Source organism: Halomonas sp. ATBC28 (assembly GCF_005937175.1).
GTDB lineage: Bacteria > Pseudomonadota > Gammaproteobacteria > Pseudomonadales > Halomonadaceae > Vreelandella > Vreelandella titanicae.
Window position 1 is genome coordinate 1 of record NZ_VCQL01000005.1, and the last position, 56,704, is coordinate 56,704.

53 protein-coding genes (1 of these 53 cut by a window edge) are annotated in these 56,704 nt (G+C 55.3%); 25 read left to right on the plus strand and 28 right to left on the minus strand.

What is annotated here, in order from left to right; translation table 11 throughout:
* Window positions 1-123: 123 nt before the first annotated feature.
* From E0L35_RS06530 to E0L35_RS06570, 9 genes are all read right to left on the minus strand, one after another.
* Window positions 124-933 carry a Tar ligand binding domain-containing protein gene (locus tag E0L35_RS06530; protein WP_249362097.1) on the minus strand — a complete coding sequence of 270 codons (810 nt, stop codon included), beginning with the start codon at window positions 931-933 and terminating at the stop codon, window positions 124-126.
* A gap of 256 nt (window positions 934-1,189) precedes the next feature.
* Entirely contained in the window at window positions 1,190-1,684 is a 495-nt protein-coding gene (locus E0L35_RS06535; protein WP_027959908.1) for a GNAT family N-acetyltransferase, read from the minus strand.
* A 23-nt stretch (window positions 1,685-1,707) separates the two neighbouring features.
* A complete protein-coding gene (locus tag E0L35_RS06540; protein WP_027959907.1) occupies window positions 1,708-2,700 on the minus strand; it encodes an LLM class flavin-dependent oxidoreductase in 993 nt (330 codons plus the stop codon).
* A gap of 141 nt (window positions 2,701-2,841) precedes the next feature.
* Window positions 2,842-3,534 carry an SDR family oxidoreductase gene (locus tag E0L35_RS06545; protein WP_027959906.1) on the minus strand — a complete coding sequence of 231 codons (693 nt, stop codon included), beginning with the start codon at window positions 3,532-3,534 and terminating at the stop codon, window positions 2,842-2,844.
* A gap of 130 nt (window positions 3,535-3,664) precedes the next feature.
* A complete protein-coding gene (locus E0L35_RS06550) occupies window positions 3,665-4,942 on the minus strand; it encodes a nitrate regulatory protein (protein ID WP_027959905.1) in 1,278 nt (425 codons plus the stop codon).
* 125 nt (window positions 4,943-5,067) lie between these two features.
* Entirely contained in the window at window positions 5,068-6,420 is a 1,353-nt protein-coding gene (locus E0L35_RS06555; protein WP_009287177.1) for a NarK family nitrate/nitrite MFS transporter, read from the minus strand.
* Window positions 6,421-6,762: 342 nt separating this feature from the next.
* Complete coding sequence (locus E0L35_RS06560; protein ID WP_009287178.1) at window positions 6,763-7,782, minus strand: patatin-like phospholipase family protein; 1,020 nt, start codon at window positions 7,780-7,782, stop codon at window positions 6,763-6,765.
* Between the two features lie 103 nt (window positions 7,783-7,885).
* Complete coding sequence (locus E0L35_RS06565; protein ID WP_035538589.1) at window positions 7,886-9,010, minus strand: CZB domain-containing protein; 1,125 nt, start codon at window positions 9,008-9,010, stop codon at window positions 7,886-7,888.
* Window positions 9,011-9,180: 170 nt separating this feature from the next.
* Window positions 9,181-9,903: a murein L,D-transpeptidase catalytic domain family protein gene (locus tag E0L35_RS06570; protein ID WP_027959903.1), complete on the minus strand. Its 723-nt coding sequence runs from the start codon at window positions 9,901-9,903 to the stop codon at window positions 9,181-9,183.
* Window positions 9,904-10,008: 105 nt separating this feature from the next.
* On the opposite strand from E0L35_RS06570, the gene E0L35_RS06575 reads away from it, so the two are divergent.
* On the plus strand, window positions 10,009-11,643 hold the full coding sequence (locus tag E0L35_RS06575; protein WP_138799900.1) for a L,D-transpeptidase family protein: 1,635 nt from the start codon (window positions 10,009-10,011) through the stop codon (window positions 11,641-11,643).
* Window positions 11,644-11,728: 85 nt separating this feature from the next.
* Here the strand turns inward: E0L35_RS06575 and E0L35_RS06580 are convergent, their stop codons facing one another.
* Window positions 11,729-13,426, minus strand: coding sequence for a peptidoglycan DD-metalloendopeptidase family protein (locus tag E0L35_RS06580; RefSeq protein ID WP_138799901.1), 1,698 nt, complete (start codon window positions 13,424-13,426; stop codon window positions 11,729-11,731).
* A 435-nt stretch (window positions 13,427-13,861) separates the two neighbouring features.
* Here E0L35_RS06580 and E0L35_RS06585 point away from each other — a divergent pair, with 435 nt between their 5' ends.
* Complete coding sequence (locus E0L35_RS06585) at window positions 13,862-14,785, plus strand: LysR family transcriptional regulator (RefSeq protein WP_027959901.1); 924 nt, start codon at window positions 13,862-13,864, stop codon at window positions 14,783-14,785.
* Window positions 14,786-14,874: 89 nt separating this feature from the next.
* Window positions 14,875-15,867 carry a glutathione S-transferase family protein gene (locus tag E0L35_RS06590; protein ID WP_022520660.1) on the plus strand — a complete coding sequence of 331 codons (993 nt, stop codon included), beginning with the start codon at window positions 14,875-14,877 and terminating at the stop codon, window positions 15,865-15,867.
* 123 nt (window positions 15,868-15,990) lie between these two features.
* Here E0L35_RS06590 and E0L35_RS06595 read toward each other — a convergent pair whose 3' ends face one another.
* Together E0L35_RS06595 and E0L35_RS06600 are read right to left on the minus strand one after the other, a co-directional pair.
* On the minus strand, window positions 15,991-16,479 hold the full coding sequence (locus E0L35_RS06595; protein ID WP_027959899.1) for a PRC-barrel domain-containing protein: 489 nt from the start codon (window positions 16,477-16,479) through the stop codon (window positions 15,991-15,993).
* A 155-nt stretch (window positions 16,480-16,634) separates the two neighbouring features.
* Entirely contained in the window at window positions 16,635-16,832 is a 198-nt protein-coding gene (locus E0L35_RS06600; protein WP_027959898.1) for a CsbD family protein, read from the minus strand.
* 253 nt (window positions 16,833-17,085) lie between these two features.
* Between E0L35_RS06600 and E0L35_RS06605 the strand changes: the two genes are divergently transcribed.
* From E0L35_RS06605 to nfi, 3 genes are all read left to right on the plus strand, one after another.
* The gene (locus E0L35_RS06605; RefSeq protein ID WP_039859330.1) at window positions 17,086-17,274 is read left to right on the plus strand and encodes a hypothetical protein; all 189 of its coding nucleotides are present in this window, start codon (window positions 17,086-17,088) and stop codon (window positions 17,272-17,274) included.
* Between the two features lie 91 nt (window positions 17,275-17,365).
* Complete coding sequence (locus E0L35_RS06610; RefSeq protein WP_009287184.1) at window positions 17,366-19,081, plus strand: DEAD/DEAH box helicase; 1,716 nt, start codon at window positions 17,366-17,368, stop codon at window positions 19,079-19,081.
* 170 nt (window positions 19,082-19,251) lie between these two features.
* Window positions 19,252-19,938 carry a deoxyribonuclease V gene (nfi, locus tag E0L35_RS06615; RefSeq protein ID WP_138799902.1) on the plus strand — a complete coding sequence of 229 codons (687 nt, stop codon included), beginning with the start codon at window positions 19,252-19,254 and terminating at the stop codon, window positions 19,936-19,938.
* Window positions 19,939-19,962: 24 nt separating this feature from the next.
* Here nfi and E0L35_RS06620 read toward each other — a convergent pair whose 3' ends face one another.
* The gene (locus E0L35_RS06620; protein WP_138799903.1) at window positions 19,963-20,679 is read right to left on the minus strand and encodes a glutamine amidotransferase; all 717 of its coding nucleotides are present in this window, start codon (window positions 20,677-20,679) and stop codon (window positions 19,963-19,965) included.
* Window positions 20,680-20,815: 136 nt separating this feature from the next.
* On the opposite strand from E0L35_RS06620, the gene tpx reads away from it, so the two are divergent.
* Window positions 20,816-21,316 carry a thiol peroxidase gene (gene tpx / locus E0L35_RS06625; RefSeq protein WP_138799904.1) on the plus strand — a complete coding sequence of 167 codons (501 nt, stop codon included), beginning with the start codon at window positions 20,816-20,818 and terminating at the stop codon, window positions 21,314-21,316.
* On the opposite strand, the gene E0L35_RS06630 is transcribed toward tpx, so the two are convergent.
* Complete coding sequence (locus E0L35_RS06630) at window positions 21,313-21,996, minus strand: gamma-glutamyl-gamma-aminobutyrate hydrolase family protein (protein ID WP_035538585.1); 684 nt, start codon at window positions 21,994-21,996, stop codon at window positions 21,313-21,315. The two genes, tpx and E0L35_RS06630, sit on opposite strands and share 4 nt — an antisense overlap.
* Window positions 21,997-22,070: 74 nt before the next feature.
* A complete protein-coding gene (locus E0L35_RS06635; RefSeq protein WP_009287187.1) occupies window positions 22,071-23,081 on the minus strand; it encodes an amidoligase family protein in 1,011 nt (336 codons plus the stop codon).
* A 127-nt stretch (window positions 23,082-23,208) separates the two neighbouring features.
* On the opposite strand from E0L35_RS06635, the gene E0L35_RS06640 reads away from it, so the two are divergent.
* Window positions 23,209-25,743: a mechanosensitive ion channel family protein gene (locus E0L35_RS06640; RefSeq protein ID WP_138799905.1), complete on the plus strand. Its 2,535-nt coding sequence runs from the start codon at window positions 23,209-23,211 to the stop codon at window positions 25,741-25,743.
* Here E0L35_RS06640 and E0L35_RS06645 read toward each other — a convergent pair.
* Together E0L35_RS06645 and E0L35_RS06650 are read right to left on the minus strand one after the other, a co-directional pair.
* Entirely contained in the window at window positions 25,660-26,091 is a 432-nt protein-coding gene (locus E0L35_RS06645; RefSeq protein ID WP_022520651.1) for a hypothetical protein, read from the minus strand. The two genes, E0L35_RS06640 and E0L35_RS06645, sit on opposite strands and share 84 nt — an antisense overlap.
* A gap of 59 nt (window positions 26,092-26,150) precedes the next feature.
* Complete coding sequence (locus E0L35_RS06650; protein ID WP_138799906.1) at window positions 26,151-27,164, minus strand: J domain-containing protein; 1,014 nt, start codon at window positions 27,162-27,164, stop codon at window positions 26,151-26,153.
* A 112-nt stretch (window positions 27,165-27,276) separates the two neighbouring features.
* Here E0L35_RS06650 and E0L35_RS06655 point away from each other — a divergent pair, with 112 nt between their 5' ends.
* Both E0L35_RS06655 and E0L35_RS06660 read left to right on the plus strand, forming a co-directional pair.
* Window positions 27,277-28,707 (plus strand): hypothetical protein, encoded by a 1,431-nt coding sequence (locus tag E0L35_RS06655; RefSeq protein WP_138799907.1) that lies wholly within the window; start codon window positions 27,277-27,279, stop codon window positions 28,705-28,707.
* Between the two features lie 165 nt (window positions 28,708-28,872).
* Window positions 28,873-29,562 carry a CBS domain-containing protein gene (locus E0L35_RS06660; protein WP_027959889.1) on the plus strand — a complete coding sequence of 230 codons (690 nt, stop codon included), beginning with the start codon at window positions 28,873-28,875 and terminating at the stop codon, window positions 29,560-29,562.
* 43 nt (window positions 29,563-29,605) lie between these two features.
* On the opposite strand, the gene E0L35_RS06665 is transcribed toward E0L35_RS06660, so the two are convergent.
* Window positions 29,606-30,730 carry an aminotransferase class V-fold PLP-dependent enzyme gene (locus E0L35_RS06665; protein WP_138799908.1) on the minus strand — a complete coding sequence of 375 codons (1,125 nt, stop codon included), beginning with the start codon at window positions 30,728-30,730 and terminating at the stop codon, window positions 29,606-29,608.
* A gap of 272 nt (window positions 30,731-31,002) precedes the next feature.
* On the opposite strand from E0L35_RS06665, the gene E0L35_RS06670 reads away from it, so the two are divergent.
* From E0L35_RS06670 to E0L35_RS06680, 3 genes are all read left to right on the plus strand, one after another.
* The gene (locus tag E0L35_RS06670; RefSeq protein ID WP_138799909.1) at window positions 31,003-31,782 is read left to right on the plus strand and encodes a ThuA domain-containing protein; all 780 of its coding nucleotides are present in this window, start codon (window positions 31,003-31,005) and stop codon (window positions 31,780-31,782) included.
* Complete coding sequence (locus E0L35_RS06675; RefSeq protein ID WP_138799910.1) at window positions 31,779-32,828, plus strand: Gfo/Idh/MocA family oxidoreductase; 1,050 nt, start codon at window positions 31,779-31,781, stop codon at window positions 32,826-32,828. Before E0L35_RS06670 ends, E0L35_RS06675 begins: the two co-directional genes overlap by 4 nt.
* An 86-nt stretch (window positions 32,829-32,914) precedes the next feature.
* Complete coding sequence (locus tag E0L35_RS06680) at window positions 32,915-33,904, plus strand: LacI family DNA-binding transcriptional regulator (RefSeq protein ID WP_249362098.1); 990 nt, start codon at window positions 32,915-32,917, stop codon at window positions 33,902-33,904.
* Here E0L35_RS06680 and cdd read toward each other — a convergent pair.
* From cdd to E0L35_RS06715, 7 genes are all read right to left on the minus strand, one after another.
* Window positions 33,901-34,320: a cytidine deaminase gene (gene cdd / locus E0L35_RS06685; RefSeq protein ID WP_138799912.1), complete on the minus strand. Its 420-nt coding sequence runs from the start codon at window positions 34,318-34,320 to the stop codon at window positions 33,901-33,903. The two genes, E0L35_RS06680 and cdd, sit on opposite strands and share 4 nt — an antisense overlap.
* Before the next feature lie 12 nt (window positions 34,321-34,332).
* Complete coding sequence (gene deoD, locus E0L35_RS06690) at window positions 34,333-35,058, minus strand: purine-nucleoside phosphorylase (protein ID WP_027959881.1); 726 nt, start codon at window positions 35,056-35,058, stop codon at window positions 34,333-34,335.
* Window positions 35,059-35,087: 29 nt separating this feature from the next.
* Window positions 35,088-36,332 (minus strand): phosphopentomutase, encoded by a 1,245-nt coding sequence (locus tag E0L35_RS06695; RefSeq protein WP_138799913.1) that lies wholly within the window; start codon window positions 36,330-36,332, stop codon window positions 35,088-35,090.
* Window positions 36,329-37,684, minus strand: coding sequence for a thymidine phosphorylase (gene deoA / locus E0L35_RS06700; protein WP_138799914.1), 1,356 nt, complete (start codon window positions 37,682-37,684; stop codon window positions 36,329-36,331). The genes E0L35_RS06695 and deoA overlap by 4 nt, the downstream gene beginning before the upstream one ends.
* Entirely contained in the window at window positions 37,684-38,478 is a 795-nt protein-coding gene (deoC, locus tag E0L35_RS06705) for a deoxyribose-phosphate aldolase (RefSeq protein WP_022520641.1), read from the minus strand. Before deoC ends, deoA begins: the two co-directional genes overlap by 1 nt.
* An 85-nt stretch (window positions 38,479-38,563) precedes the next feature.
* A complete protein-coding gene (locus tag E0L35_RS06710) occupies window positions 38,564-39,847 on the minus strand; it encodes a NupC/NupG family nucleoside CNT transporter (protein WP_022520640.1) in 1,284 nt (427 codons plus the stop codon).
* A 36-nt stretch (window positions 39,848-39,883) separates the two neighbouring features.
* Window positions 39,884-40,729, minus strand: a complete 846-nt coding sequence (locus E0L35_RS06715) for an outer membrane protein OmpK (protein ID WP_022520639.1) — start codon at window positions 40,727-40,729, stop codon at window positions 39,884-39,886.
* Window positions 40,730-41,039: 310 nt separating this feature from the next.
* Here E0L35_RS06715 and E0L35_RS06720 point away from each other — a divergent pair, with 310 nt between their 5' ends.
* The 6 genes from E0L35_RS06720 to cyoE all read left to right on the plus strand — a co-directional run bounded on the left by E0L35_RS06720 (window position 41,040) and on the right by cyoE (window position 46,978).
* Entirely contained in the window at window positions 41,040-41,822 is a 783-nt protein-coding gene (locus tag E0L35_RS06720; RefSeq protein WP_022520638.1) for a DeoR/GlpR family DNA-binding transcription regulator, read from the plus strand.
* 345 nt (window positions 41,823-42,167) lie between these two features.
* Window positions 42,168-43,175 (plus strand): ubiquinol oxidase subunit II, encoded by a 1,008-nt coding sequence (cyoA, locus tag E0L35_RS06725; RefSeq protein ID WP_027959877.1) that lies wholly within the window; start codon window positions 42,168-42,170, stop codon window positions 43,173-43,175.
* Window positions 43,176-43,178: 3 nt separating this feature from the next.
* The gene (gene cyoB, locus E0L35_RS06730) at window positions 43,179-45,155 is read left to right on the plus strand and encodes a cytochrome o ubiquinol oxidase subunit I (protein ID WP_041157786.1); all 1,977 of its coding nucleotides are present in this window, start codon (window positions 43,179-43,181) and stop codon (window positions 45,153-45,155) included.
* Window positions 45,155-45,775 carry a cytochrome o ubiquinol oxidase subunit III gene (gene cyoC, locus E0L35_RS06735; protein WP_009287203.1) on the plus strand — a complete coding sequence of 207 codons (621 nt, stop codon included), beginning with the start codon at window positions 45,155-45,157 and terminating at the stop codon, window positions 45,773-45,775. Before cyoB ends, cyoC begins: the two co-directional genes overlap by 1 nt.
* Window position 45,776: 1 nt before the next feature.
* Window positions 45,777-46,097, plus strand: a complete 321-nt coding sequence (cyoD, locus tag E0L35_RS06740) for a cytochrome o ubiquinol oxidase subunit IV (RefSeq protein WP_022520636.1) — start codon at window positions 45,777-45,779, stop codon at window positions 46,095-46,097.
* Window positions 46,055-46,978, plus strand: coding sequence for a heme o synthase (gene cyoE, locus E0L35_RS06745; protein WP_009287204.1), 924 nt, complete (start codon window positions 46,055-46,057; stop codon window positions 46,976-46,978). The genes cyoD and cyoE overlap by 43 nt, the downstream gene beginning before the upstream one ends.
* Window positions 46,979-47,066: 88 nt before the next feature.
* Here the strand turns inward: cyoE and pta are convergent, their stop codons facing one another.
* On the minus strand, window positions 47,067-49,247 hold the full coding sequence (pta, locus tag E0L35_RS06750) for a phosphate acetyltransferase (RefSeq protein WP_041157787.1): 2,181 nt from the start codon (window positions 49,245-49,247) through the stop codon (window positions 47,067-47,069).
* Entirely contained in the window at window positions 49,244-50,428 is a 1,185-nt protein-coding gene (locus E0L35_RS06755) for an acetate kinase (RefSeq protein WP_041157788.1), read from the minus strand. Before E0L35_RS06755 ends, pta begins: the two co-directional genes overlap by 4 nt.
* A 190-nt stretch (window positions 50,429-50,618) precedes the next feature.
* Between E0L35_RS06755 and E0L35_RS06760 the strand changes: the two genes are divergently transcribed.
* The 5 genes from E0L35_RS06760 (at window position 50,619) to E0L35_RS06780 (ending at window position 54,834) form a co-directional block, all read left to right on the plus strand.
* Complete coding sequence (locus tag E0L35_RS06760) at window positions 50,619-51,539, plus strand: DMT family transporter (protein WP_041157789.1); 921 nt, start codon at window positions 50,619-50,621, stop codon at window positions 51,537-51,539.
* A 76-nt stretch (window positions 51,540-51,615) separates the two neighbouring features.
* The gene (locus E0L35_RS06765; protein ID WP_041157790.1) at window positions 51,616-52,125 is read left to right on the plus strand and encodes a porin family protein; all 510 of its coding nucleotides are present in this window, start codon (window positions 51,616-51,618) and stop codon (window positions 52,123-52,125) included.
* Window positions 52,126-52,371: 246 nt separating this feature from the next.
* On the plus strand, window positions 52,372-53,433 hold the full coding sequence (locus E0L35_RS06770; RefSeq protein ID WP_041157791.1) for an HlyD family secretion protein: 1,062 nt from the start codon (window positions 52,372-52,374) through the stop codon (window positions 53,431-53,433).
* A 31-nt stretch (window positions 53,434-53,464) separates the two neighbouring features.
* Window positions 53,465-54,511, plus strand: a complete 1,047-nt coding sequence (locus E0L35_RS06775) for a DUF2955 domain-containing protein (RefSeq protein ID WP_041158117.1) — start codon at window positions 53,465-53,467, stop codon at window positions 54,509-54,511.
* A 137-nt stretch (window positions 54,512-54,648) separates the two neighbouring features.
* Entirely contained in the window at window positions 54,649-54,834 is a 186-nt protein-coding gene (locus E0L35_RS06780; RefSeq protein ID WP_041157792.1) for a CsbD family protein, read from the plus strand.
* A 124-nt stretch (window positions 54,835-54,958) separates the two neighbouring features.
* On the opposite strand, the gene E0L35_RS06785 is transcribed toward E0L35_RS06780, so the two are convergent.
* Complete coding sequence (locus tag E0L35_RS06785; RefSeq protein ID WP_041157793.1) at window positions 54,959-56,425, minus strand: DASS family sodium-coupled anion symporter; 1,467 nt, start codon at window positions 56,423-56,425, stop codon at window positions 54,959-54,961.
* 205 nt (window positions 56,426-56,630) lie between these two features.
* Between E0L35_RS06785 and E0L35_RS06790 the strand changes: the two genes are divergently transcribed.
* Window positions 56,631-56,704 carry the start of an NAD(P)-dependent alcohol dehydrogenase gene (locus tag E0L35_RS06790; protein WP_035559355.1) on the plus strand. 1,006 nt of this gene lie beyond the right edge of the window, so only the first 74 of its 1,080 coding nucleotides appear in the window; its start codon is at window positions 56,631-56,633; the stop codon falls past the right edge of the window.

The following is a 56,704-nucleotide window of genomic DNA, read 5'->3' on the forward strand; positions in this document are numbered from 1 at the left end:
CAGCACGTCTTTGAGACGCTACCCTCTCTCAACGACGATGACCTCAACACGCTACTGCCCTGGCAGTGGAAAGAGACCTTACCGGTCTAGGCAATGACTGCCTAGATGGGGTTATTGGAGCGCTTACCTTTGATTGAGCGTACCGATTATCTCTTCCAGGCGCTCCTGCATATCCTCCATGGCACTATAAAGGCGGCCAATCTCGTTACGCCCTAGGGCATCGATATGGCTGGTCAAATCCCCCTTTGCAATGTTTTCGCAAATGCTGACTGCCCGCTGTAGGGGACTGATGACGAGCCGATTAATCATTATTTGTACCACAATATAGAGTACAATCGCGGTTAAAATGAGAACGCCTACGGTGATACCAAAAATGACGCTGTCGCGCTGCGCTTCCGAGTGAACTTGGTTGCCTCTGCTCAATGCATAATCATTGAAATTACTGATCGCAGTGCTAAAGCCAGAGAACTTCTGATTAATGGGATCACGGTATTCGTCCAGTGTCTCATAGCGCTCGTTGGCTAAATCACTTCTTAAGGTGTCAGTGACAATAAGGTGGTAACTATCGACAATTGCATCGATTAGTGGGCGACGCTCGGAATCAATCGGGAGTTCAAGGCGAGTGAGTTCTGCAATACGCTGGTCAGATTTCTCCAGGCTCACCAGCGCTTCTCCCAGCGCCCGCTCAGCGTAACTTTCGTTGCCATTGCGGTAGTGCTGTGACATGCGCTCTAGCCTGACCCGCACTTCCATTAGATTGGTTTCTGCACGGTTAGCAGCACTCGCTTGTTGAGCACTGATTTCATTAATTTCTGCCAGCAGCTGTGCACCTTCGCGTTCTGCCATGACACCCATGCTACCCAAAATGATAAGCATGGCTAAAAGCACAATCAGTGCGCCAGCAATCACTCTCTTAACTGATATGTTTTGCATTGATACTTCTCCTAATACTCCCCGCACCTGAATTGGTGCATGAGGAGTTTTAAAAGGTATCAATTTTCCGTTAAAATAATAATTTGATTAAGTTGGTGTTAGTTTTCTATATTGTTAAATGCTAAATCATAATAAAGCCGTATAATTAAATGTTTTTTTAAACTTGTTTGAGAGTTGTTTGGAAAATAATTGTTTGATAAAGAGTTGCTTAGTAAATAGTCGTCTGGTAAAGAACCCTTTGGTAAATGGATGATTGTTAAAGCGTCTTATGCATCACATGCGTATCGACAAAACCGAAGCGCGCATGGCGGTAGGCGTTAGGAACGGTACCCACAATACTAAACCCAAGCTTCTGCCATAACGCGACAGCCACCTCATTGGTGGCCACCACGGCGTTGTACTGCATGGCCAGAAACCCTAGTTCCCGGGCCTGTTGCTGGGAGTGCTCACACATGGCTCGCGCTACGCCTTTGCCCCGTGCGGCGGGGGGCACCATATAACCACAGTTACATATATGATCGCCGGGGCCAGCCGCGTTGGTTTTTAAGTAGTAAGCGCCCAGCACTTGTCCGTTTTCATCTTTGGCAACCACACTGGCGTTAGGCGTTTTACACCATAACTGACGGGCAGCTTCAAAACTGATATCGGGATCAAACGCATAGGTCTCTTGCGCTGCAACAATGGCTTGGAAGGTGGGCCAGAAAGCAGCAAAATCGTCATCCGTTATTGGAGAGAAAGCGAGTGTGGTCATAACTATCCTGTGCAGCTAAGCGCTTATCGGGCGACCTCAGCCACAATTTCGTAGCTGCGTAGACGGTCGGCGTGGTTGTAAAAATCGCTATTAATCATTAGTTCATCGGCACCAGTGCGTGTTTGGAATTCCTCAAGCTCGGCTTTAACTGTCTCGGGCCCACCAATAATCGCCGCGCCTAAAAATTGGCTGACTTGGGCCTGTTCCATCGGCGACCAATCCAACTGCTCAACCGGCGGTTGTGACTGAGTCGGCTTGCCGCGAATAAGGTTTAAAAACTTCTGCTGCGCTGTCGTGGCCAGGTAGTGAGCCATCGCGTCACTCTCTGCGGCCATCACGGGAAGGCCGACCATCGCATGGGGCTTATCCAGGTGCTCCGAAGGGCGGAAGTTATCACGGTACAAACGCAGCGCTTCAAATAAATAGCCCGGCGCGAACTGAGCCGCAAACGCGAAGGGTAAGCCCAGTTTGGCTGCCAGCTGCGCGCTGTAACCGCTGGAACCCAGCAACCAAATAGGCACATGGGTACCTTGGCCAGGCACCGCTTTCACTCGCTGCTGGGGCTCTGCATCGGCTAAGTAGCTGCGCAGCTCATTCAGCAGTTGTGGAAAATCATCGACCCCGGCGTGGGCGTTGCGGCGCATAGCCTGCATGGTGGCACCATCCGAGCCAGGCGCACGGCCTAATCCCAGATCAATACGGCCAGGGTAGAGCGTTTCCAGTGTGCCGAACTGCTCGGCAATCACCAGCGGTGGATGGTTAGGCAGCATAATGCCGCCGCTACCCACGCGGATGGTGGACGTTTGCCCGGCTATATGACCAATCAACACGGCGGTTGCGGCACTGGCGATACCGGCAATATTGTGGTGCTCGGCAAGCCAGTAACGGGTATAGCCTAGCCGCTCGGTTAATTGCGCCAGGGCAACACTATCGCGAAAGGTCTCTGCGGCACTGCCGCCCTGGCGAATAGGTGCCAGATCAAGAACGGAAAGTGCCGTGGAAGCGAGTTGGCTCATGGATCACCTGCAAATTAATTCGTGGGCGCGTCGGGTGAAAAATTACTTAGCGCGCTTGGTAATTACACGTTATGCGGCCATTGCAGATGAATTGCAAGGTGTCGACTATCCAGGTGGCGGATATACAGGTTCGTTGGCTCCTCACTCCTCACTTAAAGGTGGAGTGGGGCGAATAAGAATTTCATTCACATCTACATGGGCAGGTTGCGCTAGTGCGTAAATTACCGCATTGGCGATATCGCGATCTTCTAAGGCATGAGTTGGCGGCTCATCAAAAAAGGGGGTGTCGACCATTCCAGGTTCAATTAGCGTCACACGCATGCCGGTGCCACGTAACTCTTCACGTAAGTTGTAGCCAATTCCGGTGACCGCCCACTTGGTCGCGCTATACATCGAGCCTGGAATAGTCGTGCGGCCTGCCGCTGAGCCGGTGAGCAATACATGGCCTTTGCTGCGTTTAAGGGCGGGCAAACAGGCTTGAATAGTGAGGCCCACTCCATAGATATTGGTGAGAATCATCTCACGCCATGCGTCGTGGTCGGCTTCACTAAAGCCGCCGGGTGAACCGCCACGGCCAGCGTTGGCAAAGACGCCATCCAGGCGGCCAAAGGTTTCCAGCGCCTGCTCAACCATGGCCTGCTGCTGTTCCATGTTAGTCACGTCCAGCTCACAGGTCAGTACGTTTTCCGGCCCCAGCTCTTGCGCCAGTGCGGTGAGCTTGTCGCTAGAACGTGCAGCGAGTACTAACTTATAGCCTTCACGTGCAGCTGCGCGAGCGGTGGCCGCACCGATGCCGCTAGATGCGCCGGTAATTAATAGCACGCGGTGTTGCATGGGGTGCGCTCCTTGCTTGGTCAGTCAAGTGAGCTTTTAGCATGGCTAAGGTGACAGCATCCTGCAAATATAGGCTTAAGCAGCTTGGTATTGTGCTGCTAACTTACTGCTAACGAGGAGCCCATCTACTTTATGTTTTAGCATCGTTGCGTTTTAGCATCGCTGAGAGATCCAGTATCGCTTGAGCCATATCTGCCATGCTTTTGCTTTGATCCATTGAGGTTTTCCGCAGAAAGCGGTAGGCCTCCTCTTCGTTCATCTCCTGGTGGGCCATGATGAGACCTTTGGCGCGTTCAATCAGTTTGCGTTCTCGTAGCGCTTTGCGGGTATTTTCAAGCTCATCGCTGAGCCCTTGTAAGCGGCTGGCCTGGGCTTGGGTGAGCTCGATCAGCGAGCGGCCCAGGGGGGAGGTGAGAGCGTTGGCGGTCAGGTCACCTAATGGTTGCGCTCCATTCAGCGCCAGCAGCTGCTCGCAGGGGGCGGGTGTAGGGTGGCAGGGCTGTGCCTTGGCTTTTTCTAAAGCCTCCTCAGCCTGGCCGATTTTGCGGTGGCAGAGCATGCTCAGTTGTTCAATCAGCGCATCTTCAACCGTTTTCATTGAGTCGATGCGCAGCGTGGTGAGTTCATACCAGGTTTCACCCAGCTTATCGGGTGTCTCTTTGGGTGGTGATTGTTTTGCCGACGAGCGCTGGCAGGCGATATCGCGCAGATGGCAAATACCCGACAGCGTGCGCGGTGAAAGCTCCTTCTGCCATGCCTGCTGCGCTTCGGGTGTCGCAAACTCTACAAAGGTGTCGAAGCAGCGCTGTTGATCTGCCATGAGTTGATTGAGCAGCGCGCGATGGGGCTCGTCGAAGTGGCCATGGGTAAAGCCAAAGGCGCCGCAGGCGCGCTCCTGGCCCGCCAGCTCTTTGCCTTGCATTAAGTGGAAAATCGCTACTAGCGTGCGGGTAATATCGGGATCGATAGAGGTATCTGCGGCCTCAAACACAATGGCTAGTAGGCCACTGGTCAACTGGTTAAACGCCTGGGTCGCTGCATCGGGGGTGATAGCAAAGGTATCAATGGCCTGACGAAGCGCGCCAAGTTCGTCAAGCGCGTACCAGACGGCGGCAATCCGGCGCAGTAAGCGCGCGGCGGCCTGGGGGCGGGCCTCCTCACTGAGCGCTTCCAGCCGTTGGCGCATTAGTGTTTCGGCCTGCTGACTGTGTTGCCGGTAGGTGTCGCGGCGGGTTTTGAAGCGCTGCCCCTGGGAAACAAGGTAAATCGTCGATGCGCCCCGTTCACGCTGGAGCATATGAATAAAGCGGCTGATGTCGCCGACAATATCGGCGGTGGTGGCAAGGTGGGTAAGGTTGTCGATATCGCAACGGATGGCGGTTAAGAGCAGTTGCTGCGCTGAAGACATAGAAATTTCCTTGGTGACTCGCCGCCTAAATGTGAACACTCCCATACCGTTATTCTCCCATACCATGCCGAAGCGTATGGGAGTGAACAGGAACGTTATGGAAGTATGAGTGTACTGGAAAGCGCTTAGCGTAACGACAGAGCGCCCGCGCCTACATCATCACCTACTGCGTCGCTATACGCTTTGGCCTCTTCTGCTTCGGTAGCATCGCTAAAGCGTACCACCAACACACATGAAGCCAGGATCAGTACAGTGAGGCCTAAATAGAACAGACCTTGCTGATAGGTCAGGCTTTCGCTGCGGAACAGAAAGGCAGCGCCTACCGCGCCCACATTACCGCCAGCGCCGACTATGCCCGCCACGGCACCCAGCGCCTTTTTGTTGATAAACGGCACCACGCCAAAAGTAGCGCCTTCCGCCATCTGCACAAACAGGCTGAACACCAGCATGATACCTATCGCTAGGCTTAATACGTGCATCTGCGAAAACGCTACCAACGCAATACCTTCGCAAACCAAGGCAATAAACAGCCAGCGAACGCGTCCTTTCAAGCCCCCTTGCTTAGCGAAAAGATCCGAGAAGACGCCGCCTAAAGTACGCGCAAAAATATTCATTAAACCAAACAGACCGGCAATCAGACCCGCGGTGGCCAGGGTAAGATCAAACTTATCAAAGAAGTAGATGGCGGCAATATTGTTGATCGTCAGTTCCACGCCAAAGCAGAGGCCATAGACAACGAACAGCGCCCAAACACGAATATCCTTGGCGGCGGCTAGAAAGCTTTGCGCGGCACCATTTTCTCCTGAAGCTTCAGGCAATTCGCCGCGTGCGCGCAGGTCGCTGAAGTTGCCGTTGGGGGCATCCTGGGTAAAGAACCAGTAGCCAATGCCGGTAAAGAACATCACTACACCAGGCACCATCATCGCTAAACGCCAGCCAAAGGCTTCGTTAACGCCCAGCATCAGCATGCCCGAGAAGATTAGTGGCATCAGTATCTGCGTGGTGCCACCACCCAGGTTTCCCCAACCTGCGCTAGTAGCGTTGGCAGTGCCGACCACATTGGGGGCGAACATCATCGAGGTGTGGTACTGGGTAATCACGAAGGAGGCACCAATGGCCCCAATGGCTAAGCGCGCCAATAGAAAGGTTTCAAAGCTATCGGCCAAGCCAATGCCCATCACCGGAATAGCGCCTAATATCAGTAGCCCGGTATAGGTTTTACGCGGGCCGATGCGGTCACACAGTACGCCAATTGCAAGGCGCACAATTACCGTAATCGCTACCGAAGCGATAATCGTATTGCCGATTTGTGTTTGAGTCAGTGAAAGGTCTTCTCGAACAATCGCCATAAGAGGGGCGATGCCGAACCAGCCGAAGAAACAGATATGAAACGCGAACCATGAAAAGTGGAAAGCGCGCATCTGAGGAGTCGAGAAGTTAAGCAGCCGAATGCGGTTGGCTTTGTTGCGTATGTCCATGGGATGGCCTCACGGGGCATAAAACGAGTTAGTCGCTACGCAACGCAAACAAGTTAGCGCGTTACGCAAACAATTGACGAGAACATGCCTTCACCGTTGAAGGTCAGGTTCGACGCACTCGTACCCGACTGGGCCTGGTCCACGCCTACCACCACTGGTAGGAGTTATGCAGGTAGTTTGCCAGTTGAATATTTATTGCTAAAAATCAATATCTTAATTTATTTTTGTTGTGCGTGTTAGAGATGAGTGATCAAGTCTATGCTGCATGATTGGGCATGCAACGCCGATTTTGCGGCATCTTGGTGCTAGAAGGGTGCAATGGGCGGACTGAACGTGCAGCCATTATTCATGTAAATAGACGGCATCAATATCCAGTGTGGAGTGGCTACCAATCGCTTCAAAGTGTTCGCTTAACCAACGTTCAGCGGCAGCTTGTCCCTGCTCGAAAAGATGGCATAGAAAAGGCCACTCAGAATTGGATTTGCTGGAGACAGAGAGGCCCTCAAGTGCCTGCTCGCCGCTAATGCGGTGGAACAACGCCTGCTGGTAGCAGTTTTCAATGCCTTGCTCATCGAGGGTATGCTTAAGCAGCGCAATCATACGGATCTCTTTAATCAGTGCTGAGTTAAAGGTGATCTCGTTGAGGCGATTCATAATGGCCGATGCCGAGGTGGGGACTTCGTTACGGCTGATTGGGTTGATTTGTATCAGCAGAATATCCCGTGCGCTGCACTCCTCCATGAGAGGAAACAGGGCGGGGTTACCCATGTAGCCACCATCCCAATACGCTTCGCCGTCGATCTCCACTGCTTGGAATATAAAGGGCAAGCAAGCGGAGGCCATCACCGCGTCAACGCTCATCTCTTCACGGCGGAACACCCGCTGTTTACCCGTGCGTACGTTAGTGGCCGCGACAAACAGCTTAAGCTGTTGGCATTGCCTAACCCGCTCGAAATCAATATGTTCGGCCACGATATCGCGCAGCGGATTTATATTGAGTGGGTTGAGTTGGTAGGGGGAGGCCACACGGCTTAATAGGTCCATCGCAATAAAACCGGGCGAGTGATCCAGGCTCCAGTTGCCGGTCAATATGTCCAAGGGAGAGCGGCGGATGGGGCTGGCCATACCCGCGCGACTCACCGCTTGCCAAAAGTCGTGCAGTGCTTGCCGAGCGGTCTCTTTATCGCCTCTTGTGAGCGCATCGGCCATTACCACGCCATTCATTGCCCCGGCGCTGGTGCCGCTGATGCCCTCAATCTCAATGCGGTCATCTGCCAGTAGGCGATCAATGACACCCCAGGTATAAGCCCCGTGGGCGCCACCGCCTTGTAACGCGAGATCTAGCTTTTTGACCTGTGCCATATGCTTTTTCCCATTGCTGCTGGTGAGGAAAGTGGTTTTATTGCAACCAGCATGGCATAGGCGGCTAGATAAGACGAAAGGCTATTTAGCGTACAACGGCTATTTAAGGTGCGCCCGCAAGCGGTGAGTGATGATTGGTTGAATAGGGCGCCTCATACATGGCGTGCTCCATGAGGTTGTCCAACTGCAGGGCGAGCTGCTGGCTGGCTTCTTCCATGACTCCCAAGGCGGCCAGTTGACCATTGCGGTCGCCCAGGCGGGCAAACTTAAGTGCTTCCGCGCCACTGTCATGCATACGGCGATGGGGTGCCGCCAGCGCTCGATAGGCCTCAGTGCGGGCGTAACGTTGGTGACCTTCTCCATGTTGATGCCAGCGCCCTAAACGGCATTGGTGATGGTCTTCTAGGGGAGTGTCTGTGTTGGCAGAGAGGAGCTGCTTATAAAGCCGACACTTCCACACCGCATGATCAAGCTTCGCGGAGTGTAAAAACGCAGCGGTGGCATTGTGATGAATCACCTTGTGCATATGCTGAGCTTGGTCAGCAAGCTGATGCACTGCCTGCTTGGCTGCTTGCGCGGAATGGGTAATCTCCTCGTCGGCCAGACATTTTTTCACTACGGCCTGCGAGTGTTCTCTTACCTGGCTATTAATTTGCTCCATCAGTAGGCTGAGCTGATGGCTCAAGCTGTGCATAGTCAACGCTAAGCGGTGGACATCGTCTGCAATGGCTGCCAATCCTGGAGATTGCTGGCTAGCGGCATCGGTGCTGCCAAGCAGACCTTGGCTATGGGCCGTTTCAAGGGCCGTACTTACCGCTAACGCCTGGGCGTGGCCTGCACTACGGGCGAGAGCGACCTGTAGCTGGCTTAAGGCGTGCAGAGTTTTAGCTAACACTAATGGGGGTAACGCTTCGGTACGTTCAGTGTCGTGGCAACGTTGGTCAAGGCTACTGACCGCCTGTTCAGCGGTGGCAATTAAATTAACCGTTTCCGTTAGGGTGGCCCGCTCGCCGGCAAGCTGATCCGCGTACTCCTGTATGCCACTATTGAGAGAAGCCAGCATATCCGCGCCTCTCGCCTGCAGCATGCCGATGGATTGTGCCGGTTTCATCAGGCTCAATAATCGGCAACTGGGGGAGGGGGTAGCAGCGTCAAGCTGAGTGCGTAACTCGGCAACTTCCTGTTCCAGGCGGCGAATTTTTTGGTACGGGTGCATAAAGGTGAACATGGCAGAGACACCTACGGCAGATAGCAATATTTTGTGTTAATTTGTCACAAAGTATTGCAGAGGGTTCCCCTGTGCGCCTGATTTAGCGGCCGAAAATGATAAAATTCAGCTACTGATTGCCTGTAAGGCTGAGGTTGTTAACGTTCCCCTCATTAAGATTCTGGGTAACATTAGCGCCGGGCTAGCTGTGCGGCGGTGGCCGTGCAGCCTAAAAACGCGGAGGTGGCCAGCCACTCGGCATCGGGATAATAAGCGAACACATACTGATCCTCTTTTAGACTGTCGATCAGCGGGTAAGTGACGTCTTCGCGTACCGCCGGGCAGCCATGGCTGCGACCGAGCCGCCCCGTTTGGGTGATAAAGGCGTCGCTTACATAGTCCGCGCCGTGGATCACAATAGCGCGCTCAAACGCCAAGTCATTGACGTTGGGTTCCAGACCCTCCAGGCGCAGTGAATAGCCGTTGCGCCCATAGTAGCTGTTCATAGTGCGAAATAGGCCAATGCTGGATTGATGGCTATCGGGGGTATTGGAAAACGTCTCTGCTTGGGCGTCGCCAGACCCCTGGCCGTGGGAGACCAGCTCTTCGAAGAGTAGCTTATGCTGGCGCAAATCAAATACCCACAAGCGCGGCTCGGTAGATGGCAGCGAGTAATCGATCACTGCCAAGCGCTCGGCATTAGGCTCGGCGCAGTTAAGCGCTTGGGCGGCTAAACGCAGCGCATCGGGCGAGGCCTGGGGGGCGAGCTGCAGCAACTGATGGTGTAAAGGCAGTATGCCGCGAGGTGGCGTTGAATCAACTTGGGCGAAGAAACTGGCAGCGTGGAGCGGTAATGTAAATAATGTAAAAGGGAGAGAAAATAATAACGTGGCAACATTTAAACGAAGAGCCATAAAAGTCGATCCTACGAGCAATATAAGTCATTATAAAGATTAGCCGACTAATATAAAAAACAGGGTCGGCGATGTGGAAGACTATAGTAACGCAAGGAGAGGGCGATGAACGAGATACAGCCACTAAGACAATGGGCGATAGGGGTCGCTCTTTGTCTCACGCTTACCCACAGCCCTTTAGGCATTAGCTATGCGAATGCGGATTCAGCGCCGTTACAACAGGCGTTAGCCCAGCAATTAAGCGCGGTTGAGGCGCAGCGGCTACCCGTTGCTGAGTTTTATCAACTGCGCGATGGGCAGCCCGCCTGGCAGGCAGCCGTGGCGGTTGAGTCACTGGTGGCTGCGTTGAATAGCTTGGAAACCGATGGTCTAACACCCGAGGATTACCACGCTGATACACTGATTGATGAGTTCCAGCGCAGTCAGGCAAGCAGTCAAGCCGCTCAGGCGTCGTTTGATATTAAAGCAACTCGAGCGTTGCTGCTGGCGCTGGATCATTTAGAGCGCGGTAAGGTGAACCCGCGCGATGTCGAACCCCAGTGGGATGCGCCGCGCCCTGAACGTCGCTACTCACTACTGCGTGTGGTGCATGCCGTCGATGACCGCTCGCTTGATAACGCGATCGCGCTGGCTCGGCCCTCGTCTGCTGAATATCAGCAACTGCGCGATGCCTTGAAGCAGCATTATCAGCTGGCTAACCTGGGCAGCGTGCCCTACTTGGCTGCGCGGGAAGAGTCGTTGCGGCCAGGCGATGAAGCCGACGATGTGAGCGTGCTGCGCCAGCGCCTGGCACTATGGGGAGAGGCTGAGTTACAGGTGGCGGATAGCAGCGCCTATCCATTAATCGGTGTACAAGCCGGGTCGAATCGGCGTGCCTTTGATGCACCGCTGGAAGCCGCGGTGAGGCGTTTCCAGCGCCGTCATTTGCTGCAGGAAGATGGTGTGGTGGGCGAACAAACTCGCTTGGCGTTGAACACCTCAGTGGCGTCGCGAATCGACCAGCTGCGGGTCAATTTAGAGCGCGCGCGGTGGATCCGTCCAATGCAATCTGCTGAGCCACGGGTATGGGTCGATATTGCAGGCTACCGGATGCACTACGTGCGCCCTAACGGCCAGCACTGGGACGCCCGTGTGGTGGTAGGAACCCCGCGGCGGGAGACGCCGATTATCCACTCTACGATCAGCCATTTAACCATTAATCCTTCCTGGACAATCCCGCCGACGATCATGCGCGAGGATGTGTTGCCCCAGGTGCGTGCCGATATCGACTATTTGGCGCGTAAAAATATCCAGGTGATTAGCCCCATGGGCGAACCGCTTGCTGCGGAGGAGATCGACTGGCAGCGTCCTGGCGGCGTTATGTTGCGTCAGGTAGCGGGTACAGGTAACCCGCTAGGTCGCGTCGTGGTACGGTTTCCCAACGATGACATGATCTATTTGCACGATACCCCCGCGCGTGGATTGTTCCGACGTGATCAGCGTGCACTTAGTTCAGGCTGTATTCGGGTTGAAGGTGTGACTGAGCTGGCGCAAATGCTGCTGCAAGACACCGGCAGTCGTTATCAAATGAGTACGCTGTTAAAAGGAGGGAGTGATCGCAATGTGAGCTTATCTCAGCGTATTCCCATTGCGCTGCATTATTTGACCGCGTGGCCAAATGCCGAAGGCGAGGTGGAGTTTAGACCTGATATCTACCGCCGGGATGCAACGCTACTGGCCGCGCTGCAGCGGTCAGTCTAGACAGTTGAAAATACGTAAGCCAACGCAAAACACCGCCCAGTGGCGGTGTTTTGCGTTTGAGTACACGGTAGCTATATAGCGGTCGCTAGTCGTTGCTCTCCTGCCGATAATTAGCCACGCTAACCGGGCCTGTTTCGCCGCTTTCCAGCGCCGCCAATATGGGTGCTGCCTGATTCTGGAACGCAATAAGCGTATCGCCGCTCAAGCTGGTGTTTTCTGGTAGGGGAACCGTCATCGCATTGACCGGTGAGTTGTTGACGATGACTTCGTAGTGCAGGTGAGGGCCGGTGCTGCGGCCTGTATTGCCTGATAGCGCGATACGCTCGCCCATTGTTACACGTTCACCTTGCTTCACCAGCGGCCGGGAGAGGTGCAGGTAGCGCGTCCGGTAGCCATTGTCATGACGGATGACGACATAGCGTCCTGCGGCGCGATGGTTGCTCACTCGTTCCACAACACCGTTAGCGGGAGCCGTTACCGGCGTGCCAATCGGCATAGCAAAATCGGTACCGTTATGCGGGCTAGTGCGGCCGGTTACTGGATGCTTACGGCGCGGATTGAAGCTGGAGCTTAAACGGTAGTTGCCTTCAAACGGGTGGCGCGCAAAGGCAGGATCCAGGCTACCACCCTCAGGTGTATAGAAGTTATCGTCGCTGGCATTACGCACAACGGTTAAGTCCATGCGTTCGCCGTTGTAATGAACAGCCAATACACGGGAATCTAAAGTTTCACCATCGATCATGTCTGACTCGACCAGTACCTGGAAACGATCGCCGCGGCGGCTGTCACGCCGAAAATCGAGTTTCTTTTCGAGTAGTTTCGTCAGTTCTGTTACCGAGCCGCTGTTCAAACCTGTCGCCTGGGCGGAGCGCGCAAAGCTACCGCTGACGCTACCGGCATAGAGGCGCTGAACAGGTTCTCCTTGGCGTTCAATCGTGGTGATGGCGAAGTGGTCTGCGTCCTTCTCCAGCAGTATGCCGTCACGGGTGTTTTTCATCATGCGTAGCGACAATAAACGCCCATCTTCATCCAGCTGATAATCAAAGCTGTGCCCGGCGCGCCAATTGGTTAGCATGCGCGGGTCAGGTAAATCCTCCAGCAGAGCCATCACTTCGCTATAGCCTAGGCCTAATTCGTTTTGTGCCAGTACGGCAAAAGTTTCGCCGGATTCAACAATGTGGGTTTCCCACTCAGGTACAAAGGGCTCTTCAGCTGCCAGCTCTAAATCCAGAAAGGAGATATCATCGAATAGCTCAACGCCATAATCCTCATAAGAGGTAGCGTCGGCAATTTCGACGGAAGAGCTGTTGTCTACATTATTATCCAGCATGCCGCTAGCCAATGTGCCTAGCACAATTGCCATATGCAGCGCACCGTCATCGAGACCACCGCTTTCCAGTGCTGCGGTATTTGGTACCGTGACGTCGCCGCCCAAAGCCGGCTGGTTCGCCATGTCGGCCTCTGCGCTGGCAATGACGTCAAGATCAACGATCTCGGTTGCGGTGAGTTCACTGAGGGGGATATTTTCGCGGGTCGCGTCGAGGGCGCGCGAGGCGCGATCGATCGCATCTGCTACCGGGGTGCGTTCTTGATGCAGGGAAGGGACGCCCGGAGTAGAGTCGCTTGGGAGCGGTACTAGCACGCTTTCAAGCGGTGTGTTTAGTTGAGTTAAATCTTGGTATGTCGTCAATAACTTTTGTGTGCCCAGCACGGTGACCATTGTGGCCACGGGTAACAGTAATAATTTGTGCGTACGGGGCAGCGAATGGAGGATTCGCAACATGGGTAAATGGACCGCCGAGTTCGTGATTAAAAGTAACTATTAAGCGAATAAACCCGGAAACCATACCCCATGAAGGCAGGGGTGCATAGACTGTATATCTATACATAAAGCGTAATTAAATACAAAAATAGCACTAACAGACAGAGATTACTATTTATAAACAGCGTTTGCTAACAAATGTAACCAGTGAAGCGTGCTAACTAAATAATCTGTGTTAACTATAGACGAAAACTACGCTTTTAAAAGCTAAAGTATAATCTGTGTCAAATATTTTCCCGCTGGATAGAAATAACGTGCTCTTTTACCTGCGACCAGCAGTTAATCTCAAGCATTTTGTAAGCATGGGCGGAAGTGTTAGCTGTTTCCTGGCATTCTAGCCATGTTTTTTCGAACATTAAGCGCATTGTTTCGCTGTATTGCGTTGAGGAAATCGAAATGTCCCGGGTAACACTTTCACAATGGCAAATGTTGGCCGCCGTGGTTGACCACGGTGGATTTGCGCGTGCGGCAGAGGCGGTACATAAAAGCCCCTCCACGCTGAACCATGCCGTTCATAAATTAGAAGAGCAGCTAGGCGTGCAGGTGCTGGAGCCTATTGGCCGACAAGTACGGTTAACCGAAGCGGGCGAGCTGCTGCTTCGGCGCGCGCGTCAATTAATAGAGAGCGCAGCGTCACTTGAAGATGTCGCCACCCGGCTAGCCGCTGGTTTAGAAGCGGAAGTGGTAGTGGCAATCGATCAGGTGTTTCCCGCTGCTGCTCAAGCTAAAGCGCTAGAGCGATTCTCTGAAACGTACCCGCAGGTGCGCGTTCAGTTGCACGAGAGTGTTCTCAATGGCGGCATTGAGATGCTCTATGATGGCCGCGCAGACTTGGTAGTCTCCGGCATTGAGGCACAGGGCTTCTTGGGCGAGCCGTTGGTCACGGTGCGCTTTGTTGCCGTGGCGCATCCCCAGCATGCGCTACATCAATTGGGCCGCTCGTTGGATCTACGCGATCTAGCCCAGTATCGGCAGTTGGTGGTGCGTGATTCAGCGCTGCGCCAATCAACCAATGCTGGCTGGTTGAAAGCCGAGCAGCGTTGGACCGTCAGCCACCTCAATACCTCACTGGATATGCTAAGGCGTGGCTTGGGGTTTGCCTGGATGCCGGAAACACGAATTGCGGAGGAGTTAAACAGCGGGCAATTAAAGCCGCTGCCACTACCCGCGGGCGGTATTCGTGAAGTGCCGATTCAGATGATTTTTCGCGACCGAGACCGGGCAGGGCCAGCGGCTCATGCGATGGCCGCCGCACTGAAACAGGCCGTGGTGAGCGAATGCGCGCTGAATGATTCGACTGACTCGAATGAAAGGCCGTAAAACATCCGCTTGAGCGTTCCTGAAGCGGGCGTATGCTGAAGAAAAGAACGTAATTGTTAGCACCTCTAATGACTTTCAGGAGACGCCCAATGGGATTACTGGTAAATGGCAAGTGGCAAGACCAGTGGTATGACACTAAAAAACACGGCGGCGAATTTGTTCGTGAGTCCGCTCAGCTTCGCGACTGGGTGGGCAGCCATCCGGAGACTGACGGTGACTGCTACCCAGCGGAAAAAGAGCGTTATCATTTATATGTCTCGCTAGCCTGCCCCTGGGCGCATCGCACGCTGATTATGCGTAAGTTGAAAGGGCTAGAGCCGTTGATCGGCACGTCCCATGTTAGCCCCTTGATGCTCGACCAAGGCTGGACGTACCGTCAGGACGAAGGTGCCAGTGGCGACCCCGTTAACGGCGTCGACTACCATCACCAGCTGTATACCATGACCGACCCCCACTATACCGGGCGTGTCACCGTGCCCGTGCTATGGGACAAACAGCGCAGCGCCATCGTTAATAATGAGTCTGCAGACTTGCTACGTATTTTTAACCGTGCGTTCGATGAATTGACCGGCAACGACCTGGATTTTTACCCAGAAGATCTGCGCGGTGTCATTGATGACGTAAACGCCGATGTTTACGACCACATCAATAACGGCGTTTATAAATCAGGCTTTGCCACCGAACAGGCGGTTTATGAGAAGCACGTGAAGGCGTTGTTTGACGGTCTAGAGCGTATGGAAGCACGCTTGGCCGAGCATCGTTACTTGGCGGGGGAGTGGTTAACCGAGGCGGATATTCGTCTCTTTACCACGCTGATCCGGTTTGACGCGGTTTACTATGGCCACTTCAAATGCAATTTTAAGCGCATTGAAGATTATCCCAATCTCTCCAATTACGTGAGGGAAATCTATCAGTGGCCGGGAGTGGCGGAGACCGTCAATATGGATCACATCAAACGCCACTACTATTATAGTCACGACACGATTAACCCAACGCGAATCGTACCTGCTGGGCCCCTACTCGACCTTGAACGGTCTCACGACCGGGAGCGTTTACCGGGGCAGGGCGTGCGGCGTAAATAGATGCGTATCGCTAACTAGCAAAAAGGGCCGCCCAGTTGGGCAGCCCTTTTTCTAATGCTGAGATTCTACTGCTAGCGTTTCGTTGCTATTAAAAACGTTGCTATTAAAAACAATGGGGAACCGTTAGCCATTATCATCGATATCTAACGCTTCACGGGTACGCTGCCAAGCGCTTTCAGCGCCCTCTTGGGTAGTTTGCCAGGCATCGCGAGCGTTGGCTTTAGTCTGTTCCCACCACTCGTTATTGTAAGCCGGGAAGGCTTCGACTTCTTCCTGGCTGGCTTCGACCATAATGCGATGTTCTGTATCACCATCGGCGTCCGTTTCGGTTTCGAGGGTGAAGTAGTCGGTATCAACAACGATCTCGCGGCCGCCGAGGCCCAGTACTGAACCGCTTTCGATCACAATCGCGGTAATGCGCATCTCTTCATCAAACAGGATGTCATCGACGTCACCAATCTCTTCACCGGAACCGCCGGCAAAATAGACCTCTGCATCAAGAATGTCGTCGGCAGAATACATGCCCTGGGGCTCATCCTGCGCGTGAGCATTCATGGCAACGCTGCCCATAAGGGCGGTACCGATAAGGGTTGTGAGGATTGTCTTACGCATAGCATCTCTCCATGTGGCTACGATAGATAATAGATCGGTGTGCTTGTAGGTGTATTGGGGGATAACGTAACTAGAACCACCAACACATCGTGTTGCTAAAAAAACCGACCTACCAAAACGGAAATGGTGTAATTAAAGGGGGGCTTATAATGCTATTACTGCTTATCAGCCCAGTCATCGGCTTGACGCTCTGCTTCTTCGCGCTCTAGGCCGTACTTCTGCTGAAGCTTGCCTACCAATTGATCCTTTTTACCACCGATCTGATCCAACTCATCGTCGGTGAGCTCGCCCCAGCTTGAGCGTGCCTTACCCTTCATCTCTTTCCATTTGCCTTCAATTTGATCCCAGTTCATTGCATCGCTCCTTGAGAATAGTGAACTTGATTAGGCACTTTTTCAGGTTAGACCATATGTGCATGAGCGCAAGTCCTTGTTTCACTGTGGTGTAAGTTAAAAGTACTGGTCAGACGCCAAATGCAATGGTAGGATGCGCGCTCCTCGCATGTGTTGACCCCTCCATCACGACGGTAAGCGTTTAACTGCATAGTTATTAATGAGTAGATGTTAATAGTTATTTGTAGTGTCGCTTGCGGGAACATCTCGCCAATTGCTAGATGTTCATTGCTGTGTAGATGGCGCGCCTCCAGTATTTCACCAAACGGGTGAAATCGGCGCAGAAGGTCGCCACAACGGTTGGCCCGCTAATGCGTTGTTTGCCAACCGGATGCTAGGTGCGACCGGCGTCTCCGACTCCACTGATGGCTTTGACCGCTACGGCGGTGCCTGTTATCGATAATGACCATTCTTCATGTCGTTGTGCGATGACTGAGTCAGAGACGCTTATGATGTTTTTTGCCGGTACTTGCCGGCCTACCAAGGTGTGATTAATGACCTCGACTTCTGTCGCCTCGCCGAGCTTCGGCGATCTGGCTCTTTTGCCTGCCGTTCTGTCTGCTGTTGAATCACAGGGCTACCTCGTTCCCTCGCCGATTCAGGCACAAACTATTCCTGCGTTGCTTGAAGGCCGCGATATGCTGGGCCAGGCCCAGACGGGTACCGGCAAAACAGCAGCGTTTGCATTACCGTTACTGTCACGTTTAGAGCTGACTCGCCGTGAGCCCCAAGTGTTGGTTATGGCGCCAACCCGCGAATTAGCTCAGCAAGTAGCTGCCTCGTTTAGTAAATATGGCCAAAACCTGAAAGGTCTCGAAGTTGCGACCCTATGTGGTGGCCAAGAGTACCGTGAACAGCTGGGCGCCCTTAAGCGTGGCGCGCAAGTGGTTGTCGGTACCCCCGGCCGGATTATCGACCACCTGGACCGCGGTAGCCTGAAGCTTGATGGCCTCTCCGCCCTAGTGCTGGACGAAGCTGATGAAATGTTGCGCATGGGCTTTATCGACGACGTAAAACGCGTGGTTGCCGATACCCCGAAAGATGCTCAGCGTGTGTTCTTCTCAGCGACACTGCCCACTGAAATCGAGCGCATCGTTAACCGTTACTTGGTTAACCCAGTGAAAGTCGCGATTGAGTCGGGCACCACGACCGGCGAAAACATCGAACAGCGCATTGTGCGTGTTGATGGTGGCGCTAAGCTTGAAGCTCTTTCGCGTATTCTTGAAGTCGAGCCGGTCGATGGGGCCATCGTCTTTGTACGTACCCGTGCCGCTTGTACCACGCTCGTTGAGCAGTTGACTGCTCGTGGCGTTAACGCTGCTGGCCTGTCCGGTGATCTTGATCAGAGCCTGCGTGAGCGTACTATTACGCGCTTGAAGCGTGGCAAAGTCGACGTACTGATCGCTACCGATGTAGCTGCCCGTGGTCTTGACGTGTCGCGTATCACTCACGTTATCAACTACGATCTGCCTCAAGATGCAGAGGCTTATACGCACCGTATTGGCCGTACCGGTCGTGCGGGCCGTAGCGGTATCGCGATTACCTTTGCTGGCTTCCGTGAAGGCCGCAAAGTGGGCTGGATGGAGCAGGCAACCGGTCAGAAAATGACCGAAATGCCGCTACCTGATGAAGCCGCTATTCGTGCCCATCGCGATGACGTCTTCTATCAGCGTGTTATCGCCTCCTTAACGAAGGGCGCCGAAGAGCAGCGTGCGCTGATTGAGCGTCTGATCGAAGAAGGCCATGACCCGATCGAGCTGACTTGTGCGTTTGCCGCTATGGCGCGTGCTGACGAAGCGCCGATCGGTCGCCTTCAGGCGCCGCGCAAAGAGAAGCCCTCGCGTGATGGAGCGTCTGGCGGTAAGCCGGGAGCACGCCGCGAACGCACTGGTGCACCAACTGAAGGTATGACGCGCTACCGCGTATCGGTTGGTCATAAAGATGGCGTCAAGCCTGGCCAACTAGTCGGTGCCCTCGCCAACGAAGGCGGCATTGAAGGCGCGCGTATCGGTCGTATCGATATTCGCAACGCTTTCTCTGTGGTCGAACTGCCGAGCGGCTTGCCCTCGACGATTCTGACCAAGATGGCCCGTGCCCGTGTGGCCGGTCGTCCGTTGGAAATCAGCGAAGACAGCGCACCGGCAGAGCGTGCACCGCGCCGCCGTCGCGACGAAGGCGATGCGCCGGTTCGTCGTCGCGAACGCGCCTAAGTCTTCACCACTGTAAGGATTAATCAGCTGCCGCCAAGCGGCAGCTGAGAAGATCTCGACGCCCTCGTACCGTTACTGGTGCGGGGGCGTTTTTTTGCTACCTTATTCACCATTCACCATTCACCATTCACCATTCACCATTCACCATTCACCACTTCAAGGAGGAAACCATGTCCGCACCACTACACGAATGGAATCTGGCACCCAAGGAAGCGATGGCGCTGCAGTTGCAGTTGGCGAGGCGATTGGAACTTACTGATCGCCTAGCGCCGATAACGCATATCGCCGGGGTGGATATTGGGTTCGAAGAGGGCGGCGAAATCACTCGGGCAGCGGTGGTGGTATTGAAATGGGATCCTGCCACCGCACCCGATTTAAGCGTGGTGGAACAGGTCGTTCATCGCGAGCCCACCCGAATGCCGTATATCCCCGGCTTGCTTTCGTTTCGAGAAATCCCCGCCGCGCTAGGCGCGTTTGAAAAACTCAGCGTGATACCTGAACTGGTGATGGTCGACGGCCAGGGGATTGCACACCCACGCCGGTTAGGCGTGGCGGCTCACCTAGGGCTATGGCTCGATCTACCTACCATCGGTATTGCCAAGTCACGCCTATATGGCCAACACGCCGAGGTGGGCGAGCAGCGCGGCGACTGGGTGCCACTCTCCGCGGGGCAGGAAACCATTGGTGCCGTTTTGCGTTCCCGCACCAAGGTCAAGCCCGTGTACGTATCACCTGGCCACCGGATCACTTTAGAAACCTCGCTGGCCTGGGTGTTGCGCTGCTTGGGGCGTACCAAGCTACCTGAGCCAACGCGGCTGGCAGATCGGCTGGCCTCTCGGCGTGATCAGCGTAAGTAGCTTTCGATTGCCAATGGCTAAGGGCTATACAAACGCCAAAAAACGTCGCAGTAGGCTGGAGGCCTCTTGGCAGTCAGTAATGTTCGCCAGCAGGGTGTCGGGCTCTTCGCCTTGGTCGCGTAGGGTGGCGCGTTGGCGTTCAAGGTAGGCACGCATCACCGGCGCCGTAAATTCCGGGTGAAACTGCACGCTCCACTGGCGCGGGCCGTAGCGTAGCGCCTGGTGGGCGTCGTGGCTGTTATGGGCCAGCACCGTGCAACCTTGGGGCGCCTGCATCACCGACTGGGCATGGGTCAGGTGGGCGGCAAAGCTTTCCGGTAGTTGGCTAAACAGCGGGTCTTGCTGGCCCGCTTGGGTGAGTCGCACGGTGCGCGTGCCGGATTCGCGGCCTGCCGGATGGTAGTCACTCATGCCACCAAAAGCGGCGGCCATTAACTGGTGGCCATAGCAAACGCCTAGCATGGGAATGTCGTTTGCCAGCACCTCCTTCAGCCACGGCTTCAGTGCTTCGCTCCAGGGTTCCGCCTCACTGACCATGCTGTGCGAACCGGTAATCACAATACCCGCGAGTGTATTAAGTTCAGGAGCGCTGGGTTGGCGGGTTGCATCCCACACCTGTAGTTCTAAATGCGCGGGCAGCGCGGTGCTAAGCTGCTTTATAAATAGCGTTTCAAAATCACCGTGCTGGTCGACGACTTCCGGAAAAGCGTCGCCGGTTTTAACGATCAATACACAGGCCATATCACTCCCTCGGTATGATGAAACGCAAACATTGAACAAAGGCCTTTCAGGAAGAGCGCAAAGGCGTGAAAATAGCCTACCATGGCTGCTTAAATGGTAAGAACGCATTAATTATGCACATCATAAGGAGACAATAATGCAACAGATTACCCGTGCAGGCGAACCGCTGGATGTGGCTGGCACACTGCCTGCAAAAGGGCAGGCGGCACCGGCGATGACGCTGACCAACACCGATCTGCAAGACGTTACGCTCGATACGTACACAGGAAAGCGTAAAGTGCTCAATATCATCCCCAGTGTGGATACGCCCACTTGTGCCATGTCCACGCGTCACTTTAATGAGCTGGCGTCTAACCTTGCCGACACCGTGGTATTGGTCGTCTCAGCGGATTTACCCTTTGCGGCCAAACGCTTTTGTGGCGCGGAAGGGTTGGATAACGTCGAAACGCTGTCTACTTTCCGCCACCCCGAGTTTCGCGAAGCCTGGGGCGTAGCGCTGTGCAACAACTCCATGGAAGGTCTTTGCGCCCGTGCAGTCGTCGTACTGGATGCCGATAACCGGGTGCTGCATAGCGAGCTGGTGAGCGAGTTGAAGAACGAGCCTGATTATGAGGCTGCCTTGGCGGTGCTGAGCTAGCTCGTATGCCGTGTAGCATGCCGCTCTGACGCCCTCACCAGCGCGCGAATCAAGCGCTGCTGGGGGCGATTGAAAATCAGCCACTCCGGGTGCCACTGCACGCCAATCAAGAAGTCGTGCTCCGGTGACTCAATGCCCTGCACCAAGCCATCCCGGTCGCGTGCAACGATTTCAATTCCTCTGCCCGCCTGGTAAACGGCTTGATGATGTAGGCTGTTAACCCGACACCAGGTAACCCCTAGCAGGCGGTGCAACTTACTTGCCCCCACGATATCAACGGTTTTGCGCGGCAGAACGGTGCGTCGCCGTTTTAGCCCTTCGTGGGTGGTGTAGATATCAGGATCCAGTGTGCCACCAAGGTGCACGTTGATTAATTGTGCCCCTCGGCAAATACCCAGCACCGGTGTATGCAGCGGAATAAAACGTTCAAGCAGGGCTAGCTCCAGCTCATCCCTTGCAGGGTCTAAACGAACATCTAATTGTACTTCGCCGCCGTAGAGGTGGGCCTGAATATCGTCGCCGCCGCCAATGATCAAGCCGTCAAGGCTTTCCGGCTGCGGGCGCGAAGGCGATAACCGCAACGGTTTGCCGCCATGCCGCCAGACGGCGAACCAATCAAACCACCACGCTAAGTGGCTTTTTTGGTCAGAGGTAGTAATTCCGATAAGCGGCCGAGTCATGCGGATAGTTACTCACTGTGACAGGAAATGAAGAATGCTAAACGGGTTTTATATAGCTGGGCTCTACAACACAATCAGTGTTCGCGGCGAAGCAAACGAACTAGTTTTTCTTTTACGCGGGTCAGCATCGGTCGGTTATGGTCGGCGATATATTCAGCGCAGCGAGCGAGTAACACCTCAGAATTAGCGGCAAGTTTCTCGACTTCCACCCAGCGATTCCACTCGGTCACTGAGCCCCACCCCGGCTGGGAAAGCTGAGCGTTGGGTAAGCGGTAGTGAAAGGTGGGGCGCGGCTTGGTAAGCTGCGTATGCAGCAATTCATGAGAGTGGTCGGGGCGTAGATAGGCAAATAGCGGCAGCATATCCAGCTCGCGATTGCGCGTGGGATTATGGTGCAAGTAGTCGTCAATTAACGTGTCGAGATCAGGCGAATAGTGGCTATCCAGTATTTTTAACGCATAGGCTTTGTGAAATGGATTCGCGTGGGGCAGCATCTCACGGGTAATATCGACTTTAATTTCGTCGCGCAGCCAGCCAGCCAGCAGCAGGTACGCACGCAGCATGGCTAGCAAATAGTCAACGTCGAAACGCTCCGCTTCAGGGTTTAGGTGTAAGCCGAACCCATACAGCAGGCTGGCATCGGTGCCCTTAGCGCCATGCTCTCGTAGTGTCTCGAACAGCGCGTCTAAATCTTCCAGCTCATTCCAAGGTATCGGTGGGCAAACGATTTCGGTAGGCACCAGGCCTGTGACCATGTCGCCAATCAGCTCGCGGGTTTTGTGATGGAACTCGACCCGGCGTTGATGCTGATGGCGCGCCCACTCGCTATCTTCTGGGTGAGGGTCGTCGGCCAGCGATTTGTCGGGATGCGCGTATTGGGTGTCGAGCTCGATACCAAATTCGCCCCAGCGGGTATCCTCAACGAGTAGCCGATGGGGGCTTACCACGTTAAGCTCCCCGCCAAACAGTTCACGTACGATCATCGCCGTGTCTCGGGGCGGCAGGCCAGCGAACTCGATTTCAATGCCAACGTGCCGGATTTTCCCCTGGCTGTTTAAGCGGTTAGGTGGAGCTTGTAGCGTCATCTCGGCGTCCTTGAGGTGAACGTTTAAGTCTTCAGCCTATCATAGTCACGCGTTGAGACTGAGCGTATTAATAGCGGCGGCAAATGATAAGCAGGACGCCATCTAAGCTAATTTTCAGGAGTAAGGCGTGCGACAGCACTGGTTAATCAATTCGTTAATAGGTTTTGTCTTGTTTGTATTGGCAAGCCTAGCAATGACGAGCATGGCAATCACTCAGGCCCAGGCGCAAACGGTGTCGCTGCCCGGCCTGAGCAGCGGTTCCGAAGAGGAAAGCGCTGACGTTAGCGGTGAAGAGTTTCAGAAGTCGCTCACTGACGTCATCACCATGCTTGAAAACGAAGAGCGGCGCACAGAGTTGCTTAAATCGCTACGCGAATTGCAAGTAACCGCAGACGCTGCCAGCGCAGATGAGGGCGTAGTACGCCAAGGATTACTGGGTGCTCTCGCCGATACCTTAAGTGACCTGGGTGATCAGGCCCAGGCGGGGGATTCGCCGGTTGATCAGTGGTCACGCCAGCTGGTTCAGGGCGTAGATGATTTGCGCGCGCTTAACGATGATGCCGACCAGGGGGAGGCGATTCGAGCGGTTGCCGAAGGGGCGGTGCTGGCCTTGGTTTGGGGCGTACTGTTGGTGCTGATGATTGCCTTTGGGCGCATGATCGCTACCCGGCGTGAGTGGCCGTTGGATCTGCCTCGGGATCCCAAGGGCTGGCTGATGGCAGTGCACTTTTTGCGTCGCATGCTGCCCTGGGCACTGTCGTTTGCCATTACCTTGGGGATTGGCCAGGTGCTGCCCGATAGCCCTGGGCGTACGCTGGTATTGGTAGTGGCCTATATCTGCCTGTGTGGCAGGGCGCTATCGGTGGTGTTTGAAACAGTCATCGCGTTCTTTAGCCGTGGCCATCGTTTTACTGCGGTTCAACTGCTTCAACAGCGTGCGCTGCGCGGGCTGTTTGTGATTGGTGCTTTGATTGCGCTTGGCGACGCGGTCAACTCCACTCGTCTCGTTGAAATGCTGGGTAGCGAGCTGTCGAGCCTAGCCTCTGTGCTTTCCAATATGCTCGCGGCGTTGCTTGCAGCGCGGTTTATTCTCAAGTTTAAGCGCCCCGTGCGCCACCTGATTTGCAACCGGCCCTTCAAGCAGCGGCGTGACGCCAGCACCGCGGTCGAAATGATTCGCTCCCTGGGGGGGCTATGGCACATACCCGCGCTGCTGCTGGTGAGTGGTTCGCTGCTGGCGATTTTTATCACCGTGGGCGATGTGGGCACTGCTCTGGCGCGCTCGATTATTTCCGCCAGCCTGCTGGTACTTACACTGGTAGTCACCGGGTTGCTGCGCCGCCAAGCGGAACGGATGGGCAAGCGTCGCCACCGCCGCCGTTATAGCCAGTATCGCAAACGTTTAGAGCGCTTCGGCTTCGTGTTGGCGCACATCTGCTCGTGGATGGTGTTTGCCGAACTCTCAATGCAGGTGTGGGGCAGTTCGTTCTTCGGTTTGGGCCAACAAGCCGTGGCCAGCGCGCGGATTGGCCAAGCGCTGGTTAGCTTGGGGGCCACGGTGCTGCTTGCATGGCTGGTATGGATATTTGCCGATACCGCCATTCAGCGGGCGCTAACATCGTCAGCCCGTTCACGTGGGCGTCGGGTCAATCAGGCCCGGGCGCAAACCATCACGCCGATGATCCGCAACGTCATCTTTGTAACCATTCTGATTATTGCCGTTATCGCCGGGTTGGCTAATTTGGGTGTCAACGTCACACCGCTGCTGGCGGGTGCTGGTGTGATCGGTCTGGCGATCGGTTTTGGTGCGCAAACGTTAGTGCAGGATTTGATTACCGGTATTTTTATCTTGATCGAAGATTCGTTAGCGGTCGATGACTTCGTGCAGATCAATAACCATATGGGCACGGTCGAGGGGCTGACGCTGCGCACTGTGCGGCTACGCGATTTGGATGGCATTGTGCACATCATCACCTTTAGCCGCATTGAGTCGATTCATAACATGTCCCGCCAGTTCGGCATTGCGCTGATGCGTATCCGTATTCCCTTTGATATGAAAATCGACGATGCGATTACGCTGATGCAGGAGACTGCCCAGGAACTGCGTCGTGATCCGATGATGCGCCACTACATCTGGTCGCCGCTGGAGATGCAGGGCGTTCAGGGCTTTGAAGATGGCTGCCCCATTTTACGCATGCGCTTTCGCACCGCGCCGGAGATGCAGTGGGATGTCTCGCGGGCGTTTAACCTGTTGCTGAAGCAGCGTATGGAAGCTCAAGAGATTGACCTGGGCGTGCCGCGTCTTAGTGTCAGTATGGAAGCTCGCGCTGAAGACCGCATGGAGGCGACCGCGGGTACTTCATTCTCTTTAGAAGAGGGCTCGCAAGAACAAGCTGGGCAAGAAAACACTTCGCCTGAGAGTGAACAAGGCAAGCATAGCGCGACGCAAGCAAGTGACTTCAACCCACAGGAGCATAAGAAACCGGCACCTCCGAAGCCCGCGCCGCGCCCAACAAAAGCTGAGATTCGCCAGGATGAGCAGGCGCGCAAGCACGATAATACGACTAATCGTGCTGCGTCACATCGGCAAAAGCCCCAGGCACAGGGCAAGCCCCAGAGCGATTCCTATGCCAGCCCCGGTGGCGAACACGGCGATGAGTAGCCACGGGCCCCGCCAGCGGCGCCAACGGTTGTACAACGAGACCGCGTGGCTAACGCGGTCGACCAGTTCGTCGTGACGGGAAATGGCGTGATCCGGCGGCAGCGAAAAGTCGTTGGCGACATCGCCCTGCCAGTGGGCGCCGTGACTGAGCCCCAGGCGCGCTCGTAGCTTTCCGATATCGCTGACGGTGTCGTGCAGCGTATCGTAGGTTTCGCGGCGTTCGGCAACCGCGAACACCGCCTCGGCATCCTGGCGTAGCGCGCTATGCTGGCAGCTAGCCACGGCTTGGCTGATTTCTTGTTCGTTGGCCTCGGGGGAAACCGCGAGGCGCTGGTACAAATCGCGCATAGGGTCAATTTATTCTCATGGGCCAGTGCATCCTGCGAAACGTCTAGCGTTACATGGTCTTAGTAAGTTTGCATCAAATAATCATAGGCGTTTTTAATACGCTGAAACCGCGCTGAGGCCAAGGCGACCTGTTGTTCACTTTCCGAATAGAAGCGGTCTGGATGGTGGAGCTGCGCCATCCGCCGATAGGCGTGGCGAACCTCTACCCGGGTGGCACCTGGGGTAAGTCCTAGCACCGAAAGCGCCCGAGTGGTGCGATCGGGCGGCGGTGAGGCGCGCTGCTGGCGATGCTCTTGTTGGCGATGCTGGTGACGAGAATCTTGCTGGCGAGAGCGGCGCCGTTCGCGCTCGGCCTGTTCGCGCTGCTGTTGTTGCCGTTCCTGCTCCTGTTGGCGCGTCTGTTCACGCTGGCGCTGCTGTTCCTGTTCGCGGGCTTGGCGAGCCTGCTCCTGGCGTTGCTGTTTCTCCTGCTGTTTTTGTTGCTTCTGCTGGTGGCGTCGCTCTTTCTGTTGTTGCTGCTGTTTGGCCCGAGCATTGGCCTGTTGGTGGTACTGCTCAGCGGCCTCGGCTTCGCGTGCTTTTCGGGCATGATAATCTGGGTCGTGTGCTTGCCAGTAAGCATCACGGCTGGGGTCTTCGGGTGTGGCAAGGGGTGTGCCGGTGAGCTCTTTAAACAGAGTATTCAAGGTCATTGGTGCGATACTTAGCAGGTCGGCCAAAAAACGCAAAATATAGTGGTTGGCCAGGGACAGCTCGCCGTCGTCAGTGGCGACGGTAATCGCTTGATGAATAACGCTCAGGCTGCGTTCTGTGCCGCATTCTTTGCGAACCACCTCGGCAGCTAGTTGGATCGCTTGCAAGTCTTGGCTACGGGCAATACTCATTACTGGCCCCAGCTCATGCCCGTGGCGAAACTGTGCGGTCACCTGAGCCAGGCGGCGGCGCCGCTGCCCCTCTGAAACATGTTGACGGTGCACCAGCACCCAGGCCAACAGCAGCAGGGTTGCCGTATCCACTTGGCTGCGGCTCTTTAATAGCAGCAGCTCAAAGGGTGAAAAACGGGCAATGGACATTTCCTAGCTCCATAGGTGAAGAGGTGAGCAGAGGGGTGGCTTTAGGTAGCGCCATGATCAAGTTAGCCATGGTATATCATCGCGTTAGGCAAAGGAGTAGGAGATTGATGAGTTGATCAACGTTGAGCGTAAAAACAGCTTTCAGCTGCGTCTTACCCGGCGGCTCAAGGAAGAGACATCGCATAACCTCGACGTCTATCTTTTTGTGCCTGGCGATTTGGGATTAAGCACCCAGCTTATCTCAGAAGAAGCCTTTTATCATGCCGCTATCAATGTCTCGCGCACCTACTACAGTGACGAGTATCTCTTACCGCTGGTGCACAGTCGGCTGGCCAGCCGTAATCGGCTCGGCAGCGACTCGTATCGGTTGAGCTTGAGTCTCTACGCCTATCAATACGTGGAAGCGATGGAGCGCACTACTCGAGCAATGTTGGTGAATGCCAATAAGCTGCGCCATGCTCGCCAAGAGGAGCGCGAAGAGAACAGTGAGGTGCAAGAGAGTGCCGTTGCCCTACGTGACCAACTGCATGAGATGATCGACTTGAGCGATGGTATTCTCAAGCGGCTACGTCGCCACCAGCCTGATGACGAAAGTCTATATAAGTACTTTGCCAATATCGATAACTACCTCTCCTGGTTTACCGAGCAACAGCTGCTGGCGCTGGTGGCACACATGCCCCGCGGCGGAGAGTTTACCGATATTCGCCGACGTTTTATTAGCGTGTGTCACCGGGAGGGCGAGTATCGCCGCGAACAGCAGTACAACGCCGAGCGCGTGATGGCTGATCCCACGCGGATGTCGAATAAAATGCGCTTGTTGCGGCGCCTGATTGAGCACCCGATTACCCTGAAACAAGAGGCATTTGAGCTGGGTGGCGGCGAGCAAAAAGCGGTCAAAGCGCTTGCCACCGCCGTGGTAATGGCCTTTGTATCGTTAGGCGTGCTGCAGTTGCGTAATGCTCTGGGAGATATCACCGCGCTGTTCGTATTAGCCATGGCGCTGCTCTACGCCCTGCGCGAAGTGTTTAAGGATGATTTGCGCAATACCCTGTGGCGCTGGCTGCGTAAAGGCCGTCCCAAGTGGCGGCGCCAGTATTTAGACCCCACGCGCAACGCCGTGGTGGGCCGCCAGTTGGAGTGGTTTGACTACAAGCGCTACGCATCGCTGGGCGATGATATCAAGCAGATGCGCCGCCGTACGGTAGCCCAGCGTGAAGAAGTGGTGCTGCACTATCGTTCAAGCTCACGTATGTCGCCTACGCGCTTTTTGAGCGGCTACGAGCATACCCGCGAAACGCTCAATCTGGATATCTCGATGCTTACCCGACTAATGAGTAAGGGCAAGCATCACATCTATCGTTTAAAAGATGGCCAAGCGGTTCGCGAGGGCGTCGAGCGCCGTCATCTGTTTAACTTAGTGATTCGGGAGACGGGCAGCGAAGATACTCCTTACTTGGCCCGCTGGAAGGTTGTCGTTAGCCGCTCGGGCATTGTTGATGTCGAGAAAGTCGAAGAGAGCAGCGTGGTGAAGGAAAGTAAATAACTAAAGTGCCAATAAACTGCGCTAGGTCAACTCAGCCTCAATGCGTTCTTTGAGATCGCTGGCCAGCATGGGCAAATCTTCAGCAGCGAGCTAGGCTCAAAGAACAAGCAGGATAATCTGCATCTGCGGCTCAGTCTTTAAAGGTTGAGTTCAAGGAGGAGTACAATGCAAGCTATCGATATTATGACGCCCAAAGTGGTGAGTGTGGGGCCTGACGCCGAAGTACGTGAAATTGCGCAACTGCTGCTCAAGCACCGTATTAGTGCGGTGCCTGTCGTAGATAGTGAGCGGCGGGTGATTGGCATTGTCAGCGAAGGTGATTTAATGCGCCGGGTAAAAAGTGACAGTGATCATGGACACTCCTGGTGGTTATCGCTGTTTACCGGCGGCAAGGATGCTGGCGACTATGTTAAGTCCCATGGTCGTAAAGCCCACGAGGTCATGACCCCGAATCCAATGACCGTGGAAGAGAACACGCCGCTGCATACCATTGCGCGAATGCTGGAAAAACATCATATCAAGCGGGTGCCTGTGCTACGTGATGGCAAGTTAGTGGGTATTGTTAGCCGTGCTAACTTGCTCCAGGGTATCGCCAATGCCGCAGTGGCGCCAACCCAGTCGCCCACGGATGATCGCCAAATTCGTGAGGCTATTCTCAAAGAAGTTGAGAATAATACCGGCGTACAAGTTGAAGGCATTAGCGTGATTGTGGATGGCGGCGCTGTGGAGGTATGGGGGCTGGTCGAATCCCTTGAACAGAAGCAGGCGGTAACCGTTGCTGCGGAAAACGTGCCTGGGGTTACCCAAGTTGAAAATCATCTGGGCATGATGCCGCGGGGCGTGGGCTATATGTGACCTAAAGCCCGCTATTAAAATAGCGGGCTCTGCCTTTTTTACCTTAAACCACTGCTTTAATCGCCTGCTCTAAGCTGTTCACGCTGCGCTCTGTGTGGTGCAGCTTATCGAGGCCAAATAGACCGATGCGGAAGGTTTGGAAGTTATCGCCTTCATCGCACATTAGCGGTACGCCGCCCGCCACTTGCACGCCCGCCTGGGCAAGTGTGCTCACTAAGCCACTATCGTCGCTATAGCACACCACTACGCCTGGGGCTTCAAAACCTTCCGCAGCAACGCTCACAAAACCGTGGCGTTTAAGCATGGCGCGGACTTCCCGGCCAATCGCCTGCTGCTCCTCTTTTACCTTGGCAAAGCCGTAAGCGCGGGTTTCCTGCATAATGTCCCGTAATTGCCGCAGTGCATCGGTAGGCATGGTGGCGTGGTAGGCGTGCCCGCCATTTTCATAGGCCTGCATAATGCTGTGCCACTTGCCCAAATCGCAGGCAAAGCTGTTGCTCTGGGTCTCACTCAAGCGTTGCGTGGCACGTTCTGAGAGCATTACCATGGCGCAGCAGGGCGAACCGCTCCAGCCCTTTTGCGGCGCGCTTACCACCACATCAATGCCGAGTGCCTGCATATCCACCCACAGCGTGCCCGCGGCAATGGCATCCAGTACAAACAGGCCACCTACCTCGTGAGTGGCTTCGGCGAGCGCTTGAATATAGTCATCTGGAAGTAGCAAGCCCGCAGAGGTTTCGACTTGCGGGGCGAACACGACGGCAGGTTTTTCGCTACGAATCTGCGCGACGGCCTCCTCAATGGGCACTGGCTGAAAAGGCGAGCGAGGCTCATCGGCCTTTAGACGCCGTGCTTTAAGCACCGTGTGCTGATCGGTTAAGCGACCCATCTCAATAATTTGCGTCCAGCGGTAGCTGAACCAGCCGTTACGAATAACCAAGGTTTTCTGGTCAACGGCAAACTGGCGCGCCACCGCTTCCATGCCAAAGGTGCCGCTACCGGGCACGATAACGGCCGCTTGGGCGTTGTACACCTCTTTCAGCGTGGCTGAAATATCCCGCATCACACCTTGAAACTGCTGTGACATGTGATTCAGCGAACGGTCTGTGTAGACCACCGAGTATTCAAGCAAGCCGTCGGGGTCGACGTTGGGTAGTAAACCAGCCATGGCGTTCTCCTGTTTTTAGAAACAGCCTGTTGTTAGAAGCAAATCATTAAACACGCATCGTGAGTCACGCTAAAGCGCGAGGTTGCGTTTCAGAATACGGATAACTTCGTCGCGATGCCAATGGTGATGGTCTAGGCACTATAAGTGGGCTAGCGACTAAAGTTGCACATGAGTAAACGTTTACGTATTCGAGGTAAGCGTTTACTTTGTGGGTTATGCAGCACTTTTAAGCTGCTTTTGTGCTGTTAACCAGCTATGGCTAAGGAGAATAGATGACCATTAACGTTACCGTTTGGGGTGAAAACGTCCACGAACAAACCAATGAAGTCGTGGCGCGAATTTATCCAGAAGGTATGCATCACTGCATCGCGGAAGGTTTAAACGAAGCGGAGGGTATCCACGCCAACGCGGTTACCTTGCAAGATCCCGAACAGGGTTTAAGTGAAGAGACTCTCGAGAATACCGATGTGCTGCTGTGGTGGGGCCACGCTGCCCATGGCGATGTGTTGGAGGAAACTGTCGACCGCGTGCAGGCGCGCGTGTTGCAGGGGATGGGGCTAATTGTGCTGCATTCTGGGCACTACGCAAAAATCTTCAAACGCCTGATGGGCACGACCTGCTCACTTAAGTGGCGGGAAGCGGGAGAGCGCGAGCGTCTGTGGGTCGTTAACCCTGGTCACCCTATCGTTCAGGGCCTGGGCGACTATATCGAACTGCCGCATACTGAAATGTACGGCGAGCCATTTGCGGTGCCAAACCCCGATGAAGTGATTTTTATCAGCGCCTTTGAGGGCGGTGAGGTATTCCGTTCAGGGCTGACCTACAAGCGCGGCAACGGCAAGATTTTCTACTTCCGCCCAGGTCACGAAACCTATCCGATCTATTACAACGAACAGGTAAAAACCGTGCTGAAGAACGCTGTGAAATGGGCGCGCCCGGAAGGCTCCCGCTGGATCGATAGCTGCCCCAATGTTCCTGCCGACCAGGCCCCCAACCCGGTGGAAATCAAAGGCGAAGGGCTGCATAAACCTGGCGAGGAGGGCTTCAAATGATCCGTTTAGCGATAATTGGCGCTGGCAGTATGGCGGAGGAACACGCCAAGCACTTTAGCCGGATCGAGGGGGTGGAAGTAGTGGCGGTGTGCGATATGGAGCTGGCCAAGGCCCGCGACTTTGCTGGCCGTTTTGGTATCGCCGATGCGTATGACGACCTGGAAGCTATGCTGGCGCGGGAGGATATCCAAGCCGTTAGCAACGTCACGCCAGATGGTGTTCATAAGCGCACGTCATTGGCCGCGATCACCGCAGGTAAGCATATCCTGTGCGAAAAGCCGCTGGCGACGAATGCGGATGATGCGCATGAAATGGCCCAAGCGGCGCAGGCCGCTAAGGTCATCAATATGGTCAATTTTAGCTATCGCGATGCCCCGGCCATTCAACACGCTCGCGCGCTGATTACCGCTGGGGCGATTGGTCAAGTTCGCCACGTAGATGCCAGCTACCGGCAAAGTTGGCTGGTCAGCAATGAGTGGGGGCGCTGGGATCAGGAGAGCCAGTGGCTATGGCGGCTCTCGGAAGCCCATGGCAGCAAAGGTGTACTGGGCGATGTGGGCGTTCACATTGTCGATTTTGCCAGCTTTCCGGTCGGCGATATTACTCGCGTTAACTGCGAACTGACCTGTTTTGAAAAAGCTCCAGACAACCGGATTGGTGACTATTTGTTGGATGCCAACGACACCGCGCTAATGCGAATGACGTTTGCCAATGGGGCCAAGGGCACCATTCAAGCCACCCGCTGGGCGACCGGGCATCACAACTCGTTAACCCTGAGTGTACACGGCGATAAAGGTGCTATTCGCGTCGATTTAGACGCCTCAAAAGACGACGTGCAGGTGTGTTTGGACGATGACGTTCACCCGGCGCGCTGGAGCACAGTGAAGGCACCACCAACACCCAGTATCTATCAGCGTTTTGTGGAAAGCATCCGCAGTGGTCAAAACGACCAGCCGGACTTTGCCCGCGGCGCGGCGATTCAAACCGTTCTTGATGCCTGTGTTATCTCCAGTCAGGAAGATCGCAGCCTGGAAATTGCAGTGTAATCAGCGTCGCAACACAGGGCGTTTTTCGGCACACTGACAGCCTTCCAGATGAGTGATAGGGCGGGAAATAGTCGTTGAGAGATTCGGTGATAAAGAGCAAACAAAGCGCCCAAACGGCCACCATTCGAGAAATTGCCCGGCGGGCCGAGGTATCGATTGCCTCGGTTAGCCGGGCCCTGAACGGCAAGCCAGGGCTCAGTGACGCCCTGCGTGAGAAAATCTTGGCGATTAGCCAAGAAGTGGCCTACCAACCCAGCGCCGCGGCTCGTCAGCTAATAAGCGGTAAAACGGCGGTGGTAGGCATCTCTCTCGGCCGTCAGGATATCGAGCTGCGCCCTTACTATATCTTGCTCTACCAGCACCTCACCGTGGCCCTTCATCAGCAGGGTATGGTGCCGGTGTTCTTTAATCACCAGCAAACCGCCGAATTACCCGAACGCGCGGGGGCGGCTATTTTGCTTGGTGAAGCCCCAGACGATGAGCGCCCGGCACTGCTTAAAGCCGCTGCTATTCCTTTTGTGCGCATAGGTGATGCCGGGGAAGGCTTTTCGGTCGCCCCGGACGATCGGCAGGGGCTGTATGAAATAACGCACCACCTCATTACCCAGGGTCGCCATCGGCTGGTTTTTATGGGGGGTGAGCTAGAGGTGCCGCGTCCCCATAGCCGTTTGGAAGGATACCGGCGGGCATTGGCAGAGGCGGGGCTCGCCGAACGCTTGATCAGCCTACCGCACCGATTGGCGTCAGACTCCCTTAACAGCTATCGCTATTTAAATCGCTATTTAGATCAAGAGGGTGCCCAACCACTGCCTTTTGATGCGCTGGTATGCGCCACCGACGAACTAGCGTTGGGCTGTGTAGCCGCGCTGGAAGACCGCGGGATTGAAGTGCCTTTTCAGGTCGCGGTGACAGGCTTTGATGACCTGCCCACCCTCGCCACTGGGCTCACCACCGTACGGCAGGATATTGCCGAGATAGCCGAGACGAGCATGGCACTACTGGCAGAAGCGAGGGCGGGAGAAGCGCCCCGACATGTATCGCTGCCGGTGGCGCTGGTGTTACGGGAAACGAGTTAACGCGGCGGCAACTGCTCCGGCCCGAAGGCGTCGGGGAGCAGTGCTTCCATGGTGTAGGTTTTGAGCAGCTCTCCGCTGCCGGATAGCACATTGATCTGAGTCTCTGGCGTGGCGAACTCGCGAATGCGCTGACGGCAGTCGCCGCAGGGCGTGCATAAGTGATCAGCGGGGCCCATGACGTAGACGGTCGCCAACTGGCGTTGGCCTGCGGTCACCATGGCGGAAATGGCCGAGGCTTCAGCACACAGGCCTTTGTAGTGCGCCACTTCCACATTAGCGCCCGCAAACTGCTGACCGTCAGGGGTCACCATCACCGACGCCACCGGGTGATTAGAGTAGGGCACATAGGCGTTAGCCCGCGCGCTGAATAACTTCTCAACGATCTCTTCTGATACTTCATCCGTTTGCTGACTCATCACAACTTCCTCTTAAGCGCGGGCTGCGTCGTCGCGTAACACGGTGTCCAAAGCAATCAGCATCATGTCGTCAAAGGTAGTTTGACGGTCTGCGCTGGAGAGCGAATCGCCTTTCAGGATGTGATCCGATACGGTGCAGATGGTCATGGCGCGGGCGCCAAACTCAGCGGCGACGCCGTAAAGACCTGCGGCTTCCATCTCGACGCCGACAATGCCGTAGCGCTTGAGCATTTCAGCCATTTCGGTTTGCGGGTTGTAGAACAAGTCTGCAGAGAAGATGTTGCCCACTTTGACCGGCACGTTTTTGGCCTTGGCGGCGGCCACTGCGTGCTGGGTGAGTTCAAAATCCGCAAGCGCGGCGAAGTCGTGGTCATTGAAGCGCATGCGATTGACTTTGGAGTCGGTGCTGGCGCCCATGCCGATCACCACATCGCGGACGTTGACGTCGTCGCGTACCGCGCCGCAGGAGCCCACGCGAATTAGCGATTTTACGCCGTAGTCGGTGATCAGCTCTTTGGCATAGATGGAGACCGACGGAATGCCCATGCCGTGGCCCATCACGGATATCTCGCGGCCTTTGTAGGTGCCGGTGTAGCCAAACATATTGCGCACATCGTTGACCTGGCGAACGTTCTCCAGGTAAGTATCGGCGATGTATTTGGCGCGCAGCGGGTCGCCGGGCATCAGTACGGTATCGGCAAAATCACCGGGAGCAGCGTTAATATGTGGGGTTGCCATCAAAGGTCTCCTTTAAGCGGTGCTAGTCGTTAAGCGGCGTCGGGTAGAAAGCTTTTGCCATCGGCCATGGCCGGTAGCAGGAAAAAGTCGGCCAGGGTTTGGCCAATATCGGCAAAGGTGCCGCGCTCGCCCAGCGGGCCGGGGGTAAAGCCGGGGCCATGTACCAGAATGGGAATGTACTCGCGGGTGTGCTCGGTGCCGTGCCAGCTGGGGTCGCAGCCGTGATCGGCGGTGAGAATCAGCAGGTCATCTTCGTTTAGCGCAGCCAGGAGCTTAGGCAGCTTTGCATCGAAATCTTCCAGCGCGGCGGCATAGCCCGGCACGTCCCGGCGGTGGCCATAGACCGAGTCAAAATCGACAAAGTTGGTCATGATCATGGCGCGCTCGCCTTCGTCGCGTTGGTTGGTGCGCTCGATCTCTCTGAGGGTGGCGTCCATGAGTGCGTCATGGCCGCTGGCTTTTACCTTGTGGGTAATGCCGCAGTGGGCGTAGATATCGGCGATTTTACCAATCGAGACCACTTCGCCACCGGCATCGGCGAGCTTTTGCAGTACGGTGGGCGAGGGCGGCTCAACGCTGTAGTCGCGGCGGTTGCCGGTGCGGGCGAAAGTGGTGCTGTCTTCGCCAATAAACGGACGCGCAATGACGCGGCCAATGTTATAAGGCTCCAGCAGCTCGCGGACGGTTTCGCACAGCTTATAAAGCCGCTCAAGGCCGAAATGCTCTTCGTGAGCGGCGATCTGAAAGACCGAATCCGCCGAGGTGTAAACAATTGGCTTGCCGGTGGCGACGTGCTCTTCACCCAAGCGGGTGATGATCTCGGTGCCTGACGCGTGGCAGTTGCCAATCACCCCAGTGAGGTCGGCTTCTTGCACGATGGCGTCGAGCAACTCAAGGGGGAAACTGTCGGTTTTATCTAGAAAGTAACCCCACTCGAAGCGTACCGGGACTCCGGCAATTTCCCAATGGCCGGAAGGGGTATCTTTGCCGCTGGAAATTTCTTTGGCGTGGGCGTAAGCACCTTCCAGACTATCCGGCAGCGTGACGCCTTCGGCAACGCTGCCCGTGGCATCGCGGTGGGCGTGAAATAGCCCCAGCTTGGCCATATTGGGCAGTTTCAGCGGCCCTGAACGGTTGGCGTTATCCGCTTCGCCACGGGCGCAGGCAGCGGCGATATGGCCCAGAGTATCGGACCCTTCATCACCGAAGGTAGCGGCATCCGGGGCGGCGCCAATCCCAAAGGAGTCAAGTACCAGTACAATCGCGCGGCTCATAAGGTTTCTCCACGGAAAGTGTCTTGTAGCAGGGTGTCGGCGCTGGCCGTACCTTCGCCAATCGAAAACGCCGCGCGCAGCTGTTCGGCGGCACGTTCAGCGGCGGCTTCACTGCGGGCGTGAACCGTCGCAATGGGGCGCTGGCTATCCACGCTTTCGCCGATTTCGACGATATCCGTAAAGCCGACACTGTGATCGACGCTGGCGTCGTTGCGCAGGCGACCACCGCCCAGCTCCACCACGCTCATACCTACAGCGCGGGTATCAATACGTTGGACCACACCGGCTTGCTCGGCATACACGGGTTTAATAACGTCGGCCTTGGCCAGGTAGTGCTCTGAGCGTTCCATAAAGTCGCTGGGGCCACCGAGTTCGTGCACCATGCGGGCGAATACTTCAGCAGCTGCGCCAGAGGTTAGCGCCTTCTCAAGCTGAGTAAGCGCTTCTTCACGTGAGCCTGCGAGCCTGCCGGCGATCAGCATTTCTACGGCCAGTTCACGGGTGACTTGCATCACGCGGCTGTTGGGGCGGTCGCCACGCAGCAGGGCCAGAGTCTCAACGATCTCTACGGCGTTACCGGCGCAGGGCGCCAGCGGCTGACTCATATCGGTGAGCAGGGCGGTGGTGGGCGTGCCTGCCTGGGTGGCCACATTGGCGATGCTTTTGGCCAGTTCGCGGGATTTTTCTGGCGTGGGCATAAAAGCGCCGCTGCCGACTTTAACGTCCATCACCAGCGCATCCAGTCCGGAGGCTAGCTTCTTGCCTAGAATAGAGGCGGTAATCAGCGGAATCGATTCCACCGTGGCGGTCACATCACGCACGCCGTAGATGCGCTTGTCGGCGGGGGCGAGATCACCCGTTTGGCCAATAATCGCTACGCCAGTGGATTTAACCACCTCGCGGAAACGCTCTGGTGCGGGGTAGGGGTCGTAGCCGGGGATTGATTCGAGTTTATCCAGGGTGCCGCCAGTGTGACCTAAGCCGCGACCGGAAATCATCGGTACAAAGGCACCACAGGCGGCCACCCAGGGGCCGAGCACCAACGAAACCAAATCGCCTACGCCGCCGGTGGAGTGCTTATCGACAATCGGGCCGGGCAGGTTGAGGTCGCTCCACTGCATCACGTGGCCGGAGTCGCGGGTAGCGGTGGTCAGCGCAACGACTTCTTCACGGCTCATGCCGTTGAGAAATACTGCCATGGTGAAGGCGCCTATCTGGGCGTCGCTGATGCGATCATCAGCAATGCCCTGCACAAAGGCTTTAATCTCTTCCGCGGGCAGCGGCTGGTTATCACGCTTTAGGCGAATCAGCTCCTGGGGAAGCAGGGTGTGTTTAGTCGCGTTGGCAGACATTAGTAACCTCCGTCAGTGGTGGCCGCGTTGGTGTTGCCGGTCAACGTAGCCAGCAGATTGCTCAGCAGGCTAGAGGCACCAAAGCGGAAGTGAGCGGGCGTCGCCCAGCCTGAGCCCATAATATCGTTAGCAAGAGCCAAATATTCTGCTGCGTCTTCGGCGGTTTTGACGCCACCTGCTGCTTTAAAACCAACGTCTTGGCCACTGGCCTTGATGGCTTTGAGCATAATTTCTGCGGCTTCCAGTGTAGCGTTAACAGCTACTTTGCCGGTCGAGGTTTTAATGAAATCCGCACCGCCTTCAATGGCCAGTTCGCTGGCGCGTTTGATCAGCGCAGGTTCTTTGAGCTCGCCGGACTCAATGATCACTTTGAGCAGTGCTTGACCAGCGCAGGCGGCTTTGCACATTTCTACCAGCTCAAGGCCGGTCTCTTCGTCGCCTGCCATCAACGCGCGGTAGGGAAATACCACATCAACTTCATGGGCGCCGGAGGCAACCGCATCGCGGGTTTCACGGGCGGCGGCCATAATGTCGTCGTCGCCATTAGGGAAATTGGTGACCGTGGCGATCTTCACCTGCTCGTTTAGCTTGTGAGCCGTAAGGGCACGCTGGGCGGTGACAATAAACTGTGGGTATACGCAGACCGCGGCAGGGGTGCCAAAGGGCGTTTTCACCTGCTGGCAGAGCGCTTCAATGGTGCTGTCCGTGTCGTTGTCGTTCAGGCTCGTCAGATCCATGAGGGTGAGTGCTTGGCGGGCGGCTTGGACGATATGGGGGGAGGCGGTCGCAGTCATGGAATTCTCACAAATCAGTAAAAGATAAAAACGGGCACTGCGGATAAAGCCGCAGTGCCCGCCACCTTCAGTAAAACCCGCTGCGTTAAGCAGTGACGTTACTTAGGGCGATAAAGAAGCCAGCAATCGAGGCCGACATCAAGTTGGACAGTGTACCGGCCAATACGGCTTTGACGCCAAAACGAGCAATCTCTTTGCGGCGGGTAGGGGCAATGCTACCCAGGCCACCCAGCAGAATCGCAATGGAGGAGAGGTTCGCAAAGCCACACAGCGCAAAAGAGAGGATCGCCATGGTGTGCGGTGTCATCATCTGACCCGTCGCAGCCACCACCTGTTCCCCATCAATGTAAGGCGCTAGGTTGATGTAGGCGACAAACTCGTTGACCACTAATTTTTGGCCAATGAATGAGCCAGCCAGCGTCGCTTCTTCCCAGGGTACACCCAACAGGAAGGCAAGCGGGGCAAACAGCCAGCCCAGGATCAGCTCCAGGCTCAGCGATTCAAAGCCCACCCAGCCGCCAATGCCACCCAGGATGCCGTTGATCAGGGCAATCAGGGCGATAAATGCCAGCAGCATCGCGCCCACGTTGGCGGCCAGCATTAAACCCGAGGTAGCGCCCGATGCAGCAGCATCCAGTACGTTGGCAGGTTTATCTTCCAGGGCTTCAATCTCTTCTTCCGCCTTGGTAACGCTGTCGCTGTCGGTAACGTCTTGGGTTTCCGGCATGATCAGCTTGGCGAACAGCAACCCGCCCGGCGCCGCCATAAAGGAGGCCGCTACCAAGTACTCCATGGGAATACCCAGCGCGGCGTAGCCCGCCAATACTGAACCGGCGACCGACGCCAGACCACCACACATAACGGCAAACAGCTGCGAAGGCGTCATGCGGGCGATAAACGGGCGCACCACCAGCGGCGCTTCGGTCTGGCCGACGAAAATATTTGCCGTTGCGGAAAGTGATTCAGTCCGTGAGGTGCCCAGGGCTTTTTGCAGGGCACCACCTAAGATGCGAATCACCCACTGCATAATGCCGATGTAGTAGAGCACGGCGATTAGCGAGGAGAAGAAGATAATGACGGGGAGTACTTTGATGGCGAATACAAAGCCGACATTATCCACATCGGCTAAGCCACCGAACAGAAAGCCGATACCGTCGTTGGCATACACCAATATTTGGCTAACACCGGACGAAATGGCCTGCAGCACCGCTTGGCCAAACGGCACGTAAAGTACAAAGGCACCGATACCCGCCTGGATAGCAAAGGCGCCCAGCACGGTACGCAGCCGGATCGATTTACGGTCGTAGGAGAAGATCAGGGCAATGGCCACCAGAGTGACCATGCCTACCAAGCTCATAAGGAGTGTCATAAGGAGATCCTTCGAGTCCGCGAGTAAGAAGCGCGTTTATAGTAAGTTGAGCTTGACGGAGTAGATCATCGCATTCTGATAATTGTTGGGGGTGCCCAACTTATTGTCAGAGTAGCGATACTGAATGCCAGTGGTGATCAAATCACTCGGATGCCACCATAGGCTCAGTGCACCGTTGGTGCCTACACTGCCCGCTGTATCGCCCACGTAGTTCTGCTCCAGATACTCATCGTCGCGACCAAAGGTCTGTTCGTGCCAGTTGGTGACGCTGAAGTCCTGGTTGAGTGCAGTGAAATCATAACCCGCGACCCAGCCTGCCATATAGCCGTTCATGCCGGTATAGCTGTTACTTTGTACCCGCGCAGCACCGATAAAGGGCTTGAACCACAGGCCATTGTCGAAGGTAGTGCGGTAACCCAAACCAAGAATCTGATCCTGCTCGCGGCTGTCATAACCGTAATCACGGAAGTCATACAGGTGGGCGTAAATCGACAGCGAGCTGTCACCCAGGTAAATGTGTGAGGTCACTTTACCCGCGGTGCGGAAGTTGTCTTTACCACCGCTGGACTCATCGAACTGGTCGTTGGTGGGGTTCTCGAAATCAAAGAAGCCGTAGAACTCGCCCCAGCTAAAGCCAGCGCCGCCTTCGATTTCGAGAAACATAAAGTCGCTTTTCGCCGCGTTGGAAGCGGTGCGCGCCTCGGTGCCGTTTGACCAGTCCAGGTAGTTAACCGAAACGTTGGCGAATGACCACAGTCGATCTAGAGGATGCGACTGAGCAGCCTCGTCTGCCATTAGCGGCGTAGTGAGTATGGCCCCTAATACGCCAGCGCCAAGCGCGATCTTAGACGAAGGGGGGCGAGAGTGTGTACGAGCAGTCATGAGAGCCTCAACATTGGTTGTCGCGGAGCCACTTGGGTGTGGCTATCCGAGGTTGTAGTCGTGCGGGCTGGCGTTAATGTTAAAATTATAGCATTTAGTGTTATTTTTCTAACGTTGATTTGCAAGAGTTGTCACATCAACGCTATTTAAATGTCATATGGCTCTCATTGTGGCACTAATAGCACCAATAGCCGTCGTAGCAGTGGAAATTACGCCGCCGCTCGCTCAGCATAGAAATGAAAATGGACGCAACACCGATGCTCTCGTTGCGAAAATCACAACAAGAGGGGTTTGCCAGGAGATGCCCACCATGAATGGCCGTAGTGCGCTGCGCCTTGCCAAGCTTCAGGAAGCGCTTGCCAGTGGCGGTACTCTTCATCTGCGCGATGCCGCAGAGCTATGCGATGTTTCCGAAATGACCATCCGTCGCGATCTGACGACTCAGGATACTGCCATTAGCCTGCTGGGTGGACGCCTAGTGATGGCAAACTACCCTGGCGTAACGCCTATTTATGACTTGACCGAACAGCAGGCTAGCCACTACCAGGCCAAGTATCGGCTTTGTCAGCGGGCGTTAGCCTACATAGAAGAGGGCGATACGCTGTTTATCGACTGCGGCTCAACGCTAATGCCGCTGCTGAGCCAGTTAAGTCATTTCCGAGAGCTGACGGTAGTGACCTATGCGCTTAATGTTGCCAATGCCGTTGCCGCCCTGCCCAACGTGCGCTTGGTGCTACTGGGCGGGCTGTTTTATGCCACCTCGCAGTCATTCGGTAGCGACAATATGACTGCTGCTATCGAGCGGTTAGGCATTAATAAGGCGCTGATCTCCGCTGCAGGGGTGGATTTAGAGCGTGGTGTTAGCTGCTTTCACTTTCACGAAGTGGCGCCTAAACAGGCTGCCATTGCCACCGCTATGCAGCGCCTGTTGGTGGTAGATGCCAGTAAGTTCAGCGTAGTTCGCCCGGCCTATTTCGCTGCTCTGGACGATTTTGATGTGGTGGTTACCGACGAAGAGGGCGCCCCGCAGTTGCTTAAAAAAAATGGCCGCGTTGTACCTGAGATAGTGGTTCCCACCGTCACAGTGGCGTAAGCGATTTCCCCCTTGCTCATCCCAGTCAATACCTTGGGTGCGGCAATGCGCCACTTCTTTCATGATCTCGATCAATAGAAAATACTTTAGTCTTAACTGCTTAAGCCTTTAGTGCTTAGGCCAGCGAGGCTCGTCGCCAATTCCCATCCGGCGACGCATATTTTTCCCGGAGCAATGGCGCCCAGCGTCACGTGTGCACTGCCCTTGAGAGCGTTTTCCTAGCACGTTTTCAAGAGCGCCATGCAGAGCATGTTTTGGGAAGAGTATGGGGTGGTAGTTAGCCTGCTATGTAGAAGGGCGACATGGCTAGCTAGTGTTTTAAACAACCTCTGACGAGATCACACCATGCAACGACGCTCACTTTGGCGCAGGCGAGGCACTCTAGTGCTCCTTGCGCTGTGTCTGTTTCTAGCAGGCTGTAGTTCAGCGCTGCTAGACCCAAAAGGCCAGATTGGCGCTGAGCAGCGCACACTGATTCTGACCGCCTTTGGCCTAATGTTGATTGTAGTTATTCCTGTGATTGTCATGACGCTGCTGTTTGGCTGGCGTTACCGGCGTAGTAATAGCCTGGCTAAATACACGCCTGATTGGGCGCACTCCAACGTGATTGAAGCGGTGGTGTGGATCGTGCCCTGTGCGATTATCGCGGTGCTCGCCCTGTTGACCTGGAAGACCTCCCATAGCCTTGATCCCCACAAACCGCTGGAAAGCGATGTGGCGCCGATCGAAATACAGGCGGTGGCGCTTGATTGGAAGTGGCTGTTTATCTACCCCGAGCAGGGTATTGCCAGTGTTAACGAAGTGGCCTTTCCGGTAGATACACCGGTGCGCTTTCGGGTCAGCTCAGGCTCAGTGATGAACGCTTTCTTTATCCCCCATCTTGGTAGCCAGATTTATGCCATGGCGGGCATGGATAACGATGTCCATCTCATCGCCGATGAGATTGGTAGCTACCCTGGTCGTTCCACCAACTACAGTGGCGCGGGCTTCTCTGGCATGACCTTTGAAGCCAAGGTGACCAACCCTGAGGATTTTGACGCCTGGGTGGAAACGGTACGCGCTGCTCCACAAACGCTGACCTACCCAGAAGGTTATGAAGCGTTGGCGGAACCTAGCGAATCGAATCCGGTTGAGTACTTCTCAGCCATCTCACCATCGCTGTATGAAAGCATCTTACGAAGCTTCCATACCGGCGGCGAGCATCAGATGGGCGGCGATCATGCTGACTCCTACGATGGTGAAAATGAGAAGACTGCCGATCACGCGGCCGAATCAGGTCATGTCACTAACAACCATGCTAGTCAGGATAATGCCATGCGCAGCCACTCCTCTAGCGTAGAAGTGGGAGGTTAAGCCGTGTTTGGAAAACTCACGTTAGAGTCAATTCCCTACCACGAGCCGATCATCATGGTCGTCGCGGCCTTTATGGCCATTGGTGGGATCGCACTGTTTGGTTTAATCACCTATTACCGTAAGTGGGGCTGGCTGTGGAACGAGTGGTTTACCTCCGTTGACCATAAAAAGCTCGGCATTATGTATTTCATCGTCGCTCTGGTGATGCTGCTGCGCGGCTTCTCGGATGCGATAATGATGCGCACCCAGCTGGCGATGGCCGCCGGGGATGCAGCGGGCTATTTACCCCCCGAACACTACGACCAGATCTTTACCGCCCACGGCGTGATTATGATCTTCTTTGTCGCCATGCCCATGGTCATCGGCTTGATGAACCTGGTGGTGCCGCTGCAAATTGGTGCCCGCGACGTTGCTTTCCCTTTCCTGAATAACTTAAGCTTTTGGCTGTTTGCGGTCTCCGCGATACTGGTCAATATCTCGCTGGTGGTGGGCGAATTCGCCAAAACCGGCTGGCTCGCTTACGCGCCGTTATCGGGGATCGAGTTTAGTCCCGGGGTGGGGGTCGACTACTGGATATGGGCGTTGCAGATATCCGGTATAGGCACCACGCTGACCGGTATTAACTTTTTCGTGACCATCATTAAAATGCGCACCAAAGGCATGACGATGTTCCGCATGCCGATCTTCACCTGGACCTCGCTGTGCGCCAACGTGCTGATCATTGCTTCCTTCCCAATTTTGACCGCGACCATCGCGCTGCTAACGCTGGATCGCTATTTGGGTATGCACTTCTTTACCAATGATTTTGGCGGCAACATGATGATGTACGTCAATCTCATCTGGGCCTGGGGCCACCCGGAAGTTTATATCCTGATTCTGCCAGCCTTCGGCGTGTTCTCTGAAGTGATTGCGACCTTTGCCCGTAAGCGGCTGTTCGGCTACGCCACCATGGTGTGGGCGACCATTTCGATCACCTTGCTCTCGTTTGTGGTTTGGTTGCACCACTTTTTCACCATGGGGGCGGGCGCCAACGTCAACGCCTTCTTCGGCATTATGACAATGATCATCGCCATTCCTACCGGGGTGAAAGTGTTCAACTGGCTGTTCACCATGTTCCGCGGCAGCCTGGAACTCACTTCGCCGGTGCTATGGACGCTGGGCTTTATTATCACCTTTACCCTAGGCGGTATGACCGGCGTTATGCTGGCGGTGCCCGCGGCTAACTTTGTGTTGCATAACAGCCTGTTCGTTATTGCGCACTTCCACAACGTTATTATCGGCGGCGTGGTGTTCGGCATGATGGCGGGGCTTACCTATTGGTTCCCCAAAGCGTTCGGTTTCACTTTGAACGAAAAGTGGGGCAAGCGTTCGTTCTGGTGCTGGTTTATCGGCTTCTACGTCGCCTTTATGCCGCTTTACGTACTGGCCTTCTTTGGTGCCGTGCGCCGCATGCAGTCCTACGCCAACCCCGAATGGCAGCCGTGGATGATTCTGGCCTGGGTAGGCGCGGTAATCATTATGCTGGGCATTATCTGCACCATCATCCAGTTCTGGGTGAGTATTCGCGACCGCAAACAGAACGCTGATGTCACCGGCGACCCCTGGAATGGTCGCACCTTGGAGTGGTCAACCTCTTCTCCAGCGCCGTTCTACAACTTTGCACGTCTGCCGGAAGTGGGCGATATCGACAGCTTCTGGTCGCAAAAGCAGCGTAGCGAAGAGCAGCTTGAAGAAGCCCCCTATACCGATATTCATATGCCTCGTAATACCGTGGCCGGGCCAGTTATCAGCTTCTTTGCGCTGGTCATCGGCTTTGCGCTGGTGTGGCATATCTGGTGGTTAGCCGGCGTCGGCGCCGTGGGTGTATTCATCAGCTTTATGGCACGGGTATTTAACGACGATATCGACTACTACGTTCCCGCTGCTGAAGTTGAGCGAATCGAACGTGAGCATCAACAACGCGTGGAGGCGCAAGCGTAATGTCGACTGATACGCTAAATCATAGCTCGCACCACCCGGTAGAGCACGAAGAAGAGCATCACGATGCCTCGGGCACGAAATTGTTTGGTTTCTGGGTCTACTTAATGAGCGATTTGGTGATCTTCGGGTCACTGTTCGCCACTTACGCCGTGCTGATGAAGGGCACGGCGGGTGGGCCAACTGGCGCTGATATCTTTGAATTACCTTTGATCCTTTTCGGAACCTTTGCACTGCTGATCAGTAGTTTCACTTTCGGTATGGGCGTTTTGGCAATGCATGCCAACCGTGTTGGCCAAGTGAAAGTGTGGCTGATTATTACCTTTCTACTGGGCTTGTGCTTCCTGGGGATGGAAGTCTATGAATTCCAGCATCTAATCCATGAAGGGTACGGTCCGGACCGTAGCGGCTTTTTATCGGCCTTCTTTACCCTAGTCGGTACTCACGGGTTGCACGTTACGTTTGGCATGATCTGGATTTTGGTGATGTTGGTACAGCTTTACACCAAAGGGTTGAACGATATGACCCGGCCGAGGATTTTGTGCCTGAGCCTGTTCTGGCACTTCCTCGATATTGTCTGGATCTGTGTCTTCTCATTCGTCTATCTGATGGGAGTGTTGTGAGATGAGTGCAAGTTCAACCAATGCCCATGGCAGCGTTAAGTCGTATGTGACAGGACTGGTATTGTCGCTGATACTGACCATTATCCCTTTTGCGGTGGTGATGAGTGGCGCTTTTAGCGTGTTGGCTACCGTGATTGTGATAGCCGTGACCGCAGTGTTGCAGATACTGGTGCAACTGGTCATGTTTATGCATATGAGTACCAAAGCCGACGAAGGCTGGAATCTGATGTCCTTCGTCTTCACACTGACGATTCTCGTCCTAGTGGTAGGAGGCTCGCTGTGGATCATGCAGCATCTGCATCTCAACATGATGATCGGCTAATCTCAGCGCCCAGCCGCTGGCGGGATCTGCTCGAGCTGACCAAGCCGGGCATTATCGGCGGCAACCTGATTGCCACCCTGGGGGGCTATTTTCTCGCCGCCCAGGGGCAGTTCGAGTGGCTCAGCTTTGTCTCGGTCATGGTGGGGATTGCATTAATCATCGCGTCAGGCTGTGCGTGTAACAACGTTATTGACCGCGATATTGATGCATTGATGGCGCGTACGCGCCATCGCCCCCTGGTAAGAGGCAGCATCTCTATTACCCAGGCACTGGGCGTTTCGGCGCTGCTGGGTGTGTCGGGGGTGGTGTGTCTGGCGCTGGGCACCAACGGGTTAACCGTTGCCTTGGCGGTCATTGGCTGGGGCGTTTATGTGGGGCTTTATAGCCTCTATATGAAGCGCCGCTCGGAGTACGGCACCTTGGTAGGCAGCCTCTCCGGCGCCATGCCGCCGGTGGTAGGCTACTGCGCCGTGACCGGTCAGTTCGACAGCGGTGCCATTATGCTGCTGGTGATTTTCTGCCTGTGGCAGATGCCGCACTCCTATGCGATTGCGATCTTCCGCTACGCCGATTATCAACGGGCATCGATTCCGGTACTGCCGGTGGTGCGCGGGGTGAAAATGGCCAAACACCATATCCTTGGCTACATTGTGGCGTTTATTCCCGCCTCGCTGGCGCTAGGGCTGGCCAGCCAAGCGGGCGCGGGATATCTGTGCGTGGCGCTGACCATGGGCGGCTACTGGCTCTACTTGGCACTGCGCGGCTACCGTTTAGATGACGATGTGCGCTGGGCCAAAAAGGTGTTTGGCGTCTCTATCCTTACCATCACCGCGATGAGTTTAGTCATGGTGCTGGAATCGATGGTGCCGATGTGGGTTTAGCCCTCACATACCGTTAAGCCGTTAATAAAACGCCCCAAGCAGTTATCTGCTTGGGGCGTTTTTATTGGCTAGGGAAAGTTTCTGTAACTCAGCTTTCCCGCTGACTGGCCTGAATGGCGGTTAGTGCAATGGTGTAAACGATATCGTCGACCAGTGCGCCGCGGGAAAGGTCATTCACTGGCTTGTTCAACCCTTGCAGCATGGGGCCAACGCTCACGACGCGGGCACTTCGCTGCACTGCTTTGTAGGTGGTATTGCCGGTGTTGAGGTCGGGGAACACAAACACGGTGGCTTTACCTGCCACTGGCGAGTCGGGGGCTTTCTGTTTGCCCACGCTCTCGATAGCGGCGGCGTCGTACTGTAGCGGGCCGTCGATGGCCAGGTGCGGCGCGCGTTCTTTAGCAATCCGGGTGGCTTCGCGGACTTTATCCACATCCGCGCCGGTGCCGGAGTCGCCGGTGGAGTAGCTGATCATGGCGACACGTGGCTCGATACCGAAGGCTTCAGCGGAGCGGGCACTTTGTAGAGCGATTTCGGCCAGGGTTTCAGCGTCTGGGTCGGGATTCACCGCGCAGTCGCCGTAGACCACCACCTGCTCGGGCAGCAGCATAAAGAAGATCGACGAGACTTGATTATACTCCGGCGCGGTTTTAATCAACTGGAAGGCGGGCCGCACGGTGTTGGCGGTGGTGTGTACGGCGCCGGAAACCAGTCCGTCGACTTCATCTAACTGCAGCATCATGGTGCCGAGCACCACGTTATCTTGCAACTGCGCTTCGGCGGTTAGCTCGTTGAGTTTGCCACGACGACGCTCGACCATCGGGCCAATATAGTTCGCACGGGTGCTTTCAGGGTCAACAATCGTCAGCGATTCTGGCAGTGTCAGCCCACGGTTGCGCGCTACATTTTCGATATCGTCGCGCTTACCCAGCAGTACGCAGTCGGCAATGCCGCGGCGCTGGCAGATTATTGCCGCTTCTACGGTGCGCGGTTCATCCCCCTCCGGCAGAACTACGCGCTTTTTAGCCAGCTGGGCGAGTTTAACCAACTGGTGGCGAAACGCTGAAGGTGAAAGGCGGCGGGTATAACCGCTGCTCAGGTGGGCTTTCAACCACTCAAGATCCATATGGGCTGCGACGTAACGGGCCACCTGTTCGGCGCGCTCGAAATCGTCCATAGGGATTTCACTGCTTAGCTGGCTGAGGTGCTGTGCCGTGGTCAGGCTGTCGGTTTCTACTGCCAAGACCGGTAGACCCGTTTTGAGCGCGGGGCGGCACATCTCGATCATGCTGTCGTTGGGCATAAAGCCGTTGGTCAACAGTACGCCCGCTAGCTGAATACCGTTCATGGTCGCCAGCGCTGAGGCCAGCACCACATCATCGCGGTCACCGGAAGCCACTACCAGGCTACCCGGGGTGAAAATATGCAGTGCGTTGGCAGCACTGCGGGCACAGAGGCTGGTGGAGAGTACCCGACGGCTGGCCGACTCGCCTTCGTTCAACAACTTGGCATTAAGCGCCCGGGCCACATCCAGGGTGCGCGGGGCGCTAAGCGTTTTGCTGTAAGGCACCACACCAATCAGGTGGAATTTATCGGTCGCCAGGGCGGGGGAGTACTGGCGCAGCTCAGCGAGCACTGACTCTTCCAACTGCGGTTTGAAGGTGCCCGGTGCTGCAGAAAGATCATCTTCCTGCGCGTAGGGCAGATTTTTCATGCGCATCAAAATGCCGCCCAACGTGCGGCTGGAGCTAACCCCACCAAAGCTGCGGGCGTGCATATCAAGCTGCTCGGCCAGCGCCTGGGGCTCGTTTAAATCACCCGATCCAACAAGAATAATCCGTGCATTAAGCGCATTGGCGAGCTGGGCGTTGGTTTGGGTGGCGTAGGTGGTGTGCTGGGTGGGCACTACGCCCTCTACCACGACTAGGTCTAGGGTACTGCCATCGCGGTGGGCCTGTTGAACAACCTGTTCATAGAGCTCGACGGCATTTTCCATCAGTTCATCGATTTGGTCGTCGCGCAGCAAACGCTCCAGGCGAGCCTGGGAAATCGGTGACGGTGGGCGCTGATTGAGTGCCCGGGAAACCAATGCGGTGGATCGATCCAGGCCTGGGCCGTTCAGCTCGTTCTGCATAAACGGCTTTAAAAACCCGGCTTTCAGACCGATGGTATCCAGCGCTTGAATTAACCCCAGACAGGCGGAGGTAAGCCCGACGCCCTGGCTGGTAGGCACTAACAGAATCGCTTGTGGCTGGTCGGGGTGAGTCATACACGTGTCTCTAGGCAGTGGCGGGTTTCCATGGCAATGCGGCCTTCTTCATCGGTAGGGATCACCCACACCTGGGGGCCTTCATGGCTGGCACTATCCAGCTTGCCCTCTTTGCCGCGGATAGTCGCTTCGTTAGCGTCGTTATCCAGCGCAAAGCCGAAGTGGGGCAATAGGGCGAGCACACGGCGACGTACAATCGGCGAGTTTTCGCCGATACCGCCGGTGAAAATAACCCCATCAAGCTGGGGCAGGGCGCAGGAGAGCCCCGCCAGAGATTTAGCGATCCGGTAGCAGAATACTTCTATTGCCAACTGAGCAGTGGCGTGGCCCTGTTCGGAGGCCTCCTCAATTTCGCGCATATCGTTGGTTAAGCCTGAAAGCCCCAGTAGGCCGCTCTCTTTATTGAGCACGTCATCAATTTTGTCTAACGACCAGCCTAGTTGACGGTGCAGGTGGGCGTGCAGACCAGGGTCAACATCGCCACTGCGGGTGCCCATCACCAAGCCTTCCAGTGGCGTTAGGCCCATGCTGGTATCCTGGCTTTGATTGTTCCAAACCGCGCTAGTGGAGCAGCCATTGCCAAGGTGAGCGGTCAGCCAGCCGCCTGCGCCACGGCTACTCAGTTCACCGGTACGCTGGCTAACGTAAGCGTGGCTGGTGCCGTGAAAGCCATAGCGGCGAATGCCATGCTCAGCGTAGAGTCTTTCAGGCAGAGCGTAACGGTAAGCACGCGGCGGCATGGTTTGGTGGAAAGCGGTATCAAACACGGCCACTTGGGGCAGCTCCGGAAAAACGTGCTGGGTCGCTGCAATACCCGCCAAATTCGCGGGGTTATGCAGAGGGGCAAGCGCCGCGGTGGTTTGGATAGCCGCGATGACGCTATCGTCGATAAGTGCAGCTTGGGTGAAATGCTCGCCGCCATGCACGATGCGATGGCCCACCGCCGCTGGTAATCGTCCCTCCATACGCTCAAGAATGGCGTTAAGCGCTTGGGTATGGTCAGCCTCAGGAAGTGGCTGTGTAAAACGCTCACCGGCACTGTTTTTGCCCTTGAAGCGTGCTTCCTGGCTGCCTAAGCGCTCTGCTATGCCTTCGAGTCGCGGTGCCTGAGGGTCTGAGTCAATCAACGCGTATTTAATCGAAGAGGAACCGCAGTTAATTACCAGCACCGGTGCGTTCATAAAAACCTTTTCGCTAGGAGGTTAGTGAGCAAAGAGATAGACTTTAGTTTAGCATGCTGCGCTGCGGAAAAGCAGCGCCTGAATTTCGTTAGCCTTCTATGTAAAAGCGAGGCATGCTGGGCTATTGATGGCTACACGCCTCGTATTAACCTTACACCTTCTTACTCCCTTAATGAGCCGTTCTGTTCTTATGTCAGCGTCCCCTTTGCCGAAACTACTGCCGCGTCACCTGGCCATTCTGTTAATGATGACCGTGGCCACTATGTTTGCCGCCAATCATGTCTCGGCGCGGCTGGCGTTTGATAATGGCACCGGGCTATTACTGGCGGTATTAACGCGCTCGGGGGTGGCCTGTTTGATTTTAGTGGCCCTCGTTATCGTGCAGAAAAAACGGCTCTGGCTGCCTGCGGGGAGTTGGCCTTGGCAATTAACGGTGGGGCTACTGATCGCGATCCAGAGCGTTAGTCTCTACTCGGCCGTGGCCAGGCTACCGGTGGTGATTGCGCTGCTACTGGTCAATACCTTTCCGATTCAGCTGGCACTGCTCAGTTGGGCGCTGGGCGGCCCGCGACCGACGCTGCGCAGTTGCCTGATTATGGGCACCATTCTAATCGGCTTACTGGTGGTGCTGGATATCCCTTCATGGATCGCCAGCGCCGATGGCATGGGGCCAGGGTGGATCGCGGGCATTGGGTTTGGATTGATGGCGGCCTTCGTCTTTGCCTGCGCGCTGTGGGTCACCGAACACCGCCTGGCGGGTGTGGGAAGTACGCTGCGCAGCCTGTTGACCATGCAAACGGTGTTTATCGTCATGATCATTGGTGGCATCGCCGGAGTGGTACCTGGGGGTATGAGCTTGCCGGATAACAGCACTGGCTGGCTGGGGCTCACGCTGCTCGGGCTGCTCTATGGCTCGGCGTTCTCAACGCTGTTTATTTTTGTGCCGCGACTCGATATGGCGCGCAACGCGCCGGTGATGAATATCGAACCGGTGGCCTCACTGGTGTTGGGTTACTTTGTGTTGGGGCAGATGCTCAGCCCCGGCCAGTTAGTTGGTGGGGCAGTCGTCGTTGGCGGCATTGTCGTGCTGAGTTTATCCAAGGGGCGGTAAAGTTTGCGTTCTTCATCGTTATGAATCACAATACAAAAGTGTAAGGAAACACTGTTTTTTAACTGAGGTACAAGCTATGAAGATGTCTCTATTGTCACTTACATCGGCGGTACTCCTGGTAGGTGCAGGCGCATTTGCAACGAGTGCTCAAGCACAACAGTCCTTCGGTTATCCGCAAGCTTACTTGGGTGGCGATGCCATGTTCTGGAGCCTGGATCCAGACAGAGGCCCTTCCCGTGATGACGTGGGCTTACGCCTGCGTGGCGGCGCTCAATTTAATGACTACTTTGCGCTGGAAGGGCATTTAGGCACGGGCGGTTCAGATGGTGGCGCTGATCTGAATCATTTAGCTGGCGCTTATGCAAAAGGGATTTTTCCGGTGGCGCCTGAAGTGCGGTTATACGGTTTAGCAGGCTTCACGGAAGTTGAGGTTAGTAATAACCGGGAGAGTGACTTCTCCTACGGTGGCGGCGCTGAAATGGACGTAGCTCCCAATTTGTCGGTGAATGCCGATTACATGCGCTACCTGGATAAGTCTGACTACACCTTTGATGCGGCCAGCGTTGGTCTACGTTATCGGTTCTAAATCGTTGGCTTGAACGTGTAGCGAATCACTAAGCACTCAGTACTCAGCCCTGTGGCCTTTATGCCATGGGGTTTTTTGTTTTTATAACTTGTTATGGCGCGTTGATGCAGTGAATAAGTACATATATATTGTTAGCAAGCTAATTAATTGTTAGACTAAAGTCCCCTATGCTATTTCCTACATGATACGCGCCCGTATAGAGGCGCTGGCCAAGCAGTTGCTTGGTGGCTAACAAGTGAGTTCTGCATGACCCCTGATCAAACATTTGCCCGCTGGGTGAAAATAGCCCTTGCTGCCTTTGTACTGCTTTTTATCTATTTTCTGGTGGCCGATAGCTTTATGCCCATGACCCCCGAATCGCGGGTGATGCGGCCGGTAACGCGTATAGCGCCCGAACTGAGTGGCCCAGTGAGCGAGGTGTTGGTGCGTGATCACCAACATGTGGCTAAAGGTGATGTGCTGTTTCAGATCGACCCGACGCCGTTTCGTTTAGCCGTTGAGCAGGCGCAACTTAATCGCGAACAGGCCGAGCGAGAGAATGCCCAGTTGGAAGCGGAGCTTACCTCTGCCCAAGCGGAGCTGGCATCCGCTGAAGCGACGGCAGCCGAACGTCGGGGCGAGCTACGTCGTGCCGAAACCCTGGTGGCGCAGCAGAGCGTATCGCGCCAACAATATGAGCAGCAGGTGGCTGCTGAGCGTACCGCACAGGCCAGTGTGGCGGCAGCCAGGGCTAAAATAGTCAGCCTGGAAGTGCAATTGGGCGATGCCGGCGAAACGAACCTGCGTTTGCGCCAAGCGGAAAACGCGCTCTCCCAAGCGCAGTTGGATCTTGCCCATACTCAGGTGCGCGCCGCACAAGCCGGGAGTGTTTCCAACCTGCAGCTAGAGGTTGGTGACTATGTTCAGGCGGGACAGCCCGCGGTAGCGGTAGTGGCGGATGCGGTCGATATCATTGCCGATTTTCGTGAAAAGAGTTTGCGCCATGTGGCGCCCGGCGATGCAGCAAAAATAGTGTTTGATGCCTGGCCCGGCCATGTATTTGATGCCCAAGTTCTCGCCATGGATGCCGGTGTCCGCGAAGGGCAGTTGGCTGCCGATGGGCAACTGGCCGATATTCCCACCACTGATCGTTGGGTGCGCGATGCCCAGCGTATGCGCGTACACCTGGCGCTCACTCAGCCAATCGCGAACTTATTACCCAGCGGCGCCCGTGCCACGGTACAGCTTCAGCCCGGTGATACTGCCCTGGCCAAGCCTTTTGTATGGTTACAGGCACATCTCATTAGCTGGTTGCACTATGTGTATTAAAAAAAGCTTGGCCAGCTCGCGATCCCCTGGCATGGCGGCCACCAAGCGCAAGCCCGAACTCTCAAAGAATGGCTTGCGTCAGTGCCTTAGAGTGGCCGGGGGCGGTACGCTGGGGTTTATAGTTAGCCAACTGATGGGCTGGAACTACGGTGTGTTTTTTACCGTTTTCCCGATGTTTTTACTGGGTATGGTGCCGGTACTCAATGGGCATATCATTCGTCAGTTTTTAGCCAATGTATCGATCAACGTGCTCGAAGTCAGCCTGGTGGTGGGGTTACTCAAACATATGCCGGTAGTGATGACCCTGGTGGTGCTGGGCATCTTTCTGTTTCGCTTTAATCTGATGGCGAAAGGGCCGCTGTTTCTGTTTGGCGCCAATGGCGTGCTGACACTCAGTATTCTGCTGCACTTCGCCAGCTACCCTAATGTGGACTTGAGCGATTTACTGGCCAGTAACCTGGTTGCCAGTGGTTTAGCAGTGTTTATTGCCATGCTGATGCATACGCTGTTTGCCGATGTAGAAGCCCGTCAGCCACCACCGAGGGCCACCAAGACATCTTCGCAAATTCGCCATGAAACCCTCATTGGAGGATTAACCGCCACGCTCTCGTTTGTGGTGTTTCAGATGTTCGACTTGCAAGGGTCACTTTCTGCGCAGATGGCCACCATCCTGGTGCTGTTTACGCTGGGGTACTCTGGAGCGAAAGTATCCGCCGCCAAACGCGCCGTAGGAACGCTACTGGGGTGCAATTTGGCGCTGCTCATGCAGTTGCTGCTATATACCCAGAGCCACCATTTTTTGCTGGTGGTGTTGCTCTACTGGCTGGGGTTAATGCTTTTCGCGCGTGAGCATATTCATGAAGGGGGAGGTTCGGGGATCGGCTTTGGTGGGCTGACCACCCTGGGAATTTTGTTTGGCCAGTCGCTAGGCCCGCAGCAGGATCTGGTGTACAGCGCGCTCTATCGGTTCTCGTCAATGAGTGTTGCACTGACCCTCACACTGCTGACCATGGCTTGCTTACACGTTGTGTTAAACCGCTGGACGCCAACGCGGTTACCCGTAAGCAGCCGGCCATAAAAATCCTGACATCAATAAATCAGCGCAACTTTTTTAATACAGGCTACTCTGATGAGTGTGCCGACATGTGATTAGCCGTGCTATTGGCACCTTTCTCATACGGCGCTTTCCCTACTAACGGATTAGAGGTGTTCGTCATGGCAACTGGTAAAGAAGATAAAGCGAAAGGAACGGCCAATAAAGCAGCAGGCAAAGTGAAAGAAGCCGCGGGCAAGGCAACGGGTAGCAGCAAAACAGAAGCCAAAGGTAAGGCCCAGCAGGCGAAAGGCGAACTGCAAAAAGGCAAAGGCGATGCCAAGGAGAGCCAGAAAAAACAGCGCTAGTGCTAGTTATGGAATACTGATACCAACAGGGGGCTTCGGCCCCCTGTTGGTGTTTATGAGCTCGGAAATTACTGTATCTCACCTTCAGTACTGAAGCATTGGGCAATAGCTTTGAAAGCCTTCCTTAGTAGTGACCCAGTAATTTCCACCACAAACCGCCGACAACTACCCAGATCACAAGATTGACCACGCTCATAATAAAGCCCGCTTTCCACCACTCGCCCAGCGTTAGGTAGCCCGACCCAAAAATGACGGGCGACGTGCCAGTGGCGTAGTGAGTTAAGGTCATCATGATGGAGGAGGTGGCGGCCATGATAAGCACAAACGGCATGGGCGGTGCGCCGAGTGTTAACCCAACGGTAAGAAAAGCCGCCATCATGGCAGTAATATGTGCGGTGGTGCTGGCAAAGAAGTAGTGAGTGTAGAGGAAAGTCAGCACTAGCAAGGCCGATGCTCCCATCCAGCCGATGCCCATCATGGTGATCCAGTCTTGCATATTGGTGGAAAACCAATCGATCAAGCCCGTCTGGTTGAGCTGGGTCGCCATCATAATTAGGGCGCCGAACCAGAGCAGGGTATCCCAAGCGTTCTTTTCTGCCAGTACATCATCCCAGGTTAATACGCCGGTCAGCAGCAGTATCGATAGCCCAATAAACGCGGAGGTGGTGGTATTGAGGGTGACCGAGTCGCCCATAAATAGCGCCGGTATATCTGCCCACAGCAGCAATAGTACCAAGAAGACAAACAGCATAATGCCTTCATCCCGGCTGATCTTCCCCATTTCGGCAAGTTTGTCCCGTGCCATCTGCGTGGCGTGTGGAGTCTGTTTAATGTCCGGTGGATAAAGCAGGTAAAGAATATAGGGCATGGCCAGAATGGCGACCAAACCAGGAAGTAGCATGGCGAGCGCCCAGGTCATCCAGCTCAGTTGGATTTCCGCCCCTGTAGCGATGGAAATTAGCTCCACGGTCAGTGGGTTGGGAGCAGTGGCAGTGACAAACATTGCTGAAGTAATCGGGTTGCTGTGATAGTTCACCAGTGCCAAATATTTGCCGATTTTGCTCGAAGTGCCGTCTTCCGGCCGTGAGTCAAAACCTTTAGCAATAGAGCGCATGATGGGGTGCATGATTCCGCCGCCGCGAGCGGTATTGCTGGGAGTAACCGGTGCAATGCAAAGCTCTGAAAACGCCAAACTATAGCCGATCCCCAGCGTCTTCTTGCCGAAGATGGAGATAAAATAGTAACCGATGCGGGCTCCTAGCCCTGTCTTGATTAGCCCCCGAGAGATCATAATCGAGATGGCAATTAACCAGATCAGCGAGTTGGAGTAGCTGCTTAAAGCATCGTTAATGGCGGTACCTGGGTTGTCGCTGGTCACCCCGCTCGCCGCCACAATCGCAATGGCAATAATTGAGATGGCCCCTATGGGCATTGCCTTACCAATAATCGCGGCAATCGTCCCCACGAAAATTGCCAGCATCAGCCAAGCGTCCGAAGTGAGACCCTCCGGCAGTGGAATAGCCAGCCATATCAGTAGAGTGATCGCCACCGCAATAGCGGTTGGCAAGGGCTTGAAAGGTAGCGTCGGCATCGTGGAACCCTATAGTAAGTAGGTGGCTGCGGTACGCTCACAGGCAATAAAGCAGTGCTTGAGTGGCTACTTAAGTCTAGAGCGGATGGGCGCTTGGCAACTTGCCTCACGTCAATTCGAAGCTTGATCTAGCGCAATCATTTCCGCTTCCAACTATGCCTTAATGGTGAGGTGCCATTGACTCCCCTCACTGAGGAAGCGACCCATGCCTACCATGATGAAAGCGGCCATCTTCGTTGAACCCGGCCGTATCGAAATTGACGATAAACCCATCCCCGA

What these genes read in the sequence shown, in the direction of transcription:
- E0L35_RS06575 (WP_138799900.1), top strand. Translation starts at nt 10,009, where the DNA reads ATGAACGAGATACAGCCACTAAGACAATGGGCGATAGGGGTCGCTCTT.
- E0L35_RS06755 (WP_041157788.1), bottom strand. Translation starts at nt 50,428, where the DNA reads ATGAACGCACCGGTGCTGGTAATTAACTGCGGTTCCTCTTCGATTAAA.
- cyoD (WP_022520636.1), top strand. Translation starts at nt 45,777, where the DNA reads ATGAGTGCAAGTTCAACCAATGCCCATGGCAGCGTTAAGTCGTATGTG.
- tpx (WP_138799904.1), top strand. Translation starts at nt 20,816, where the DNA reads ATGCAACAGATTACCCGTGCAGGCGAACCGCTGGATGTGGCTGGCACA.
- E0L35_RS06785 (WP_041157793.1), bottom strand. Translation starts at nt 56,425, where the DNA reads ATGCCGACGCTACCTTTCAAGCCCTTGCCAACCGCTATTGCGGTGGCG.
- deoD (WP_027959881.1), bottom strand. Translation starts at nt 35,058, where the DNA reads ATGGCAACCCCACATATTAACGCTGCTCCCGGTGATTTTGCCGATACC.
- E0L35_RS06550 (WP_027959905.1), bottom strand. Translation starts at nt 4,942, where the DNA reads ATGTCTTCAGCGCAGCAACTGCTCTTAACCGCCATCCGTTGCGATATC.
- E0L35_RS06620 (WP_138799903.1), bottom strand. Translation starts at nt 20,679, where the DNA reads ATGGCCTGTGTATTGATCGTTAAAACCGGCGACGCTTTTCCGGAAGTC.
- E0L35_RS06635 (WP_009287187.1), bottom strand. Translation starts at nt 23,081, where the DNA reads ATGACGCTACAAGCTCCACCTAACCGCTTAAACAGCCAGGGGAAAATC.
- E0L35_RS06530 (WP_249362097.1), bottom strand. Translation starts at nt 933, where the DNA reads ATGCAAAACATATCAGTTAAGAGAGTGATTGCTGGCGCACTGATTGTG.
- E0L35_RS06650 (WP_138799906.1), bottom strand. Translation starts at nt 27,164, where the DNA reads ATGTCCATTGCCCGTTTTTCACCCTTTGAGCTGCTGCTATTAAAGAGC.
- E0L35_RS06560 (WP_009287178.1), bottom strand. Translation starts at nt 7,782, where the DNA reads ATGGCACAGGTCAAAAAGCTAGATCTCGCGTTACAAGGCGGTGGCGCC.
- E0L35_RS06540 (WP_027959907.1), bottom strand. Translation starts at nt 2,700, where the DNA reads ATGAGCCAACTCGCTTCCACGGCACTTTCCGTTCTTGATCTGGCACCT.
- E0L35_RS06720 (WP_022520638.1), top strand. Translation starts at nt 41,040, where the DNA reads ATGAATGGCCGTAGTGCGCTGCGCCTTGCCAAGCTTCAGGAAGCGCTT.
- deoA (WP_138799914.1), bottom strand. Translation starts at nt 37,684, where the DNA reads ATGTCTGCCAACGCGACTAAACACACCCTGCTTCCCCAGGAGCTGATT.
- cyoA (WP_027959877.1), top strand. Translation starts at nt 42,168, where the DNA reads ATGCAACGACGCTCACTTTGGCGCAGGCGAGGCACTCTAGTGCTCCTT.
- E0L35_RS06775 (WP_041158117.1), top strand. Translation starts at nt 53,465, where the DNA reads ATGGCGGCCACCAAGCGCAAGCCCGAACTCTCAAAGAATGGCTTGCGT.
- cdd (WP_138799912.1), bottom strand. Translation starts at nt 34,320, where the DNA reads ATGAGTCAGCAAACGGATGAAGTATCAGAAGAGATCGTTGAGAAGTTA.
- E0L35_RS06565 (WP_035538589.1), bottom strand. Translation starts at nt 9,010, where the DNA reads ATGTTCACCTTTATGCACCCGTACCAAAAAATTCGCCGCCTGGAACAG.
- E0L35_RS06660 (WP_027959889.1), top strand. Translation starts at nt 28,873, where the DNA reads ATGCAAGCTATCGATATTATGACGCCCAAAGTGGTGAGTGTGGGGCCT.
- E0L35_RS06715 (WP_022520639.1), bottom strand. Translation starts at nt 40,729, where the DNA reads ATGACTGCTCGTACACACTCTCGCCCCCCTTCGTCTAAGATCGCGCTT.
- E0L35_RS06645 (WP_022520651.1), bottom strand. Translation starts at nt 26,091, where the DNA reads ATGCGCGATTTGTACCAGCGCCTCGCGGTTTCCCCCGAGGCCAACGAA.
- nfi (WP_138799902.1), top strand. Translation starts at nt 19,252, where the DNA reads ATGTCCGCACCACTACACGAATGGAATCTGGCACCCAAGGAAGCGATG.
- E0L35_RS06590 (WP_022520660.1), top strand. Translation starts at nt 14,875, where the DNA reads ATGGGATTACTGGTAAATGGCAAGTGGCAAGACCAGTGGTATGACACT.
- E0L35_RS06695 (WP_138799913.1), bottom strand. Translation starts at nt 36,332, where the DNA reads ATGAGCCGCGCGATTGTACTGGTACTTGACTCCTTTGGGATTGGCGCC.
- E0L35_RS06580 (WP_138799901.1), bottom strand. Translation starts at nt 13,426, where the DNA reads ATGTTGCGAATCCTCCATTCGCTGCCCCGTACGCACAAATTATTACTG.
- E0L35_RS06535 (WP_027959908.1), bottom strand. Translation starts at nt 1,684, where the DNA reads ATGACCACACTCGCTTTCTCTCCAATAACGGATGACGATTTTGCTGCT.
- E0L35_RS06770 (WP_041157791.1), top strand. Translation starts at nt 52,372, where the DNA reads ATGACCCCTGATCAAACATTTGCCCGCTGGGTGAAAATAGCCCTTGCT.
- E0L35_RS06600 (WP_027959898.1), bottom strand. Translation starts at nt 16,832, where the DNA reads ATGAACTGGGATCAAATTGAAGGCAAATGGAAAGAGATGAAGGGTAAG.
- E0L35_RS06570 (WP_027959903.1), bottom strand. Translation starts at nt 9,903, where the DNA reads ATGGCTCTTCGTTTAAATGTTGCCACGTTATTATTTTCTCTCCCTTTT.
- pta (WP_041157787.1), bottom strand. Translation starts at nt 49,247, where the DNA reads ATGACTCACCCCGACCAGCCACAAGCGATTCTGTTAGTGCCTACCAGC.
- E0L35_RS06670 (WP_138799909.1), top strand. Translation starts at nt 31,003, where the DNA reads ATGACCATTAACGTTACCGTTTGGGGTGAAAACGTCCACGAACAAACC.
- E0L35_RS06595 (WP_027959899.1), bottom strand. Translation starts at nt 16,479, where the DNA reads ATGCGTAAGACAATCCTCACAACCCTTATCGGTACCGCCCTTATGGGC.
- E0L35_RS06610 (WP_009287184.1), top strand. Translation starts at nt 17,366, where the DNA reads ATGACCTCGACTTCTGTCGCCTCGCCGAGCTTCGGCGATCTGGCTCTT.
- E0L35_RS06545 (WP_027959906.1), bottom strand. Translation starts at nt 3,534, where the DNA reads ATGCAACACCGCGTGCTATTAATTACCGGCGCATCTAGCGGCATCGGT.
- E0L35_RS06675 (WP_138799910.1), top strand. Translation starts at nt 31,779, where the DNA reads ATGATCCGTTTAGCGATAATTGGCGCTGGCAGTATGGCGGAGGAACAC.
- E0L35_RS06765 (WP_041157790.1), top strand. Translation starts at nt 51,616, where the DNA reads ATGAAGATGTCTCTATTGTCACTTACATCGGCGGTACTCCTGGTAGGT.
- E0L35_RS06585 (WP_027959901.1), top strand. Translation starts at nt 13,862, where the DNA reads ATGTCCCGGGTAACACTTTCACAATGGCAAATGTTGGCCGCCGTGGTT.
- E0L35_RS06760 (WP_041157789.1), top strand. Translation starts at nt 50,619, where the DNA reads ATGTCAGCGTCCCCTTTGCCGAAACTACTGCCGCGTCACCTGGCCATT.
- cyoC (WP_009287203.1), top strand. Translation starts at nt 45,155, where the DNA reads ATGTCGACTGATACGCTAAATCATAGCTCGCACCACCCGGTAGAGCAC.
- E0L35_RS06710 (WP_022520640.1), bottom strand. Translation starts at nt 39,847, where the DNA reads ATGACACTCCTTATGAGCTTGGTAGGCATGGTCACTCTGGTGGCCATT.
- E0L35_RS06665 (WP_138799908.1), bottom strand. Translation starts at nt 30,730, where the DNA reads ATGGCTGGTTTACTACCCAACGTCGACCCCGACGGCTTGCTTGAATAC.
- E0L35_RS06780 (WP_041157792.1), top strand. Translation starts at nt 54,649, where the DNA reads ATGGCAACTGGTAAAGAAGATAAAGCGAAAGGAACGGCCAATAAAGCA.
- E0L35_RS06555 (WP_009287177.1), bottom strand. Translation starts at nt 6,420, where the DNA reads ATGGACATACGCAACAAAGCCAACCGCATTCGGCTGCTTAACTTCTCG.
- E0L35_RS06630 (WP_035538585.1), bottom strand. Translation starts at nt 21,996, where the DNA reads ATGACTCGGCCGCTTATCGGAATTACTACCTCTGACCAAAAAAGCCAC.
- deoC (WP_022520641.1), bottom strand. Translation starts at nt 38,478, where the DNA reads ATGACTGCGACCGCCTCCCCCCATATCGTCCAAGCCGCCCGCCAAGCA.